This window comes from Burkholderia sp. S171, assembly GCF_009766085.1.
In the GTDB taxonomy this organism is placed as follows: domain Bacteria; phylum Pseudomonadota; class Gammaproteobacteria; order Burkholderiales; family Burkholderiaceae; genus Caballeronia.
In genome coordinates this window covers 158,044-199,596 of sequence record NZ_LMUF01000047.1, presented here as the reverse complement: position 1 = coordinate 199,596, position 41,553 = coordinate 158,044, and the positions used below count along the sequence as shown (strand labels likewise).

The window sequence follows — 41,553 nt, the reverse complement described above, 5'->3', positions numbered from 1 at the left end:
TGTTAGCCACTGTGCGTGGCGGCACGTCATTTCTTTGTCCAAAGCGACAAAGAAACGAAGCAAAGAAAACGCTTTCAACCGCTCTACCCTAAGTGTCCAAAGCGTGCAGTTTTGTTTCATAGGTGCCCCAAAAGTACGGTGCTCGCCAGAGCGGAGGATGTGTGAAACCCTCCTTCTCGCGAATCCCGACATAGACACGCTTCGCCACCAGTGCTCTCGGGCAAGCACTATTGCCAAGGACCTCGTACCGCCCCGCGCGCTTTCGAGGCCCGTTTCTTGGTAGCTTGATTCAGTGCTCTGCGCAGGGGGCCGCAAGGCCAACCTCGCTAATCACAACCCGATGCACTTACTGCTTCAATCCTTGGTAAGCCGACCGGTGAATCGACTTATAAGTCCGCTGGTGAGTCGGCTGATGAGCCGACGGGTGAGTTGCGTGGACATTTTCGTCCGGTACGGCCTCACGTATCTGGCGGTCTGGTTTAGAGGTAGGTTGTCGACGTGGTTCGGCCTGCGTACGAATTCGGAGGAAGGTTGTCCGCGGATAGCGCGAGGTGGACCTTGGGCAGGTTCAATCACTGGTGGCGAAGCGTGTCAGAACCCGTGTTCGGAGAAAGAGGGTTTCCACACATCCGGTGCTCTGGCGAGCACCGTGCTTTTGGGGCACCTATGAATCAAAACCGCACGCTGTGGACACTTAGGGTAGCGTGGTTAAAAGCGTTTTCTTTGCTTCGTTTCTTTGTCGCTTTGGACAAAGAAATGACGCGCCGCCACGCGCAGTGGCTAACAGTGATAAAGAGAAAATCCGACTCTCGCAGACCACTAACACTGAAAGCACCAACCCAGCACTGACCCCAAACCCCAAACCCAAAACCTCCGTCCACCGGCGCGAGCAATATTTATAAGTTATCCTTCTTAACAGGACCACCCCATGTCGCAGACAAACTCCTCCCACGACCGCCGCTGGCAATTCTGGATCGACCGCGGAGGCACGTTCACCGACATCGTCGCGCGCCGCCCCGACGGCCGCATCGTCACGCACAAGGTATTGTCCGAGAACCCCGAGCGCTACCGCGATTCCGCCGTGCATGGCATCCGCGAACTCTTGGGCATTGCAAGCCACGAAGCCGTGCCGGCCGAGCTGATCGATAGCGTCCGCATGGGCACCACCGTAGCCACGAACGCGCTGCTCGAACGCAAAGGCGCACCAACCGTACTCGCAATCACGAAAGGCTTCGCCGATGCCCTGCGCATCGCGTATCAAAGCCGGCCGAAGCTGTTCGTGCGACATATCGAATTGCCGACGCTCCTGTACGAGCAAGTTGTCGAGATCGATGAGCGGATCGGCGCGCGTGGCGAAGTCGTGCGGGAACTCGACGTCGAACAGGCCCACCAAGCGTTGCAAGCCGCCTTCGATAACGGCATCCGTTCCTGCGCAATCGTGCTGATGCATGGCTACCGCTACACGGCCCATGAACAAAAGCTCAAGGAACTGGCGGAGCAAATCGGCTTTACGCAAATCTCCGTCAGTCACGAAGTCAGCCCACTGATGAAGCTGGTATCGCGCGGCGACACCACCGTAGTCGATGCCTACCTCTCGCCCATCCTGCGCCGCTATGTCGGGCAGGTTGAAGCCGATCTGGGGGCAGTGCCGCTGCAGTTCATGCAGAGCAATGGCGGCCTCACCGACGCCCACCGTTTCCAGGGCAAGGACGCGATCCTGTCGGGACCCGCAGGTGGCATCGTAGGGGCGGCGCAAGTGTCGAAGCTCGCGGGCTTCGACAAGATCATCGGCTTCGACATGGGCGGCACATCGACCGACGTAACGCACTACGCCGGCGAGTATGAGCGCGAGTTCGCCACTGAGGTGGCCGGCGTGCGCATCCGTGCGCCGATGATGAAGATCCACACCGTCGCAGCGGGCGGCGGCTCGATCTGCAGTTTCGATGGCGCGCGTTTTCGCGTCGGGCCGCAAAGCGCGGGCGCGAATCCCGGACCGGCATCGTACCGTCGCGGTGGACCGCTGACCGTAACCGACTGCAACGTGATGACCGGCAAGATCAGCGCGCGCTGGTTCCCGCACGTATTCGGACCGAATGGCGACCTGCCGCTCGACGCCGAAGTCGTGCAACGCAAGTTCGCGGAGGTGGCTGCGGCGGTGAAAGACGCAACCGGCGTCGCGCGAACACCCGAAGAAATTGCGGAAGGATTCCTGAAGATCGCAGTCGAAAACATGGCCAACGCGATCAAGCAGATCTCCGTGCAGCGCGGCTACGACGTGACGCACTACACGCTCGCCTGTTTTGGCGGCGCGGGCGGCCAGCATGCGTGCCTCGTAGCGGACGCGCTCGGCATGACACGCGTGTTCATCCATCCGCTGGCGGGTGTGCTGTCGGCCTACGGCATGGGTCTCGCCGATGTCCGCGCTTTGCGTCAGCAAGCGCTTGAAACGCCGCTCGACCGGGAAGCGCTCGCCGCTTGCGATCACACGTTCAAACCACTGGAAACGGCAGCGCGAAACGAGGTCGCCGAGCAACGCATTCCAGTCGGCAACATCACATTGCGGCGCACGCTACATATCAAATACGACGGCACGGACACCGCACTGGAAATCGACTTCTCGATGGAACCGGCCACAATCGTGGACACGTTCGAGCGTTTGTATCGCGCGCGTTACGGTTTCCTCATGCCGAACAAGACGCTTGTCATCGAGGCCGTCGCGGTTGAAGCGATTGGCCGGACACAGGACGCCGAAGATGAGCAATGGCCGCTGGCTGAACATGCATCGGTGAGCCCGCAAGCACTCGCGACCACACGCATTTTCTCGGGCGGCGAATGGCGGGATACCCCCGTCTTCGATCGCGATGCGCTGGCGCCCGGCGCACGTATCGACGGCCCCGCGATCGTCAACGAGCGCACCGGCACGACGGTAATCGAACCGGGCTGGCAAGTCGTGGTGAGCAAGCACAACCATCTCGTGGTTGAACGGACGACCGCGCTCGTCAATCGTCATGCTGCTGGTACGCAAGCGGACCCCGTGCTGCTTGAAGTGTTCAACAATCTGTTCATGTCGATTGCCGAACAGATGGGCGTGACGCTCGCGAACACGTCGTACTCAGTAAATATCAAGGAACGTCTCGACTTCTCGTGCGCACTCTTTGACACCGGCGGCAACCTGATCGCCAACGCGCCGCATATGCCGGTGCATCTGGGTTCGATGGGCGAAAGCGTGCAGACGATCATCGACCGGCGCGCGGGCACCATGCAAGCAGGCGATGTCTACGTCCTCAACGCACCGTACGCGGGCGGCACGCATTTGCCCGACGTGACCGTCATCATGCCGGTGTTCGTCGATGCCAGCCCCACGCCGACCTTCTATGTCGCGGCACGCGGACATCATGCGGATATCGGCGGCATTACGCCCGGCTCCATGCCGCCTGATTCCACGCATGTGGACCAGGAAGGCGTGTTGCTCGACAACATCCAGCTCGTGGCTCAAGGGCGTTTTCTCGACCATGAAATACGCGAACTGCTGACCTCCGGCCCATATCCGGTGCGCAACGTCGAGCAGAACCTGGCCGATCTTCGCGCGCAAGTTGCCGCTTGCACGAAGGGCGCGCAGGAGCTTGAACGCATGTGCGGACAGTTCGGCCTGGACGTGGTGCGTGCCTATATGCAGCACGTCCAGGACAACGCGGAAGAGGTCGTGCGACGGACGCTTTCGGTGTTAAAGGACGGCCGCTTTGAATACGCACTCGACGACGGCGCGAAGATCGTGGTCGCGGTATCGATCAATCGCGAAACGCGTTCGGCCGTGATCGACTTCGAAGGCACGAGCGCGCAGCAACCGAACAACTACAACGCGCCATCGGCAATCTGCAAGGCAGCGGTGCTGTACGTGTTTCGCACACTGGTCGACGACGACATCCCGCTTAACGCCGGTTGCCTGAAGCCGCTGGAGATCCGCATTCCAGCGGGATCGATGCTCAATCCGCACTATCCGGCAGCGGTGGTGGCGGGCAATGTCGAGACCTCGCAAGTCGTCACCGACGCCCTCTACGGCGCGCTCGGCGTGATGGCCGGAGCACAAGGCACGATGAACAACTTCACCTTCGGCAACGAACAGTTCCAGTACTACGAGACCATCTGTGGCGGTGCGGGCGCCGGCCCTGCTTTTGCCGGTTGCAGCGCGGTCCAGACGCACATGACGAACTCGCGCCTGACCGACCCGGAAGTGCTCGAGTGGCGCTTTCCGGTACGTCTCGACGACTTCCGCATCCGCCGCGGCAGCGGTGGTGCAGGACTGCATGCGGGCGGCGACGGCACCGAGCGGCGCGTCCGTTTCCTCGCACCAATGACTGCCGTGATCCTGTCCAACCGGCGTCGTGTCGCGCCGTTCGGACTGGCAGGCGGCAAGCCGGGCGCGCTCGGTGTGAACTGGGTTGAACGCACGGGTAGTAAGGAACGCGAAACATTCGGCGCGCGGCATCAAGCGCAGATGAATCCCGACGATATCTTTGTCATCCAGACGCCCGGCGGTGGCGGCTACGGCGAAGAGCGGTAAAGCCGGCTGGCCGCCTCACGAACAGCGAGGCGGCCAGCAGAAACAAAAACTTTAAATCTCCACCTTTGATCCGAATTCAACCACGCGATTAGTTGGCAACTTGAGATACGCCGACACATTGCCGACGTTGTGCAGCATGACGCCGAACAATCGCTCTCGCCACAGCGCCATGCACCTGTCCCTCTCGCGCTTGGGTATCACCGTCGCGCGGCTCAGGAAGTAGGACGTCTCCGACTGCTCGAACACAAGGCCGTATGCCTTGCATCCTTCAAGCGCACGCGGCAAGTCGACCTCGTCCTTGAAGCCATAAGCGATCGTGACGTGATAGCAGCCGCTGCACAGCGACTGCACTGTCACGCGCTCGCGCTCCTCAACCCACGGAACCTCCTTGTTCGCCACCGTCAGGAACACCACCCGCCGGTGCAGCACCTGGTTATGCATGAGATTGTTCAGCAGCGCATGCGGCACGCCATTAGCATCGGGTGACAGGAAAATCGCCGTGCCGCCCACCCGCACGGGTGAACGAGCCAGCAGCGATTCCAGGAACGGTTTCAGCGGCGTAGTCCCGGCCCGTACCTTGGCTTCCCCCAACAATATTTCCCATCCGCGTCCCCACGTGGTCATGACGGCGAACATGAGCAGTCCGATAACGAGCGGGAACCAGCCGCCCTGCGTGATCTTGAGTAGATTGGCCGAGAAGAACGTAGCGTCGATCACAAAGAAAAACGCCGTGGCGCCCACGCACAGCAGCCAGTTGTAATTCCATGCGTAACGCACCACGAAGAACGTAAGCACGGTCGTGATGAGCATGGTGCCGGTAACGGCAATGCCGTAAGCCGACCCCAGCGCAGTCGATGAACCGAATCCGATCACAGCCGCCACCACGGCGACTAGCAAGGTCCAATTGATACCTGGAACGTATATCTGCCCGATCTCCTTCGCCGATGTGTACACCACGTTCATACGCGGCAGGAAGCCTAGTTGCATGGCTTGCTTGGTCATCGAATAGGTGCCTGAAATCACGGCTTGCGAGGCGATCACCGTGGCGATCGTCGACAACACGACCATGGGATAAAGCGACCATACCGGGAACAATCGATAGAACGGATTTTGCACAGCGGAGGGATCGGCGAGCAACAGCGCACCCTGCCCCAAGTAATTCAATGCAAGCGCAGGGAATACCAGAGCAAACCACGTAAGGCGGATCGGATGCGCGCCGAAATGCCCCATGTCGGCATATAACGCCTCGGCGCCGGTCAGAGAGAGCACGACGGCTCCCAGTGCAACGAACGCCGCCCACCGGTGATGCAGGCAAAATTCCAGCCCCGCGAGCGGATTGAGCGCGACCAGGATATGCGGGGCGTTCAAGATCTTGATGATCCCCGCCCCGGCGATCACGATGAACCACACCACCATGATCGGCCCGAACACCGCGCCTATGCCGGCCGTCCCGTGCTTTTGCATCATGAACAACGCAATCAGCGCGGCCAGCGTAATGGGGATGACATAGGGCTTGAGCAACGGCGTCGCGACCTGCAGCCCTTCAACCGCACTCAGCACCGATATGGCCGGCGTAATCACGCCATCGCCGTAGAACAAGGCCGCGCCCATCACACCGACGGCCAGCAGGACATGGCGAAGCCGCGGACGACTCGCTACCGACGACGCGGCAAGTGCCAGCAGCGCCATGATTCCGCCCTCGCCATGATTGTTTGCACGCAGGATGAGCGTCACGTATTTGAGCGAGACGACCACCGTCAGCGACCAGAAGATCAGCGAGACAATGCCGATCACATTGCCGGGATCCAGCGTCAAGCCGTTGGCGGGATCGAAGACTGTTTGCAGGGTGTACAACGGACTGGTGCCGATGTCGCCATAAACCACGCCTAGGGCAGCCAGAGCGAGGCCATACACGGCCGGCCGGTGCGGCTGGGGCTGGGGCTCGCCGAGGTTCTCAGCGCCGGCTGCAGCGGGTGCATCTCGTCCCATGTCTCCTCCAGATGGCCTCCTCCGGGAGCCTTTGGCCCCCGGGGTACGGATCGCCCGTCTGCTTGTTCTGGAGCGATTCCGAAGCCGGCTTAATTGTCAGGTGAAAGCGGTTTGTTATCTCTGGTTAATGTAAGTATAGGAAAGCGTCAGCGGATCGGCGAATCGATCTCGCGTCCGAGCGTATCGACGGAGTGAACAGAGAACGCGCTAAGGGTTAACTCATGCGCCTTGGCTAACACTAAGACTTCGAAATACTTACATGCGCGCTTACGGACCCAGCATCGTCACTCCGATGACAACACCGCTATTGACGCGACGTGTTGGCTTATCGAGAATCCCGGCCAACACCTAGAGAACACAAAAACAGCCGGGGCCAAGATGCGCGCTTGTTTCTACCCAGTGGTAAGCGGTCTGATGTGCAGTCTGATCGTGCTTGGTCTCGCTGGTGGTCCGTCCACGGTGTTGTCCCAGGAGACTGACGCGACACCGGCTGAGACCTCAGTCGCGCCTGATAGGCAAGAGCCGCCCGACGCGCCCGCTTCATCGGCTGCAGGACTACCCGCGCGGACGGACGGGACGCAACCGTCTGCTACAGCAAGCGCTAACGCCGCGTCGGATGCGATCATCAACCCCGCTCGACGCAGCCGTGCAAACACCGCGCGAACGGCGGCAGCAGCCAGCGACGCCGCCAGCGATACCAAGACCGACACACTGATACCGGTCCCGCCAGAAACCACGTCAGTCACGCAACATTCAATCCGGCTCGGCGGCCGCAAGATCGACTACACGGCGACCGCCGGCAATCTGCTTTTGCGCAACAACGCGGGCCAGGCCGAGGCCAGCGTCTTTTATGTCGCCTACATCGCGAACACGAAAACCACGGCCACGCGTCCGATCACGTTCCTCTTTAACGGCGGCCCGGGTGCGGGCAGCGTCTTTTTGTTGATGGGATCGTTCGGACCCAAGCGCGCACATACGTCGAGTCCTGCCATCACGGCACCGGCGCCCTATGTGCTCGCTGACAACCCTGACAGCCTTCTGGACACGACCGACCTGGTCTTCATCGATGCACCCGGTGCAGGCTTCTCAAGGATCGTAGGCCGCGCAACCGGCAAGCGCTTCTGGGGCGTGGATGAAGACCTGGATGCGTTCGAACATTTTATCGAGCGCTACCTGAGCGTGAACCAGCGCTGGAATTCGCCGAAGTACTTGCTGGGCGAATCGTATGGGACGGCGCGCGCCGCCATGCTTGCGTATCGTTTGAGTCAGAGCAACATTGCATTGAATGGCGTCGTGTTGATGTCCTCCATCCTCAACTCGGGCGCGCACTCGCCGGGAACGGATCTGGAGGCCGAGAGCTACTTGCCGACCTACTCGGCCATCGCCTGGTACCACGACAAGATCGTGCCCAAGCCGCCGAGCTTGCCCGCGTTCCTCGACGAGGTCCGTGCATTCGCTTCCGGCCCCTACGCGCAAGCGTTAGCCGCGGGTGACTCGCTGCCCGATTCGGAACGCGATGCCATTGCCGCACGTATTGCGCACTACACCGGCCTCGATGTGAATTACGTCAAGCAGACGCGGCTGCAAATCTGGCCATCGCGGTTTCGCAAGCAACTGCTGAGAAACGAATCGCGCACCGTAGGCCGCTACGATGCGCGATTCGAAGGCATCGACTTCGACGACGCCGATGGCCGCCCCGACTATGATCCATCGGTCACCAGCGTATCAAGCGCCTACGTTGCCGCGCTGCACGAGCATCTTGCGCAAGACCTGCACGTCGAGCCGAAGGATGCGTATCGCGTATTCAACGACGACGCGTTGAGGCAATGGAACTGGAAACATCGTGAGTGGTGGGGAGAGCAGCTTACGCTGCCCTATGCGGCCGGCGACCTTGCTGAAGCGATACGGCAGAATCCGCAGTTGCGCGTGCTGTCGCTTAACGGCTACTTCGATCTGGCAACGCCGTTCTTCCAGACCGAATACGATCTGGCGCATATGGAGCTGGACCCGTCGCTACGATCGAATGTGCAGCGCACGTATTATCCGACGGGCCACATGATCTATCTCGACGATGCAGCGCTGCATACGCTCAAGAGCGATCTCGTGCGTTTTTACAATGCCGGCACGGCTGAAGGATCCAAGGGCGGAACGCAGTGAATGGGGAGTGGCCGATTATTCGTATTCCTGATGAATCTCTGACCGCGTCACTCAGAGTAACGGCAACCCCGCATCGCGCTTGACCTCGCGCAGTGAAAGCGTGGACTCGACCGCCGTCACGCCGGGCAATGTCCGCAAGACGTCGCGCAGGAAGGTGCCATAGTCCTCCAGATCTCGTGCGACGACCTGCACCAGATAGTCAGCGCTGCCGGAAATGTTGTGGCACGAAACAATGCGCGGTATAGCCTGGATTTCACGCTCGAACCGGTCAGCCAGTTGCCGGTCGTGCACACCAAAGCGCACCAGCGTAAATGCGACCAGACCCAGTTTTAATGCGGATTTGGACAGGATTGCCCGATACCCTTCAATGTAACCTTCCGCTTCGAGTCGCTTGAGTCGGCGAGCGCATGGCGTTTCGCTCAGGCCAACAGCTTCAGCGAGACTCGCGTTGGTGGCGCGGCCATCGGCCTGGATCGCTATCAGGATTGCGCGATCTATCTTGTCCAATTCCATACGTTCCATACGTCATCCTCCATCGAGGATACGGATGTTAGTGCATCCCGCTAAGAGTCGCGATCTTTCGGCGGGAAATAGCTAACTCATACGTATGGTCTGATGTAAGAGGAAAGGCCAAAACTTGGGATGCCGGCGCATACCATCCTAAGCGGGACGGCTCGTGAAGCCCGGCGGCAACTCGCCAATTTGCCGGAACAAGCCTAGCCAGTCTTCAAGGTGCCACGTCTTGGCAATGCGGTCATCGCGGAGTTCATGGAAAGAATGAATCGCGAAATCGACCACCTTGGACGTGGCCGGAATACCCATGAGCGGTCCCGACTGCGTGCCCGTGACCTTTGCACGCACGCCGACCATGGCGTCATGGATCAGGACATCGAGCAGGGTGATTTTCATGTCGGGCAGCGCATGCACCAGATTTGCAAGCATGGGCGCTATCTGTTCCGCGCCAATCGGTTGTCCCGATGCGCTCGGCAGATACTGCCAGTCGGAAGTGACGGCCGTGCGCAGCAGCGGTATATCCGCGAGTTCGATGGCCCGATAAAAGCGCGTGATGACGTCCCTCGTGGCGGCGTGCCCGGTGTCGTTCAATGCAGTCATGTTCGGTCCTCTCCGGCGCGGGTGAGACGCGCATAGGCAAGCAGTCGGCCCCGCTCCCTTAGGTTGCATCGCTTAGGCCGCATTCCATCTGCAGATCTGCGCAGGAGAGGGTTTTAGCAATGATAAGCCACTTGGCAGACTACGCCTGAGCACTCAGCACCAAGCCTTCCTCACACCGGAAAGTCGGTCGATCGCGACAGCGCCTCCCACGTCTGAAGCTCCTGCTCGACAAACGCATGCTTCTCGCGAACGCGCGTCAGGGCGTCCGTGCCCAACTGAAGCCGCAGCGGCGGATTCTCGGCGGACACCAAAGTCAGCAGCGCTTGCGCGAGCCGCTTGGGATCTCCTGGTTGACGATGGTTATATGCGCTCGCCGACACGCGAACCTTGCCGGCGGTTTCAGCGTAATCCTCGATCACATTCTTCGCTTCCATCGCCGACGACGAATCGAGAAAGTCCGTTCGGAAATAGCCTGGCTCGACGACAGTGACATGAATGCCGAGCGGCGATAGTTCTGCGTGGAGCGCTTCTGAAAGCCCTTCCACTGCAAACTTGGTCGAACCATACACTCGCAGCGATCGATGCGGGCACCCTGCCCGCAGTCTCGTTCTATAAACCGCAGGGCAACTTGAACGAGCACACGGGTTATACGGACGTGGCATCGGGCGATGCGCATATAGCGAATCTGATTCAACATTTGCAGGCGAGCCCGCAGTGGAAGAACATGATCGTGGTCGTGACGTACGATGAAAATGGCGGGTTCTGGGATCACGTATCGCCACCCAGGGGGATCGCTGGGGTCCGGGCACGCGCATTCCGGCGCTGGTGATTTCGCCTTACGCGAAGAAGGGTTTCGTCGATCACACACAATACGATACGACGTCCATCCTGCGTCTGATTACCACGCGGTACTCGTTGCCCAAACTGCCGGGCCTGACAGCACGCGATGCAGCGATGGTCGCGGCGGGCGGCAAGCCGATGGGCGATCTCACGGCCGCACTGCAGTTCTGAAGTTGAGGTCTAACGTGGCGGCTTTGTAGGGCGCCATATGTATAGAAGCGCGATGGGCTTTTATCAGCCCATCGCGCTTTTTTCGAACGTTCGTGACGCAGGAATCACGCTTACATGTTGATCTGTCCGCCCAGCTCCACCACGCGATTAGGCGGCAAGCTGTAGTACTCCGCCGCTTGCGCCGCATTGCGACCGAGGAACGCGAACAGCTTTTCGCGCCAAAGCGCCATCGCCTTGCTTTCACCGGTCGCACGAATCGTGTCGCGGGCGAGGAAGAACGAGGTGTCGGCTGCGTCGTAGGTCCAGCCGGGAATCTGCTTCTGGATCAGTGTCAGCAGCACCGGCACGTCTGGAATCTCCATGAAGCCGTGGCGCACCCTGACCGCATAACAACCATCGCCAAGATCCTCGACCACGGCCTTGTCGGCATCCCTGACATGCGGCACGTTATCCGTCGTGCCGGCGAGAAAGATGTTCGTATTGTGCAGCACGCGGTTGTGCTTGAGGTTGTGCATGAACGCCGTCGGGGTCATGCCGGCCACGCCGCCGGGGAACACCGCCGTGCCTTCAACGCGCGAGGGCGGGTGACTGCTCCGGCACAGCGAATAGATGATGTCCTTGAGCGGCAAGTTATCGGATTTCATCCGGTCCACCAGCATTTCGCGTCCCTTATGCCAAGTCGTCATGACCGTGAATAACGTAGCGCCTGCCAGCAACGGGAACCAGCCGCCATCGAGCACCTTGCTGACATTACTCGATACAAACACCGCATCGACAACCGCAAAAGGCCCGATGACAAGCGCCGTCGCCAGCGGTTTCCAGTGCCAGAGGCAATGCGTGATGAAATACATCAGCAGGGTGGTAAGCAGCATGGTGGAGGCCACTGCAATACCGTAAGCAGACGCGAGGTTATCGGATGATTTGAAGAACACCACCAGGAACACAACCGCCGCGAATAACGAGAGGTTGATAAACGGCACGTACACCTGACCAATCTCATGCGTCGACGTATGGACAATTGGAATGCGCGGCAAGAAACCAAGCTGCACCGCTTGCTTCGTCATGGAGAACGCGCCCGAGATCACTGCTTGCGAAGCGATAATGGTTGCTGCCGTCGCCAGGATGACGAGCGGGACAAGCCCCCAGGAGGGAGCAGACTCGAAGAACGGTTGCTTGAGCGTTTCCGGATGCATTATGACAAGCGCACCCTGGCCGAAATAGTTCATGACCAGGCTCGGCCAGACGAGGAACATCCACGCGAGCCGGATCGGTCTTTTACCGAAATGCCCCATGTCCGCATACAAGGCTTCACCGCCGGTCAGCGCGAGAAAAACCGATCCCAGCACGATGAACGCAGTGCCCGGACTATGCGCCAGGAACGAGATGGCGAAGGTTGGCGAAGCCGCTTCAAGAATGACCGGATGCTGGACAATATGCAGCAAACCCAACGCGGCCAGGGTCACGAACCAGACCACCATGACCGGCCCGAAGACCTTCCCCACCGCACTGGTCCCATGTTTCTGAATGGCGAACAAACCCGTCAGGATAACCAATGAAATGGGCACGATCCAGGCAGTGAGCTGGGCGTCGATAAGCGTCACGCCTTCCACCGCCGATATCACGGAAATAGCCGGTGTAATCATGGAGTCGCCATAGAACATGGCTGCGCCGAACACGCCCAGCGTCAACAAGACATTACGCAAGCGCTCGGGAGCAACGCCCGATGCCAGCGCGGTTAATGCAAGAATGCCGCCTTCGCCGTCATTGTCTGCACGCATGACAAAGCTGACGTACTTCAGCGTGACGACAATCAGGATCGACCACAGGATCAGCGACACAATGCCGAACACATTTGCCTGACTGACTCCGCCCGCGGCCTTGAGGCATTCCCTGAGGGTGTAAAGCGGACTTGTCCCGATGTCTCCGAAAACGACGCCTACAGCGCCAAGCATTAAAACGGGTGCACCTGGGACAACTTTGGTCGAAGAATTTGCGACGGATGCTGACATATGCCTTTCGCTCGATTTGTTAATCATCGCCGCTATCCGGGATCGCCCACAGACTAACCGGTTTCATCGGCACGGACCTCAGCATTTACACCAAGCGCGCTTCAACATTCGCAAAACATCTCCATAACAATAACCGCGAAAAATGACGGTGCGTTATGTAAAACAAAATGCGAGGCGCGCGCCTTTGATTAGTGCGACCAGGATCCACAAGCAAGCACGCACGCGCCGCGCCTGCTGGTGCCTGCGCGAACTTGTTGGGGGGCACTGCGTCGGTTACGCTTGCCGCTGGCTCTTTGATCCTGCGTACACACTATGAAAAAACTAGTCAGGCTGGAATTGCAGCAAATCCATCCAACGCAGATAACCGCCGGAATGCTGGAAGTCGATGAGAAACGCAAACACTTTGCGTCCCTGCCCGCCGAAGAATTGAAGCGCGCCCTCAAAGCCTTGCCTATTCCCGCCGTGTTGGGCCGGGATGGAACTCACTTCGCAACCGATCATCATCACCTTGCACGGGCGTTATTCGACGCCCAGATTAATTATGCTTACGTTGAGGTCATGGCCGACCTGTCGAAGCTGAAAGGCGATGCCTTCTGGCTGGAGATGGCGAACCGGCGCTGGGTGCACCCCTATGACGAGCACGGCATCCTGCATGGCGTTGCCGCGATTCCGTCCAATGTCTCGGGGCTGATCGACGATCCGTACCGGAGCCTGGCCGCGTTTGTGCGCAACGCGGGCGGCTACATCAAAACGCCTGAACCGTTTGCCGAATTCCAGTGGGCGGACTTCTTCCGGACTCGTATCCGCTTGTGGAGCACGTCGTTTCAGTTCAGCGCCGCCGTGCAGCAGGGGGTGCATCTTGCCAGAAGTCCCGACGCGTTGGTACTGCCGGGCTTCTACAAAAGCAAGGTTGGTACGGCGAGAACGCCCCGCGCTTCGTGACGCGTACCGGAAGTGACCGGCTCGGCCCCAAGTTGTAAGCGGCCGATCCACATACAAAAACGCCGCTGGACTCTTTCAAGTCCAACGGCGTCAACCTACTTTCTAGCGAGCCTTGCGGCGTTCCTTAATGTGCCAGGAACGACCGCAGCTTCTCCGAGCGGCTCGGATGCACAAGCTTGCGCATCGCCTTGCTTTCAATCTGGCGAATCCGCTCACGCGTTACATCGAACTGCTTGCCGACTTCTTCCAGCGTATGGTCGGACACGGTGTCGATACCAAAGCGCATGCGCAGCACCTTCGCTTCACGCGGCGACAATGAATCCAGCGCGTCCTTGATCGCCAGACGCATGTCGGCATGCATGGCGGCATCGGCCGGGGATTCCGTGTTCGAATCTTCCACCATGTCGCCTAGCGTCGTGTCGCCGTCTTCGCCCAAAGGCGTTTCGAGCGAAACCGGCTGCCGTGCAATCTTCAGAATGCTGCGAACCTTTTCTTCCGACAAATCGAGGCGAACCGCCAGCACCGACGGATGCGCTTCCTGACCCGTCTGCTGCAGGATTTCGCGCGATACGCGGTTCAGCTTGTTGATCGTCTCGATCATGTGCACCGGCACGCGAATGGTCCGGCCCTGATCGGCGAGCGAACGCGTCACAGCCTGACGAACCCACCACGTGGCGTACGTCGAAAACTTCCAGCCACGCCGGTATTCGAACTTGTCCACGGCCTTCATCAAGCCGATATTGCCTTCCTGGATCAGATCCAGGAAATGCATGCCGCGGTTCACGTACTTCTTCGCGATCGAGATCACCAGACGCAGATTCGCTTCCGTCATTTCGCGCTTCGCCTGACGCATCTTGTGCTCGGCGGACGTCATCTGCTTGTTCAGCGCCTTCAATTGCACCAGCGGCAACATCAGGTTCGACTCGATCTGTATCAGCTTCTGCTGTTCCGCCTGAATGGCGGGCAGGCTGCGTTCCAGCGCCTTGCCATACGCGTTCGACGCTCCAGCGTGACGGGTCGTCCACTCGAGATCCGTCTCATGGCCCGGGAACACTTCCACGAATTTCTCACGCGGCATGCCCGCCAGATCGACGGCGATCTTCAGGATGCGGCGCTCGATAGCGCGGACCTGTTCGACCTGCTCGTGGACCTCGGCGCACAACCGGTCGATGGTACGAGCGGTAAAGCGGATGGTCGCCAGCTCGCGCTGGATATGTTCCTGCACGCTGGGCCAGTCACCGGTGCGCGAATCGTCGGCGGTATAAGCCGCGTGGAAAGCGTCAAAATGATCGCGGACATTGGCGAACATCGGCAAGCAGTCGCGCAGCAAATGCTTGAGGCGCGTTGCGTTGGCACGCGTTGCCTGCTCGTCTTCGGTCTCGCCGTCTTCGTCGTCGCTTTCCGACGCCAGTTCAGCTTCGTCGAGTTCAGTGTCGGTATCGGCGTCTGCCGCCACCGCGTCTTCGTCCAGCGTGATGTCCTTGAAGCCATCGACCAGTTCGTCAATGCGCAGCTCGCCCGCGACAATCTTGTCCACGGTCGTGAGCAGCGTGATCACCGTCGACGGGCACGTGAAGGCCGCCTTGATCATCTCGCCGAGGCCATCTTCAATGCGCTTCGCGATTTCAATCTCGCCCGCACGGGTCAGCAGTTCGGTGCTGCCCATTTCGCGCATATACATACGAACGGGATCGGTCGTCCGGCCGAATTCCGAGTCGACGGTTGCCAGCGTGACTTCCGCTTCTTCGTCCGATTGCTCGTCCGACACCGCCGTGGGGGCGGAATCGTTCAGCAGCAGCGTTTCCGAGTCAGGCGCTTCTTCATAGACGGCCACACCCATGTCGCGGAACGTGCTGACAATGGTTTCGATAGCCGACGTCTGAGCAAAGTTACCCGGCAGGTGATCGTTGATCTCCGCGTGGGTCAGGAAACCTTGCTGTTTTCCCAGTTGAATCAACGCCCGCATCTGGCGTTGACGTTCATCGGCCTGCTCGGGCGAGCAGACGCTTTCGTCCATTGGGCGCGACAACTTATCGGCAGACCCACGGCGGGCTTTCGATTTTTTAGCAGGAACGCCGTTGCCGGCGGTAGATTCGGTTGGATCAAAACTTGTCATACATTTCCTCGACAGCTTTGCTCTGTAATAACAAACCAGTGCACAAGCGGTTAGACACGAGCACAACCGTGACGACCGACGGGATCATCACCTCGGGTTCAGCTATTCAGCTTATTCAGCCAATTCGATGCGTTGATTCGAGCAAAACTGAATCAGTTTGGAGGCGGGACGCGCTAACGGGCGCAGCATTCGCGCGGGTCGTACAGTGTATAGCAACTTGGTTGCGGCTAGTGCGGTAAACGCAATATCAGGCGTATCTAGTAGCTGAGCGCGGCAAAACACCAACATTTAGCTCGGACAAGGACTCATTTGCGGACGAATTAGTCCGAATCAAGGGCATAAAAGCCCTATGCACGTGCTGACTGAATCTCAAAAAAAGTGGCTTTATTCCGACCCCGATTAGCGCGTTCGACTACCGACGGACGATTTTCGTCGACTTTGCTTCCGCTGAGGCAATTTTTTCTGGCCGCAGCAATTTTCCCTGCCCGCTCGCGCACGCCCGTCGACTATCTGATCGGCGATAACGCTTACTTTAATCGCATTGCGATCAAACGCATTTCAATGCGATTTTTTTCTCCCTATTCTCTTTTTCAGACGCGGCGCTTGCGCTGACCCTTTCCTGGTCCGGAAGGCCGCCGGTGCTTATCGAGGAACTCGACATGAAAAACGTCACGGCGTTGATCGCAGCCCTGAAAGCGGAACTCGGAGCCGATGCGGTGCTGACCGCCGACTCCGATCTCGCGCTTTTCACGGAAGACTGGCGAGGCCGTTACAAAGGTCCGGCGGCAGCGGTCGTCCAGCCCTCGAACACGGCGCAGGTATCGGCCGTCGTGCGTTTGTGTGCGGCGCACGGAGTTCCGGTCCTGCCCCAAGGCGGCAACACCAGTCTGTGCGCGGGCGCGGTGCCGGCGAACGTGGGCCTGCCGCCGGTCATCGTCAACCTGACGCGCATGCGACGCATTCGCCATATGGATGCCGCCAACGGGTCGATGGAAGTCGAAGCCGGCTGCGTGCTGAAAACCATCCAGGACGCAGCCGCAGCCGAACACCGCCTGTACGCGGTGAGTCTGGGCGCCGAGGGTTCGTGCCAGATCGGCGGGAATTTATCGACGAATGCGGGCGGCACCGCCGTCCTGCGCTACGGCAACACGCGCGACAACGTGCTGGGACTGGAAGTCGTACTCGCCGATGGCACCGTCTGGAACGGTCTGCGCGCCTTGCGCAAGGACAACACGGGGCTCGACCTGAAGCACTTGTTTATTGGCACGGAAGGTACGTTGGGCATCATCACGGCAGCGACGCTGAAACTGCATCCGCTGCAGGCGCAACACGCGCTTGCGTGGTTCGCGCCCGTGGATCCCGCCGCCGCACTGCACATCCTTGGGATGTTCCAGGCCGCGTGCGGATCGAGGCTGAGCGCCTTCGAGATGATCAACCGCCGCCAGCTCGAACTCGTGATCGAGCATGTTCCCGGCCGCCGCAATCCGCTCTCGGAACTGCATGAATGGCATGTGCTGGTCGAGCTGGGAGACACCCACGGCGGCGAGGAAATGGCCGCCTTGATGCAGCAAACACTCGAACACGCGGCCGAAGCCGGGCTGATCCACGACGCCGTCCTCGCCAGCAACGAGACACAACGCGCCACGCTCTGGGAAATTCGCCACAGCGTGTCGGAAGCCAACAAGAAAGCGGGCGTGGGCCTGACAACCGACTGTGCTGTGCCGGTGTCCGCGGTGCCGCTGTTTATCGAGCTTGCCACGCAAGCGGTGCATGCCATTGTTCCCGGGCTGGACATCATCGTGGTCGCGCATCTTGGCGACGGCAACGCGCATTTCATCCCCTTCTTCACCTTCGAAGCCTGGCGTCAACTCGCCGATCGCTCCTCGATGGCCAACGCCATGCGCCGCTGCGTGAACGACGTCGCGCATGAATTGCACGGCACGTTCAGCGCAGAGCATGGCGTCGGGCAAACCGGGCTGCCGGAGATGGCGCATTACAAATCCGCGGCTGAACTCGGCCTGATGCGCGCGGTGAAAAACGCGCTCGATCCGCACAACCTGTTCAATCCGGGACGTTTGCTGCCCTAAGTTTTTGATCACTTTTTTTGATCACCTTAGAACTAACTGATCCAGGCCAGGAAGAAGCCCGGACGTTCGCATCACAGCATTTCTGTTTCTATCCACACCCTTGGAGCCGACATGAAAAAGCAGCCCGCACGCGATGAGATTCAACAGCTTCAACAACCCGGCCGCCGCACGGTCATCAAGACGGCTGTCGCCGGCGCTGCTGCGGTGGCGTTCCCGTTCGTCTGGACGCCATCGCGCGCGGCGAACAAACGAATCGTCATTCGCGACGATGGCGGCATTTACACCAAAGCGTACGGCGCGGTGTTCTACAAGCCATTCACGGAGAAGACGGGGATTGAAGTGATCGGCGTGCAAGCCAACGCCGAGCCGACCGCGCAGATCAAGAGCATGGTCGAGACCGGTAGTTACACGTGGGACATGGCCAAGATCAGTCAGCCAGCAATCCTTCTGTTGACGGGCGGCGGCAAGGAATACCTGGAGAAGCACGGGCTTGAAGCCGACCCGGTGATCGCGAAGATTCCAGCGCAATACATGTCGCCGTATGGCGTTGGAACCAACATCTACACGACCGTGCTCGCGTATCGCACCGACGCCTTCAAGGGTCGGAAAGCCCCTAATTCATGGGCCGATATGTGGAACGTCAAGGACTACCCGGGCCGTCGCGGCCTGCGCAAGTATCCGTTCGATACCTTCGAAGAAGCGATGATGGCAGACGGCGCGTCGCCCTCGCAGGTCTATCCGGTCAACTTCGACAAGGGCATTGCGAGCCTCGACAAGATTTCCAAGCACGTCGATGTTTGGTGGACCACGGGCTCGCAAGTCGAACAGATGCTGGGCTCCGGTGAAGTTGACATGATCAGCACGTGGGTATCACGGGCGCAATCGGCTATTGCAAACGGCGCACCGGTGGCAATCGTCTGGAACCAGAACATCTGGGGCGTCGACAACTGGTCGATCCTCAAAGGCACGCCGAACGCAGCCGCGTGCCGGGAGTTCATCAAGTTTGCATCCGATCCAAAACGTCAGGCCTCGTTGGTCGAGTATTTCCCGGCCGGTGTTACGCAGCCCGAAGCGTTTAACTACATCAAGCCCGAAATCGCGAAGAACTGCCCGACGTTCCCGGAAAACATGAAGAACGGCCTGCATATCGATGCGAAATTCTGGCAGGAAAAACAAAGCGTCGCGCTCGAACGGTTCAATAGCTGGATCCTGACCTGAGCGCTGTTTTCATCGCGTTCCCTTTGTGTTTTCACCGCCACGGATGCCGATTCCATGTCTGCCTCGAATCTTCAAATCACGGGACTGTGCAAGCGTTATGGCGACTTCGTCGCGCTCGCGCCGATCGATCTCGATGTCGCCCAGGGCGAATTCCTGACCCTGCTCGGACCCAGCGGCTCGGGCAAGACAACACTGCTCAGCCTGATCGCAGGGCTTGCGCAACCGGACGATGGACAGGTGCGGATCAACGGTATCGATGTGACGTATGGAGCGCCGTATGAGCGGGACATCGGCATGGTGTTTCAGAACTACGCGCTGTTCCCGCACATGACCGTAGCGGAGAACATTTCGTTCCCGTTGCAGATGCGCAAGACCGACGCCAAAGCGACGCGTGAGAAGGTCATGCAGGCGCTTGAGATGGTACATCTGCCGCATGTGGCGGGACGTTATCCGCGTGAATTGTCGGGCGGCCAGCAGCAGCGGATTGCACTCGCGCGCTGCATGGTCTACCGGCCGTCTATCATCCTGATGGACGAACCGCTTGGCGCGCTCGACAAGAAACTGCGCGATCAGATGCAACTGGAGATCAAGCGAATTCATCGAGACCTCGGCACGACGATTGTCTATGTCACGCACGATCAGGAAGAAGCGATGACCATGTCCGACCGCATCTGCCTGATGAACGCCGGTTCGATCGCGCAACTCGGCACGCCCGCGGATCTGTACTTCCGCCCGAAGAGCGTGTTTGTCGCGGACTTTCTTGGCGAATCGAATCTGCTCGATGCGGTGGTAACAGGACGCAGCGGCGATCAGGTGCAGATCAGCGTGCAGGGTGGCGCGAACGTCAACGCGATGGCGTATGACTCCGTGATCCGCGACGGCAAACCGGTGAAGCTGATGCTGCGCCCGCAGAACCTCCAGATCCACGATGGACCGCCGGCTGCGTCGATCAACGGCGGCACGTTGTCGGCGAAGCTCACCGACATCATGGTCACCGGCAGCATGACGAAGCTTTATCTGCAGTCGCATATCAGCGATGCCCCGCCGCTCGTCGCCGCTTTTCCTACCAACCGGCTCGGCCGCCAGTACGAAATCGGGCAGACGCTCGGGCTTTCGTGGCTGACCGCGGACGCTGTTGCGATTGCGGGGTAAGAGATGAATCGTTCCGCCCTGACTGCTGAGCAAACGCGTCCGGACGCGCCGCCTCGCCCTGCCCGATGGCGCGCGTGGCTGCGACCCGGCGCGATGAGTGCACCGATCATCGTGTTGCTGCTGGTGATGCTCGTGTACCCCGTCGGCCAGTTGTTGCTGCTGAGCGTGCATAACGACAGCGGTTTTACGTTGGTTGAATACAAGCGGCTGTTTGCGTCGTCGGTCTATGTGGATGTATTGCTCATTACGCTGAAGATCTCGTTATGGACGACCTTCTTCTCCGTGCTCACCGGTTATCCGATCGCGTATCTGATTTCTTCGCTGACGCGGGAACGCAAGAACCGTCTGCTGTTCTGGGTGCTGCTCTCCTTTTGGACCAGCTTTCTCGTGCGCACGTTTGCATGGGTCGTGCTGCTCGGGCGGAACGGCGTGATCAACCAGGTGCTGCTTGGACTGGGCATCATCGACCGGCCGTTGAGTCTGCTCTACAACTTTTCCGCTGTGATCGTGGGCATGGTCCACGCGCTGATGCCGCTCGCGGTGCTGACCATGCTCTCGGTGATGGAGAACATTGATCGTCGCTTACCGAGCGCTGCCGCCACGCTCGGCGCGCGCCCGGGCACGGTGTTCTGGAAGGTGTATTTTCCACTGTCGCTGCCGGGCGTTGCAGCGGGCGCGTTGATGGTGTTCGTTACGGCTATCGGCTTCTTTATCACGCCCACGCTGCTCGGTGGACGACATCAGACCATGATCACCCAACTGATCATCGACCAGGTGATGCAGGCGTTGAACTGGGGTTTTGCGGGCGCAATCTCCGTGCTGCTGCTGGCAGTTGTGCTGCTGGTGTTCCTGATCTACGACCGCATGGTGGGCCTCTCCACCATGGCCGGCGGCAGTTCGGCCGCACGGGGTCCGAAGCACGGCGGCAACTGGAGCCGCAAGCTCGGCGATGTGATCCTGACCGCGCTGGGTAACGCGACCGATGCCGTGATCGGTCTACTTCCCAAGCGTCGTAAACGCCGTGCCTCCAACGGCGAAAGCCTGACGTTGCGCGTGATCGTGATCCTGCTGCTTGTATTCCTGAGCGCGCCCGCGTTCCTGATGATTCCGCTCTCGTTCGATTCCGCGTCCGGTCTCGCATGGCCGCCGCATGGTTTCTCGCTGCAGTGGTATCGGCAGATCACTGATTCACCGTTGTGGATGCAGGCTATTACGCGCTCGATGCTGGTGGGTATCGGCACGGGCATTCTCTCGATGCTGATCGGCACGCCCGCTGCGTTCCTGCTGGTGCGCGGCGGGATGAAAGGCAAGGCCGCGATGCTCGCTTTCATCCTCGCGCCAATTGTGGTGCCGCGCATGATCATTGCCGTAGGCGTGTTTTATTTCTTCGCAAAGATCGGCTTGATCGGATCGTCGTTCGGCCTCGTGCTGGGACATACCGTGGTGGCCGTGCCGTACGTGGTGATCACCATGATGGCTGTTTTGCGCAACTACGATACACGGCTCGATCTCGCAGCGCACAGCATGGGCGCACGCCCGTTGGCGACGCTGCGCCGCGTCACGTTCCCGATTCTCGGCGCGGGGTTGATGTCGTCGTTCCTGTTCGCGTTCGCTACTTCCTTCGATGAACTGACGATCGCGCTGTTCTCGTCGGGCGGCTTGAGCACGACGTTGCCTAAGCAGTTCTGGGACGAAATCACGATGCAGATTTCACCGGTCATTGCGGCCGTTTCCACGTGCCTGTTCGTCTTTATTGCAGCCTTGATCTGGGTGGCGGACCGGTTGCGCCGCCGCAGCCTTGCTTCTTGAATAACCTTGTTTTCCAGGACTTACTCATGCTTTCAGCACACCAACTGCGTGGCGTCTTCCCGGCCATTCCGACGCCCGTCAATTCCGACGACACCATCAACGCGGACGCCGCACGTGCGCTCATGCGCTATCTGCTGAAACAAGGCGTGGATGGGGTCGTGCCGCTTGGGGGCACTGGCGAATATGGCGCGCTGTCACGCGCCGAGCGCATTCGCATGGCCGAGATCACGGCGGAGCAGGCAGCGGGCAAAATTCCCGTTGTCGCGGGGGTGCTCGATCCCGGTTATCACGACGCGATGCAGGCCGGAAAGGACTTCGCCGTTGCTGGCGCCGATGGTCTGCTTGTGCTGACGCCGTATTACACGAACCCGACGCAAGCTGGTATTCGCGATTACTTCATGCGTTACGCCGATGAATCGCCGTTGCCGATTTTGATCTATGAAATCCCGTACCGCACGCGGATTGCGGTTGCGCCTGAGGTGCTGCACGAGTTGTCGAAGCATGAGCGGATTATTGGCATGAAGGCGTGCAACACGGACATGTGGCATTTCCTGCGTACTGTCGCGGGGGTGGATGAATCGTTCGCCGTGCTGAGCGGTGAGGATACGTTGTTCCCGTTGCACGTGGCGGCCGGTGCTCGGGGTGGGATTGTGGTGACGGCGACGTTGTTGCCGACTGCGTGGCGAAAAATTTATCAGTTGGCTTCGGAGGGGAAGACGCAGGAAGCCTTGATGTTGCATCGCTCGCTGATTCCGCTGATGAACATGGCGTTCGCCGAGACCAATCCGGGTCCGATGAAATCCGTGATGGACCTGATCGATGTCCATGCGCCAGCGATGCTTGCGCCGCTGGTTGAGGCGGAAGCGGGGTTGTCGGGGAGGTTGCGTGCGGAGTTGGAGAAACAACTCGACTTGTTTGAACGCGGGAATTGAATTGGATTTTCGTTCGCACTCGGTTTGGGGTTTGGGGTTAGTGGGCGGGCGGTTTTGGGGGTGAGGTTTTAAGGTTAGCGGTCGGAGTCTATGCCAGGTTGCTGCTTTAAGTGTTAGCGGTCTGCAAGAGTCGGATTTTCTCTTTATCACTGTTAGCCACTGCGCGTGGCGGCGCGTCATTTCTTTGTCCAAAGCGACAAAGAAACGAAGCAAAGAAAACGCTTTAACCGCTCTACCCTAAGTGTCCACAGCGTGCAGTTTTGTTTCATAGGTGCCCCAAAAGCACGGTGCTCGCTAGAGCGAAGGATGTGTGAAACCCTCCTTCTCGCGAATCCTGACATAGACACGCTTCGCCACCCGTGCTCTCGGGCAAGCACTATTGCCAAGGACCTCGTACCGCCCCGCGCGAATTTAATGATTTGTTTCTTGGCAGCTTGGTTGAGTGCTCTGCGCAGCGGTTCGCAAGGCCAACCTCGCTAATCACAACCCGATGCACTTACTGCTTCAATCGTTGGTAAGCCAACTGGTGAGTCGGCTGATGAGCCGACGGGTGAGTTGCATGGACATTTTCGTCCGGTACGGCCTCACGTATCTGGCGGTTTCGTTTCGAGGTAGGTTGTCGATGTGGTTCGGCATGCGTACGGATTCGGTGGAAGATTGTCCGCGGATAGCGCGGGGTGCACCTAGGCAGGTTCAATCACTGGTGGCGAAGCGTGTCAGAACCCGTGTTCGGAGAAAGAGGGTTTCACACATCCGGTGCTCTGGCGAGCACCGTGCTTTTGGGGCACCTATGAACGGGAACTGCACGCTGTGGACACTTAGGGTAGCGTGGTTGAAGCGTTTTCTTTGCTTCGTTTCTTTGTCGCTTTGGACAAAGAAATGACGCGCCGCCACGCGCAGTGGCTAACAGTGATAAAGAGAAAATCCGACTCTCGCAGACCGCTAAGGCCGAAAGCACCAACCCGGCATAGACTCCGACCACTAACACCGAAAGCACCAACCCTACCCCAACCACTAACCCAGCAATGCCCGCGCCCACCACCCCACATCCCCGACCAACCGCGAGTGCGAACGAAAGCCCCCTTTCATCGCTTATAACTCGCCAACCGCGCTTTCGAAATCGAGGTCGCGGCGACCTGCACGTGCTGCGCGAGTTCGGCTTCCACGCGTTCGATCGACCACCGCGACGTGGGCACCGAAATGTTGATCGCGGCAACGGCCATACCGCCATGATCCGTGACCGGCGCGGCGACGGAAATATCGCCGAGTACGGTCTCGTTCTCGATCACCGCGTAACCTCGCCGCGCTACCTTGCGGACACGTTCAAGCAGTTTGTCGGGGTGGGTTTCAGTGTGGTGGGTAAGCGGGTCAAGCCGCGTCTGCGCCAGGATTTCACGCACACGCTCGTCCGACAACCGCGACAGAATTGCGATGCCCGCAGCAGTAAACATGGCCGGCAAACGAGCACCGACCACAATGTCGATGTTCACCAGATGCTGCCCCGGAAAACGCGCGACGAACACAATCTCGTGGCCGTCGAGTTCCAGCAGGTTGGTCGTTTCGCCCAGCCGCCGGCTGATATCGAGAAGATACGGCGAGGCTTTGTCGATGAGTTCGTTAGCCCGAACATAGTTGTACGAGAACTGCAGCACCTTCGTCGTCAGGCCGTAGTTGCGCGTTTCGGGCACGCGGTAAAGGTAGCCAAGCGCTTCGAGCGTATGAACGAGGCGCTGGGTCGCGCTACGGTCCAGACCCGACGTGCGAGCGATATCGACGAGCGTCATGTGACGGCTCGGACCGTCGAAGGCATGCAGCACCTGGAAAGCTTTTTCAGTCGATCCAACGAACAGTGACGAGCGCGCCGCCTTTGTCTCGTTCGGCTCTTCGGGCGTGCCAACGGTGCTTTTGGACATGCTGGTGGGCGCTTTGAAAGTATCGGATTGTGATTGTCCCAATTGTAGTGCAATCGAATCTCGCATTTACGACCGATTGCAATTTCGTGGAGCCTGGATGCTTGCCTCTGTCGCTGAATACCGCATTGCTGCACGGCGGCGCTTGCCGCGGCTTGCATTTGATTATCTTGATGGCGGCGCCGAAGACGGTGACGCATTGCGGCGCAATGCCGATGCATACGGCCAATGGCTGTTCAAGCCGCGCGTGCTCACGGACGTATCGCGCTGTTCGATCATTACGCGATTTTTTGGACGCGAGGCGGCCGCTCCCTTGATCGTGGGACCGACGGGTCTGAACGGACTCTTCTGGCCAAGCGCCGACGAACTGCTCGCGCAAGCCGCGAGCCGCGCGAACTTGCCGTTCGTTTTGTCGACGGCATCGACGTCGCTGCTGGAGGATGTGCGTGCCGCCGCACCGCACGGTGATCTATGGATGCAACTCTATGTGCAACAGGATCGCAGCATTGCCGAAGACCTGATGCGGCGCGCAAGCGCTGCAGGTTATTCAACGCTGGTTCTCACCGTCGATGTCCCCGTGCACGGCAAGCGCGATCACGACACGCGCAATGGTTTTCGCCTGCCGCTGCGTTTGTCACCCAAGCTTCTCGTCGATTGCCTGACGCATCCGCATTGGTGCTGGCAGATGGCGCACGCGGGTTCGCCGCAATTGAAGAACATTGCGAAGAGCGTGGGCGAGCATGCGGATTTGTCGCGTCATGCCGCCATGCTGAGCCGGCAGATGGACTTGACGCTGAGCTGGAGGGATCTGGCGTGGATACGCCGGCACTGGAACGGCAAGGTGATCGTCAAGGGCATCATGGGTGTGGAAGACGCGCTGCTGGCCGTTGAGCATGGCGCGGATGGCGTGGTGATATCGAATCATGGGGGACGGCAGTTGGGAAGCACGTTCGCGCCGTTGGAACTGCTGCCGGGAATAGTGGAAGCGGTATGCGGCAAGACGGAGATTTTTATCGATGGCGGAGTACGGCGCGGCAGTGATGCATTGAAGGCCGTAGCGCTAGGCGCGCACGGCGTGTTGCTCGGGCGTGCGCCGTTGTATGGCCTCGCTTCGCGCGGAGCAGCGGGGGCCAGCGAAGTGCTCACGCTGATGATGGAGGAGATGCTGATTTCGCTACGCTTGCTGGGGTGCCAGGGAATGGGCGATCTCGGCCCCGCGTATGTCGGGCGAGAAGGTGTGCATGACACTGGTTTGATTTAGACGACGCAATCAGCAAGCCCCTTATAATCCGGCCGCCGGAGCGCGCTCGCGCCTCCTCGACTGTTACGATTATTTGAAGGAACTATGTCACCACTTCCAGCTTGCCCACAATGCGCGATGGAGAATACCTACGCGGACGCCGATCGCATCATTTGCGCAGACTGCGGTCACGAATGGTCCGCGTCAGAAACCGCGCCAACCGATGACGACGCGAATGCCGTCGTGAAGGACGCCAATGGCAACGTGCTGGCCAACGGCGACTCAGTAGTGCTGATCAAGGACCTGAAAGTGAAGGGCTCGTCGATCACGCTGAAGGTCGGTTCGAAGGTGAAGAGCATCCGGCTGGTAGGCGGGGACCACGAGGTCGACTGCAAGATGGACGCTGGCAGCTTTATGCTGAAAGCCTGCTATTTGAAGAAGGTTTAACGCTCAACCCGAGTTCGAAAAGCCATCCGGTAACGATGACTTTTCGAAGCGCTCATACCGCGCTCACACCCACCTTCACCCTCCCGCTATCGGATTGCCCTGGTCGTCGGTATTGAAGGTCTGCGACTGGAACGCAAAGAAAAATGCGCGCCACGTGTTGTCCGCATACGCGATCATCAACGCCCCGTCCTGATACACGCCGTTATCCTGCTCGTACGGCGCGGCGTTCCCCTGGTTCATATGGATGTCGTGAACGCCATTACCGGGGACGAATTTGAAATACTGGTCCGGTACGTTTTCTTCAGGACCCCATCTCGATCCAAACGCGTAAATGATCGAGCCTTCCATGGCCATCGCCGCAACAACCGCGCTTTCCAGTTTGTCTTTCAGGTCGTTGGTCGAGCCGGGCGCGTCGGCGGGAACGGGCGTCATTGCCTTGATATCGACCAGGCCGCTGCGCACATAGTCAATCGCGAGACCGCCGGGCGTAGACTGCAGCTTGGTGAAACCAGGCGTCAACGCGGCCAGACCGCTCATCAACGTGTCGGGCAACGTATCCAGCTCTTCGAACAAAACCGTTGAAGGCGCGTTCGGCGCCGACGACTTCACGTTCGATGCAATCCGGAAAACCGTCGTTCCTGCGTGGACCAGGATTTGATAGTGGTCGTCATCGGCATTGCGAAGATGACCGGTCACGGTGCCCTTGAGCACCCCGTAATTCACTCCCATGCATCCTCCTCGTAGTAAAACCGGCAGCAGCCGCTATCCCGGCAAAATCCGGTTTCCCTCACCTTACTCTTGAAAAGAGGCAGACATAGCCGCCGGGCGATTGCGCAGAACGTCCGTCCGACGAGGCGATGCTTTGCGCGATGCGCTCGTCGTCGGCCGGTTCGACAGACGCGTTGATGAGAAGTGCCATGGAGACGGCGAACGCACGGAAACACCCGCAGAATGTGCGGTCGCCATCAAAACGTCATTGAAAAAGCGTAGGCACGGCGATCACTCCCGGTGCCTTTCATCTTATGTACGTTCGCAGACACATCGTCTTTTATGAGCGGTATGTAATGTCACCAACGCGACTCTTTCGTCGCGTACAGTGCCCCGTTCGACCACCGTAACCGTCTATCAGGTCTTGCGACATTCATGAACGCTCCTTCCCTTTCCGACCACCACATCAGCGATGCCCCCGATACGCAACGGGTGGGCCGCGCTTTCGCGGCGCGGCTCGACATGACCATCAAGCGCTCCGGGCTTTCGTCCGGGCGCGTGGCGAAATCGCTGGGTGTCACGGAGGGGGATGTCACGCTGTGGCGAGCGGGGATAACGCTGCCGCGAGCAGCCGACTGCCGTCGCTTGTCGGAACTCCTGCACGTGGAGATGGCGTGGCTGAACGGCGGATCGAGGCCGGTTGGCGAAAGCGAGCGCAGGTCCGACAGGGTGAATACCATTGTCTAGGGGCAATGCGATAACCCGGGCGGCCCGCTCGATTTGTCTTCGCTAAAGTCAATACGTGGGCGAAGGCAAACCCCGTCTAGGACGCCAGGCTCCAGCGCGATTTCCCCATCGCCTTCGCGACGTTAAGCGCCTTGTCGGCGGCATTGAGCGCCGTCAGTACGTCGGTGCCGTGATCGGGAATCAATGCCACGCCAATACTCGCGCCCACATTGACCGAGACATGCGCGGTCAGCGCAAACGATGCCGACATTTCGCTGATCAGGCGATCCGCGAATGCAGCCGCTTCCTCATGGTTCATCGCGCTGATCGTGACGACAAATTCGTCACCGCCAATGCGAAACACCATGTCCTCCGGTCCCTTCAATGCGTTGAGACGGGCGCCGATCATCACGAGCAGCAGATCGCCCGCCTCGTGGCCGTACTGGTCGTTGACGGGCTTGAAGCCATCCAGGTCGATATAAAGAACCGCGGTTTTGACGGTGCCATCCGATGCCGTTTTGTATCGGGTCTGGGATGCATGAATCAACCCGGCGCGATTCGGCAAGCTGGTCAGCACGTCATGGCGCGCACGATGATCATTCTCCCGTTCCGCTTTCATGGTCGAGACGAGCAGTCCATTCAGGCGGAACGCGGCAATGCTCATCGCGACAAGGTAGAACGGAATCTGAATCAGCGTCAGGCTCAGGATGAGCTCCTTGGACATTGCCGCTGCAATACAGCAGGGGCCAAGGGACAAAAGAATCATGATCCCGACCAGCCGGGGCGCGCCGAAATTCCGGAAGCAGATGCCCCCCACCATCGCGGCAGCGGACAAGCAGGAGAGCGTGGCGGCAATCCAGTCCGCGCTCAGGATGCTGATAAACGCCCCGTAGCCCACGCTCGCCCCCCAAAGAACGCCGAGGAGCAGATAGATATCGGTGAAAGTCGACTGTCCGCGCTTCGCCGCACGATGCGCCGCGACCAACAAGATCAGGCGTGTGCTGCACAGGACGACTTCGATCACCACCCAGGCAATAAACGCCGCTGAGGGTTCGCGAAGGGCAATCACAACGGAAACAGCGATGGTATTAAGGACACCGCCGGCGAAAATCGGCAGCGTACCGAACAGACTTCCGATCAGTGCGACCCGGATGTCGTCGGGTACGTCGGGGCCGGAATAACATAACCACGTCGTGAATCGCCAGCGAGGCAAGCTAAACGGCGCTATTTTCGTATCCATGGATCGTTTCGTTTTATGCGCGAATGCCGTGTCATATGTACTCGTCGCGGCGCGAGCGCGCATCCGAGCGCTTTAGCCGAACTAGCGGGTATTCTATACTTGCTTAAGTGACTCGACTGCGCGCGGCCCGGTAAAAAGGGCGCTATTCACCGCCATTTCGCTTGATTGACGCGAGGCGCTGCACAATAAAATCGAACCGCATCAAAGTGAGAAAACCGCGATCGAGCGCGGTTCAGGGACGGATCCCGGGCGGTATCAGCACTTTCACAAGCGCGGCTTGTGCGTGTCGGATCGCGACGTTCGGCGGGAAGTACGGGTGGCCGCTGTATGAATGAGGCCAATTATCGACGGAGAAAGAATCGAATTCAACTGCGGGAGTTCCGTTGTATCTGGCGAGGGATGGACGAATAGGCCACGGGCATTTTTTTGCGCTGCAGCCTTCACCATCGTATTTTTAATTTTGATTAGATCGCTCGTTGACCCGTGCTTGAAGGTCCGCTTCCGGCTGAGTTCGATCTGATGCAAACTCAGCCGATTACCCCCCACCTCCTAGTTTTCCCTCTCGCGCAGCTTGCGCCTCAGGATCTTTCCCACATTGCTCTTGGGCAATTCATCGCAGAACTCGACGGCCTTCGGTCTCTTGTAACCCGTCAGCTGTTCCTTGCAAAACGCCAGGATGTCACCCTCGGTAAGACCCGGGTCACGACGCACGATGAAAAGCTTCACTGCTTCACCCGAATGTTCGTCGCGCACACCAATTGCCGCGACCTCGAACACGCCAGGATGCGAGGCGACCACGTCCTCGATCTCGTTCGGATACACGTTGAAGCCGGACACAATGACCATGTCCTTTTTGCGATCGACAATCCTTACGAATCCTCGTTCATCCATGATGCCGATGTCGCCCGATTTGAAGTAACCGTCCGGCGTCATGACGCTGGCGGTTTCATCGGGGCGGTTCCAATATCCCGCCATGACCTGCGGTCCGAAAATGCAGATCTCACCGGGCTCACCGTGGGCGACGTCGTGCCCGTCGTCGTCGCGAATCGCGATGAAAGTCGAAGGCAGCGGCACCCCGACCGCACCGGTAAACGCAGTGCCGTTGGACGGGTTGCTGGTCGCGCACGGGGAAGTCTCGGACAGTCCATAGCCTTCAATGATCGGCTTGCCCGTCCTCTCAAACCAGCGCGCGGCCACCCCTTGCTGGATTGCCATGCCGCCACCGTTCGCAAGCAGTAGCCTGGAGAGATCGAGCGTGGCGAAACCGGGGTCGTTCAATAGCGCGTTGTAGAGCGTGTTGACGGCCGGGAACGAGGTGATCGCGTAACCCTGCAGCGCCTTGATCATGCCGGGAATATCGCGCGGATTCGGAATGAGGATACCGAGGCCGCCGGCCCGCATGGTCAGGAACGCGCATACCGTCAGCCCGAAGATGTGATACAGCGGCAAGGCGACCACGGTGACAATCGGATCGGTATCAGGACGGTCACGGATCAACGGTTCGCGCCATGCTTCGCTCTGGAGTACGTTGGCGATCAGGTTCCTGTGCAGCAACATCGCCCCTTTCGAAACGCCCGTCGTGCCGCCGGTGTATTGCAGAACAGCCAGGTCATCGGGCTTGAGATCGGGACGCTTGAATGGGCTCCGGGCGCCTTGCTCCAAAGCTTCACTGAAGGTAGTGCGAGGGGTAGGCGTTTGGTCGTCAGACGCGAGCGGGCCTGACACGCCCATCGATGTCACCACGACATGCAATATCCGCGTGTTGCGTTGAACAGCCTGCAGGACTGCATCGAATGGTTCGAGCAGGATAATTGCCTCGGCTCCGCTGTCGACCAGTTGATGTTCAAGTTCGCGCGGCGTATAGAGCGGATTGACGTTCACGATCACATAGCCGGCGCGCACGATAGCCGCCATTGCCACCGGATACTGCAGCACATTCGGCATCATGATCGCGACTCGCGCACCCCGGACGAGGCCCTTCGATTGCAGCCATGCGCCGAGATTTCGCGACTGCACGTCGAGTTCCGCATACGTCAGCGTCCTGCCCATGCAGGCAAACGCATGCCGTGGCGCAAACGCCTCGAAGCTCTCGTCAAGCAGGTCCGCCAGCGAACGGTATTGCGTCGGGTCGATATCCGCGGGAACACCGGGCGGATAGGCCTTTAGCCAGATTCTTTCCATCGTGCTTTTCATTGGGCTTCTCCTCGATGTCTACCGTGCTGCAAGCGCGGGCAAGCGTCGCGACGGCCGATCAAAGCAGGCTATAAACGTACGCAATTGATCAGCGGTTCCACGCTCGAGCACGACGCTTCCTTCTTGAAGCATCTCCGGCACCTGGCCCGCGATATCGCGCAGCATCGTGTACAAAGTAGAGGTATCGAGTGCAAGCTGGAGGTGAGCATTCGGCCACGGGCGCTCGTGAACCTGAAGCACTCCCCTGCGCAATTCCAGCGCGAACGGGGTGTCCCGATCCGTCAGCCACAACACGAGGATCATGTGGACATTGGCAGAGAGAATGGGATCGACGCAAACGCAGAGGCGCTGCAATACGTTGCCAAGCGGTTGCGCGCGCATCACGTCCATTGACGCCAATCCGCCGCCGCCCGCGAACGGCAGTTCGTCATAAGCATGTTCCAGCTCGCGCGCCGCGCTCAAGTACCAGTTGCGCCAATTCGTGTTCTCGGTGCGATACCCCAACTCGCGCAACGCCTCCGCCTTGATCGTCCGCGCGTCGGTATCCGTTGTATCGAGCCGCACGAGCAACGTGGCAAGCTCGGCAGCCCAGCGCCAGTCACTGTCGCCGAGTGCCACCCGGGCGGCCGCGCGCACTGCTTCGGTGCCGTTCATCATGTCGACCGTGCGACGCGCCAGCTCTACACGTGGCAATGGATCGAGAGAAGCGGGGTCTCCATCGAACCACCCCAGTTGTCCGGTGTACACCTGACGCACGGAATGCTTGACCGTGCCGTAGTACTCGCCAAGCCACGCATGCTGGGCCAGATGCGATGGTAGCGACGGAATGGCATCGGCGAGTTCGTCTTGCGTGAGACCGCGATTCATATGGCGGATCGCCTGATCGTGGATGAACTGGATCGCGTCGCGATACACGGACAATACATCCGCCACGGCTGCTTCGCCCGAGACTGGACGGCCGTGCGCCGGCACCATGTGCGCGGCATGGAAGTCGCGCATCATGTCGATCGTGCGATACCAGCGCACCGGATCGCGATAGCGCGTGCCACGCAACGTATGCACGTTCGCCAGACACTCACCCTGGATCACCTCGGCCGACAGCAGGACGCCAAGCTCGGGCAGCCACATCACGATCTCGTCATCGGCTTCCGATGGCGCGTAGTGGAACTGGAACCGTACGCCAGCGAGCACGATGTTCAGCGTATCGTCGAACACACGTGTGGGCGCCAGGAAGCTCGCCGCTTCGGCAATCAGCACCGGCCCGATTCCGGCATTGACCTTGCCGGTCGCGCCTGCAGGCAGCAACGTGCCGAAACTGTACGCCGAGCGCGCGGCAAGGATAGGCGCGACCAGGTTCGCATTGTTGTTGACCGTTTCCATCAGCGAACTGTGCGCGATGATCTCGACGCTTCCCGTCGCGAGTTGCGCCTCATTGACGAACGCACGCACGCCGCCCGTATGGTCGGTGTGGTTGTGCGTATACACCACCGCCTTAACCGGCAATTGCGCGTGGCGCGGATCGATTGCGCAGAAGTCCTCATAAATGCGCTTCGCCGCCGATACCGCCTCGGTTGTATCGATCACCACGATGCCGTCATCGCCGACCACGAAGATGATGTTCGCAATCGCATAGCCCACAGCGCAGTACACGCGCTCCGCCACGCGATAGATGCGCTGAGCCATGCGCTGCGAATGTTCCGTCAGGCGCGGTGGGACAGTCGGCGCCGCGATTGCGAACGCGAGGTTCACGCCGGCATCGAATGCGACATCGAGCGGTTCGCCAACGTGTGGCGCGTCAAAAGCAGGTTGGCGTGATAAGCCGGCGCAGCATGGGGTCATGGATGTCTCCTCGCGGAAATCGGTTGGATGAAACGGAATCGAAATTCTTATTCCGTTTTTGCCGAAAAAATCAGGGAGTGCCCAAAATCAGGCAACGGCAAAACTGTGTCTTGAGCCAGGGCGTGAGGCGGCGGCTCGTCAGCGACAACGGGCCGGGATCGTTCAGGACGATGTTGACCAGCATTCCCAGGATCAGTTGAAGCGCCGCTTGTACCTCGAACTCGATCGGCGGTGCATCCGCTTTTCGTGCACCGCGTTCTTTCACGATGGCGGCGACGAGCGGCGGCACGATCAACGTCAGCACGTCGCGGTTCGCTTCCTTGACGACGTCCCACGTCGTTCTCGGTCGCGACACGCGTAACAGCGACGCATGGAACAGCCCGCGGTTGCGGCGAAACGACTGCACATACATCTCGACGATTGCGTCCGCGACCTTCCGTGCGTCTCCCGAGCGCCATTCGGGCTCGCTCGCGACCATGTCGCGAATACGGTTGCGGCCTTCGGTCATTGCCCGGTCGAGCACTACATCGAAAAACATGTCCTTGCTGTCGAAGCGCCGATAGAACGCGCCAATAGAGGTACCCGAGCGTTCCACGATATCCGTGATGGACAGGTCGTCCAGGTTGCCGCTCGCCTCAATCAGCTCGCGGCCAGCCTGTAGCATTTTTTCCAGCCCGATCTGGCTGCGCGCCTGCCGAGGCACCGCGAGGGCGGATTCAACTGCTGCGCGGCTGCGTGGTTGGGGTGGGGTCATGAGGTTCTATGAGCGGTGTTGCGCAAAAACGGAATCGGGATTCCGGATCCTCGGCGAACACTCGCTCTTTGTCAACCCGGCCAAGGGAAAGCCCTAAGCATGGCGCATGGCGACTACATCAATCCGCGCGCGGCCGTATTGGCGCTGTCCATGACTTCCTCAGCCAACGCCAGCGCCGCACTGGCGGCAGGCGAATGGGTTCGCTCAGCCAGGGACACGAGTGCAAACTCAAGGCTCAGTTTCGGCGGATGGGTGAGCGGAATGCGCACGAGACGCTGAGTCTCCAGGTCGCGCCGGACCGCCGAGGCGGTTGCGAACAACACCGCATCCGTTCTGGCCACGACCTCCTTGAGCACAGCGACGTCATTGCACTCGACCTGCAACGGAATTTCCTCGTGCGCCCGATATTTGAGCAGGCGATGCAGCGCATCTTTCATGAAGCCAGGCAGCGACACGGAAACGAGCGGAAACTCCCGCAACGCGGAAAGCGGCACCGGACCGCGCGCCAGCAGTGGATGATCCGGCCGCGCAAACCAGCCGCCTTCATGACGCGGCAACCGGTGCAGCGCCAAGTCTGGCGCGACGGGCGGAACGCGCCGGTCCGTCACCACGAAGTCGACACGTTCAGCGCGAAGTTTCTGCATGAGTTCGTCGCCTTCGCTCAACTCGATCAGCACCTTGATCTTGGGAAAGCGCCGTGAAAATTCGACCAGCAGGTCCGGCAACAGCACGACCGCCGCGTAAGGGCCCAGGCCGATTTTCACCTCACCAAGTTCGTGCGCCTTGAGCAACTCGACATCGCGGAACATGCACCGCGTTTCGAACAGCACGCGCCGTGCTCGCTCGACCAGGAGACGGCCGGCAGCCGTTAGCGCAACGCCGCGCGCGGCGCGATCGAAGAGCTTCATGCCCAGTTCGTCCTCAAGCGCCTGGATGCTGCGGCTCAGCGCGGGCTGGCTCAAATGGACCCTGCCGGCCGCGCGGGCAAAACTTCCTTCCTCAGCTAGCGCAACCACATGGGAGAGCCGGCGCGAATTGATTTCATGCATTGTCTGCAACGTTCCGATAAAGATATTGCACTTGAACTATTGCGTTATACCACCTCAAATGGGCGCAAACCTGCGGCCCGGACCGACTCGATAGGTTCAATACTCGCGCCGCACACGGGAGACGTTATTGAAAACCTTACTCCGCGCACCGCTCCAAAACCCGCCTCGTCCACCGCCGTGTCCATGTGCTGCCATCGCCATCGGTAACGCGTCGGGGTCGGGTTCGCCGACCTTATTGCCAGGGCATTCTCAGGAGCATTCGATGTTAGAAGCAAAAGATTCCGGATTCGTGCTGGACCGCTCTGCACCCATGGCAACAGCTAGCCGTCGGCGCTGGGTGATCGTGGCGTCGCTGTTTCTTTTCATGGCAATCAATTTCGCCGATAAGGCCGTGCTCGGGCTCGTTGCGCTACCACTCATGCGCGACCTGCAACTGACGCATGCGCAGTTTGGAATCGTCGGAAGCGCGTTTTTCCTGCTTTTCGCGTTATCGGGAATCGGTGTCGGGCTGGTTGCCGACCGGCTCAACGTGAAATGGTTGATGGCGGGCCTTGCGCTCGTGTGGGCGGTCGCGCAGTTGCCCCTTGCGTGGCCGACTAGCTTCGCCGTGCTGCTGGCCTGCCGCATCCTGCTCGGCGCGGGAGAAGGGCCGGCGTCGCCGCTCGCCCTGCACGTGGTGTACACCTGGTTCGAGGATCATGAACGCGCGCTGCCGACTACCATCGTCCAGCAAGGCGCGACGACCGGCATCATCCTGGCGGGGCCGGTGCTCACCTTCATTGCTCAACGCTGGTACTGGCACGCGGCTTTTCTATCGCTGGGCGTGGTCGGCGTCATGTGGACGATCCTTTGGCTTGGCGTGGGGAAAAGCGGCGACGCGCATCGCAACCAACCGCTCGGGAGTGCGCTGCGCGCCGGTTGGGCTCCGGTCCGCTCGAGTGTGAGTTATGGGCGCCTTCTCACCGACCGGACCGTGATCGGCGTGCTGTTGCAGGGGCTTGTCGGATATTCAGTGATCGCGATTGGCGTGACCTGGGTACCTAGTTACTTCCGGGTAGCGCTTGGGTTCAGTGCTACCGAGGCCGGCTGGCTCTTCGCGCTGCAAGTGGCGGCGCAAATCCCCATCGGGCTCGGGCTGGCCATGCTGTCGCATCGAATGCTTGCTCGCGGGGTATCGTCGCGGCTGGCGCGTGGCGCACTGGTCAGCAGCGCGTGCGTCGTGAGCGGATTGGCCTACTGCATGCTTTATGTCGATGCCCCGCCGTTTGCGAAGGTAGCGCTGATGGCACTGGCGAGCGCGCTGGCTCTCCAGGCGTTCACGTTCGGCCCGCTGCTGGTGGCTGAAGTCACGCCGGACTCGCGGCGCGGCGCGATGCTGGCAATCACAAATTCAATTGCAACGTTGGCGGGTTTGGTTGCGCCTGCTGCAATGGGCAAGGTGCTCGGCGCAGTGGCGAACAATCGAGGGTATGAGTTGGGCTTTATCGCTACGGGCGTGCTGTTGCTCGTAGTGGGCGCAGCAGGATTCTTGCTACTCGATCCGCGACGTTCGCATCAGCGCTTGCAACAATCGCCCATCGGTTGAAAGCGGTTTCAATTCCAAGCGCGTTGTTTTCGAAATGCTTGGATAAAAAATCTGCGGCGCCCGGCATTTAACCGAGCGCCGCAGTTTTTGATCCGGAGGCCGCCGCAGTAACTTTAGAACTGATGACGCAAGCCTGCCATCGCGCCCACTTGCGTACCCCTCTGAGCCAGCCCGATGCCGTTGACACCTTGCAATTGCGCGCCAATCAGGTCTCCCCGGTATTGCGAGTAATCTGCTTCAACGTAGACGTCAGTACGCTTGGACAAGTTGTAGTCACCCACTAGCTGATACTGCCACGCAGACCCATCCTTCGATTCCGTCTTGCCATCCTGCAAGGTACGCCAAACGTTCGCCGCGAAGTGCCACGCAGCACCCACCTGTTGCGTAACGCCGCCCATGATCATGCGACGCTTCGAAAAGTCGGTGTACTTGAGGGCCGTCAGCGCGGCTGCCGTGAACGGCCCATTAGCGAAATTGGAGAAACCGGCGGCGTTCTGGTCAACGATGTACCCCAGCGCAAATCGCGTCTTGTCCCATGTGTACGATCCTCCGAAGGTCCATGACTTCGAATCGGCGCCGTTGACTGAGTCTTTCGATTCCTTATAGGCGCCACCCAGCGAGACCGGACCGCCCGCTGGCGCATAGGCGGCCGCCAAGCCGATCTCGCTGCCATACGACGTGTGACCGGCAACACCCCCAAACGCATAGCCCGCCGAGACCATGAGGTCATGGGCGTGAAACTGGTACTGAACCTGATTGCTCGTCCAGATTCCGCCGCTCATGGTCACTTCGGGCTGGAAACTGAAGTCGTACGGGACCCATGGATTGCTGCCGTATCCGCCAATCGTGATGCCTTCAATCATCACGTTGTACTGACGACCGATAATGACCTGGCCATACGTACTCGAACGTATTCCGACCTGTGCCTCGTTGAAATACGGCAAGGTGGGATCGCTTTGACCGTTGTTGATATCGAATCGATTTTCGAGCTTGAAGATGGTCGACCAACCGCCGCCCAGATCCTCGACACCCTTCAGGCCCCAGCGGCTTTGTGTCAGGCCGCCAGCACCAAGCGCTACGCTTGAATCACCCGCTTTGTTAGCGTTCGTCATGTAGCGGACGCTTTCATCGACAACGCCGTACAACGTGACGCTCGATTGCGCATGCGCTTGCTGACAAGCCAGTGCTACCGGCAGCAAGGCATAACGCCACTTGCTCAACTTCCTCATACTGTCTCCCCTTTTTTTGAGTTTCGCTTTCTGCGAATTGGTGGCTTTGCGCCGGAATCGACAGCCCTCTGCATCTCGGGGCAAAAGGCTTGTCGATTCTTCCTGCTGAGTCACAAGCCGGTGCTTGCGTCTTCAATTTGACGGGAAGCCAGCGATAATTCCAGTGCATTGTTGTTATCATCTGGATGCGCTTACTGCATGGCATGGTTGGCGTGTGCTGGAGGGCCGGCAAGGGTTTTAAGCTGGGATAGCCGCTGCCAGCCGCCCGAGAGCTTTTCATGAAATCCATGGGAGAGCGGTGATGTCGAGTGCGTTGTGACGAGGCGCGAGCCTCCAATACGCAATCTGAAAGGATGCGACTGTTGTATAGGCGCCGCAGTCCCATTTGCGAGGTACGCGATTTCGTGAAGTCGAACCGACTCTTGCGAATGCAATGCGTCGGTTTGCCGGTGCGTGGACCGGGAGCGTCACCGCTCGATGACAGATCTGAAACGACGGATAGACACTACACTCGCGAAGACACTCGGATGTAGCCTGTTTGCAGTCAATAGTCCGTGAATGTTCGGCCAGGGAGTCTCGCACCGATCCCGTCGGGATTAACGCTGCAGACGGGATTGGCCAGGCTCGGACTTCGTCCTGCCCGACCTGCCGAGTGTCGCGGAGGGAAGTTCGCCAAATTGGTGGAAATAATCTTGCGCGAATCTAGCAAAATGAAAGAACCCCCAGTGCATAGCGATGGCCGTCACCGTGGCGCTTGTACCGCGCGCCACCTTCAGGGCACGCCGCGCGCAATTGAGCCGTCGCATTCTCAAGTATGCAAGCGGCGCAACACCGTGAATCTGCAAGAAGCAGCGTTGAAGCGAGGCACGGCTGACTCCCAGCCCCTGACACAAAGTCATTACCGTCAACGGCTCGTCGGGTCTGCTTTCAATCAATGCTTGCGCCGCTTGGGTGATTCGATACCCACTACCCAACGGCATCTGAAAGGATTTGGCGGTCGAGTTGGAAAGAATGCCGAGAGTGCGCTCCAGCACGACCTTTTCCAGGTACTCGTGATTCAATGCCTCAGGCTGGCTTGACTCAGGCTGGCTTGACTCAGGCTGGCTTGAATCAGGCGAATGTCGAATCGACATCAAGGTCTCGAGCATGTCATTTAGATCATTGGCATGAATGCTATCGAACATGAGCGCTTGGAACCCGTCTCCCGGCAAGCCGTAACCCAAGGTGTCGGCTGCTTGTAAAAATCGGTCCTGGCGGATCCGAAAATAGGCGATCTCGCTTGGCGGTAAAAGCACTTCGTACTCGTTGTTTGCCGGCAGGTAGGCGACCGTCCCTTGGGAAATAGCTTCGAGGTCGCATCGTGCCCGACCTGAAACCGAACGGACGAAGCTCACCGAGCAGTAATCGGGCGGGAAATGTAGCCGCTTCAGCACGGTGCGATTCTGGCGTTCAGCGGCCACGAGTGTGTCTTGAAAACTCAGTTGCTGAAACCGTCCGGCAAACGCGCCGCAATCAACCTGGTCATACTCGGTTGGCATCCATCGACGCTGAACGTCTGCGGCGTCCTCTGCATCGGTCGTCGCAAGGTCCAGCCATGAGAGCCCGCCATCGACCTCCGCCGCGTGCTCGTCCGACGCGTGTTGAGCAGTCGCGTTGGCTTGGGTACCCCCAATCACTGATCGCTCCGGTGTATCCATGCGTAAATTTCCATGCGTGACTAATTTCGGATAGACGAGGGGCAAACGATCAAGTAATTTTCTTCTGCATCATCAATTATCTCTCGGCTTAACGCTTTGGCGTGAGGCCCACTATAGCGTAGCGCCGCCGGGGAAGAATGGCGTCTATGCCAATAGTGTGATGAAGAATTTTTCCTGGCTTTGAGCGGTGATACCGGAAGCCACGGAAACAAAGCGAATCTGACCGTAGCCCACGGAAATTCGCGGGGCAAGCTTAAAAATAGACGGACGTAAATTATCCACTTCTAACGGGTTGTGTATAACGCTTTGCCTTCAGGACCTGTGCTGCCCTTCTCTGGCGGCACGTGCCGCGCATTGCCTCGAACTCGACCCATAAAAAGTAAAAATAACATTTAGCTTGGAGTGCTTAATGAATCATTGGCAAATTGAAAGGGATATTCTTCACCTGGAGCAGGTAATCCGAAGAATTTCCGGTGATGACCGAATCCCCTTGTCCTACTGGCGTAACCGGATTGATTTGGTCGCATCCAGTGCGCTTGTGCCCGCACAGCAATCTCGTATGCGGCGAATCAACGACCGGCTCGAACAGCTTGAGGCCTGCATCGGATTAAACTGCTCGCCGGCTTAAGGCATTCGCGTTATACACAACTGCCGTCGTCGTCGCGTAATAAGCGCGATGTTTTGGCGACGATATGAACGTTTATTTAATCTGATTTGAACCATGCGGTGCTTTCGGGGGTCAGCAAAAATAACCCTGCGACAGTTTCCGGGAACGGATTCCGCATAGATCATTCAAGCGAAGAGCGGTACTTCATGTCCTATTCAGCTCAGGCTAGTGAAACCGATTCATTGCATCAGGCTTAAACCGGCCAAGGGTGGCCCTTCGACATTGGCGCTTAAATTGTCGACAATAAGTTTCCAGAGTCATTAAGCTGGAAGCGATTTACAAGTGACTCGACACTGAACGGATGAAGGAGACTTCTATGAGTCGAGGAACGAAGGCTCTATGCGTGGTGGCTGCAGCCACGTTCTTTACTTCAATCGGGCTTGGAATATCGCTTTTCAGATGGCAAGGCGTGAGCTATGAATTCGTTTCGCCGTCGGGGAATCTACCGTCGGTGTACCTGCCTTTAGCGCGATAAGTGACTTCAAAGTTTTGAGCGAATTCCCCGCGTTGGCCGATCTCGGGAATTACTTTTCAGGATTTGCCACGATTTCCAAGCGTTTCTTCGATTGCCGGCATGCGGCCAAAATCGGCCCATCGGCTCCGGCGTGCAGATTCACGACAATTATCGGCAACATCGTTCGTAATTAATCAGATGTCCTCGGACGTAGACCTCACTCCCCAAAGGATCGCTTGTGCAACGACCACGTAGTCTCCATTAAATGTTGCCGCGGGTGAGCCATAAAGTTGGTACCCAAGCGCCAGCGCTTCCGAAACCCTATAGCAGAAAGCAGCGTCATCCTTTCCAGTAAGAATACGATAGCGCGGCAAGCCATTTGGCGGCTCTGAAGACATGTCTGTGCTCCCTGATCTGACTTGTGGTGTGGTGACAGCGAGGCGCCGTCTTAGTGAAAGCACGAAAATATAGCGTCAATTGGAAGTGCGGGGAGACCGCGATGCGAAGGCTGCTCAAGACCGCTTACGGGACGTGCGACCGACCGTTGTGGGTCGCGTGCTGCCGACCGCAGCCGTGCAGGGCTCAAGCAGGTGTGCCAATCGCATGAGGCAGTACCCGGCCAGGAGCGACCATCGCCGCGATGACTCCGACGCAGTGAAGGTGTCGGCGGTAAAAGGAATGCCAACGCCTTCTGAGACAGGCTTCCAAAGCCTCATCGC

At 59.2% G+C, this 41,553-nt stretch carries 28 protein-coding genes and 2 pseudogenes; 14 read left to right on the top strand and 16 right to left on the bottom strand.

Annotated features, from left to right (window positions below; all coding sequences use genetic code 11):
• Positions 1-928 precede the first annotated feature (928 nt).
• Entirely contained in the window at positions 929-4,561 is a 3,633-nt protein-coding gene (locus tag GSQ93_RS26145) for a hydantoinase B/oxoprolinase family protein (RefSeq protein ID WP_158938528.1), read from the top strand.
• A 51-nt stretch (positions 4,562-4,612) separates the two neighbouring features.
• Here GSQ93_RS26145 and GSQ93_RS26140 read toward each other — a convergent pair whose 3' ends face one another.
• Positions 4,613-6,550 (bottom strand): potassium transporter Kup, encoded by a 1,938-nt coding sequence (locus GSQ93_RS26140; RefSeq protein WP_158938527.1) that lies wholly within the window; start codon positions 6,548-6,550, stop codon positions 4,613-4,615.
• A gap of 414 nt (positions 6,551-6,964) precedes the next feature.
• On the opposite strand from GSQ93_RS26140, the gene GSQ93_RS26135 reads away from it, so the two are divergent.
• Positions 6,965-8,707 (top strand): S10 family peptidase, encoded by a 1,743-nt coding sequence (locus tag GSQ93_RS26135; protein WP_158938526.1) that lies wholly within the window; start codon positions 6,965-6,967, stop codon positions 8,705-8,707.
• A 51-nt stretch (positions 8,708-8,758) separates the two neighbouring features.
• On the opposite strand, the gene GSQ93_RS26130 is transcribed toward GSQ93_RS26135, so the two are convergent.
• The 3 genes and pseudogenes from GSQ93_RS26130 to GSQ93_RS26120 all read right to left on the bottom strand — a co-directional run.
• Positions 8,759-9,220 carry an Lrp/AsnC family transcriptional regulator gene (locus GSQ93_RS26130; protein ID WP_158938778.1) on the bottom strand — a complete coding sequence of 154 codons (462 nt, stop codon included), beginning with the start codon at positions 9,218-9,220 and terminating at the stop codon, positions 8,759-8,761.
• A gap of 147 nt (positions 9,221-9,367) precedes the next feature.
• Positions 9,368-9,820: an ester cyclase gene (locus GSQ93_RS26125; RefSeq protein ID WP_158938525.1), complete on the bottom strand. Its 453-nt coding sequence runs from the start codon at positions 9,818-9,820 to the stop codon at positions 9,368-9,370.
• A gap of 170 nt (positions 9,821-9,990) precedes the next feature.
• A pseudogene (locus GSQ93_RS26120) lies at positions 9,991-10,389 on the bottom strand (SDR family NAD(P)-dependent oxidoreductase); the annotation flags it as partial.
• Between the two features lie 5 nt (positions 10,390-10,394).
• Between GSQ93_RS26120 and GSQ93_RS26115 the strand changes: the two are divergent.
• Positions 10,395-10,831: pseudogene (locus GSQ93_RS26115) on the top strand (alkaline phosphatase family protein); the annotation flags it as partial.
• A 110-nt stretch (positions 10,832-10,941) separates the two neighbouring features.
• Here the strand turns inward: GSQ93_RS26115 and GSQ93_RS26110 are convergent.
• Entirely contained in the window at positions 10,942-12,840 is a 1,899-nt protein-coding gene (locus GSQ93_RS26110) for a potassium transporter Kup (RefSeq protein WP_158938523.1), read from the bottom strand.
• A gap of 312 nt (positions 12,841-13,152) precedes the next feature.
• Between GSQ93_RS26110 and GSQ93_RS26105 the strand changes: the two genes are divergently transcribed.
• On the top strand, positions 13,153-13,782 hold the full coding sequence (locus tag GSQ93_RS26105) for a ParB-like protein (protein WP_158938522.1): 630 nt from the start codon (positions 13,153-13,155) through the stop codon (positions 13,780-13,782).
• 124 nt (positions 13,783-13,906) lie between these two features.
• On the opposite strand, the gene rpoD is transcribed toward GSQ93_RS26105, so the two are convergent.
• A complete protein-coding gene (gene rpoD / locus GSQ93_RS26100) occupies positions 13,907-15,799 on the bottom strand; it encodes an RNA polymerase sigma factor RpoD (protein ID WP_158938777.1) in 1,893 nt (630 codons plus the stop codon).
• Positions 15,800-16,557: 758 nt separating this feature from the next.
• Between rpoD and GSQ93_RS26095 the strand changes: the two genes are divergently transcribed.
• The 5 genes from GSQ93_RS26095 (at position 16,558) to dapA (ending at position 23,096) form a co-directional block, all read left to right on the top strand.
• Positions 16,558-17,985 (top strand): FAD-binding oxidoreductase, encoded by a 1,428-nt coding sequence (locus GSQ93_RS26095; protein WP_158938521.1) that lies wholly within the window; start codon positions 16,558-16,560, stop codon positions 17,983-17,985.
• 111 nt (positions 17,986-18,096) lie between these two features.
• Positions 18,097-19,203 carry an ABC transporter substrate-binding protein gene (locus GSQ93_RS26090; RefSeq protein ID WP_158938520.1) on the top strand — a complete coding sequence of 369 codons (1,107 nt, stop codon included), beginning with the start codon at positions 18,097-18,099 and terminating at the stop codon, positions 19,201-19,203.
• Between the two features lie 54 nt (positions 19,204-19,257).
• Positions 19,258-20,355 (top strand): ABC transporter ATP-binding protein, encoded by a 1,098-nt coding sequence (locus GSQ93_RS26085; protein ID WP_158938519.1) that lies wholly within the window; start codon positions 19,258-19,260, stop codon positions 20,353-20,355.
• A gap of 93 nt (positions 20,356-20,448) precedes the next feature.
• On the top strand, positions 20,449-22,164 hold the full coding sequence (locus GSQ93_RS26080) for an ABC transporter permease subunit (RefSeq protein ID WP_158938776.1): 1,716 nt from the start codon (positions 20,449-20,451) through the stop codon (positions 22,162-22,164).
• Between the two features lie 26 nt (positions 22,165-22,190).
• Positions 22,191-23,096, top strand: coding sequence for a 4-hydroxy-tetrahydrodipicolinate synthase (gene dapA / locus GSQ93_RS26075; RefSeq protein ID WP_158938518.1), 906 nt, complete (start codon positions 22,191-22,193; stop codon positions 23,094-23,096).
• 1,085 nt (positions 23,097-24,181) lie between these two features.
• On the opposite strand, the gene GSQ93_RS26070 is transcribed toward dapA, so the two are convergent.
• Positions 24,182-25,009 (bottom strand): IclR family transcriptional regulator, encoded by an 828-nt coding sequence (locus GSQ93_RS26070; protein WP_158938517.1) that lies wholly within the window; start codon positions 25,007-25,009, stop codon positions 24,182-24,184.
• 97 nt (positions 25,010-25,106) lie between these two features.
• On the opposite strand from GSQ93_RS26070, the gene GSQ93_RS26065 reads away from it, so the two are divergent.
• On the top strand, positions 25,107-26,267 hold the full coding sequence (locus GSQ93_RS26065; RefSeq protein ID WP_158938516.1) for an alpha-hydroxy acid oxidase: 1,161 nt from the start codon (positions 25,107-25,109) through the stop codon (positions 26,265-26,267).
• Positions 26,268-26,351: 84 nt separating this feature from the next.
• On the top strand, positions 26,352-26,693 hold the full coding sequence (locus tag GSQ93_RS26060; RefSeq protein WP_158938515.1) for a zinc ribbon domain-containing protein YjdM: 342 nt from the start codon (positions 26,352-26,354) through the stop codon (positions 26,691-26,693).
• 75 nt (positions 26,694-26,768) lie between these two features.
• Here GSQ93_RS26060 and GSQ93_RS26055 read toward each other — a convergent pair whose 3' ends face one another.
• The gene (locus GSQ93_RS26055; protein ID WP_158938514.1) at positions 26,769-27,422 is read right to left on the bottom strand and encodes a YukJ family protein; all 654 of its coding nucleotides are present in this window, start codon (positions 27,420-27,422) and stop codon (positions 26,769-26,771) included.
• Between the two features lie 414 nt (positions 27,423-27,836).
• On the opposite strand from GSQ93_RS26055, the gene GSQ93_RS26050 reads away from it, so the two are divergent.
• Positions 27,837-28,148 carry a hypothetical protein gene (locus tag GSQ93_RS26050; protein ID WP_158938513.1) on the top strand — a complete coding sequence of 104 codons (312 nt, stop codon included), beginning with the start codon at positions 27,837-27,839 and terminating at the stop codon, positions 28,146-28,148.
• 76 nt (positions 28,149-28,224) lie between these two features.
• Here the strand turns inward: GSQ93_RS26050 and GSQ93_RS26045 are convergent, their stop codons facing one another.
• The 5 genes from GSQ93_RS26045 to GSQ93_RS26025 all read right to left on the bottom strand — a co-directional run bounded on the left by GSQ93_RS26045 (position 28,225) and on the right by GSQ93_RS26025 (position 35,202).
• Positions 28,225-29,367, bottom strand: coding sequence for a GGDEF domain-containing protein (locus GSQ93_RS26045; RefSeq protein ID WP_158938512.1), 1,143 nt, complete (start codon positions 29,365-29,367; stop codon positions 28,225-28,227).
• 549 nt (positions 29,368-29,916) lie between these two features.
• The gene (locus GSQ93_RS26040; RefSeq protein ID WP_158938775.1) at positions 29,917-31,548 is read right to left on the bottom strand and encodes an AMP-binding protein; all 1,632 of its coding nucleotides are present in this window, start codon (positions 31,546-31,548) and stop codon (positions 29,917-29,919) included.
• 30 nt (positions 31,549-31,578) lie between these two features.
• Positions 31,579-33,399: an alkyl sulfatase dimerization domain-containing protein gene (locus tag GSQ93_RS26035; RefSeq protein WP_158938511.1), complete on the bottom strand. Its 1,821-nt coding sequence runs from the start codon at positions 33,397-33,399 to the stop codon at positions 31,579-31,581.
• A gap of 70 nt (positions 33,400-33,469) precedes the next feature.
• Entirely contained in the window at positions 33,470-34,153 is a 684-nt protein-coding gene (locus tag GSQ93_RS26030) for a TetR/AcrR family transcriptional regulator (protein WP_158938510.1), read from the bottom strand.
• A 113-nt stretch (positions 34,154-34,266) separates the two neighbouring features.
• Positions 34,267-35,202, bottom strand: coding sequence for a LysR family transcriptional regulator (locus tag GSQ93_RS26025; protein ID WP_254074060.1), 936 nt, complete (start codon positions 35,200-35,202; stop codon positions 34,267-34,269).
• Positions 35,203-35,464: 262 nt separating this feature from the next.
• Between GSQ93_RS26025 and GSQ93_RS26020 the strand changes: the two genes are divergently transcribed.
• On the top strand, positions 35,465-36,787 hold the full coding sequence (locus GSQ93_RS26020) for an MFS transporter (RefSeq protein ID WP_158938509.1): 1,323 nt from the start codon (positions 35,465-35,467) through the stop codon (positions 36,785-36,787).
• 113 nt (positions 36,788-36,900) lie between these two features.
• Here the strand turns inward: GSQ93_RS26020 and GSQ93_RS26015 are convergent, their stop codons facing one another.
• Both GSQ93_RS26015 and GSQ93_RS26010 read right to left on the bottom strand, forming a co-directional pair.
• Positions 36,901-38,016, bottom strand: a complete 1,116-nt coding sequence (locus GSQ93_RS26015) for a porin (RefSeq protein ID WP_158938508.1) — start codon at positions 38,014-38,016, stop codon at positions 36,901-36,903.
• A gap of 596 nt (positions 38,017-38,612) precedes the next feature.
• Positions 38,613-39,713 carry a helix-turn-helix domain-containing protein gene (locus tag GSQ93_RS26010; protein ID WP_158938507.1) on the bottom strand — a complete coding sequence of 367 codons (1,101 nt, stop codon included), beginning with the start codon at positions 39,711-39,713 and terminating at the stop codon, positions 38,613-38,615.
• Positions 39,714-40,122: 409 nt separating this feature from the next.
• Between GSQ93_RS26010 and GSQ93_RS38305 the strand changes: the two genes are divergently transcribed.
• Positions 40,123-40,341 carry a hypothetical protein gene (locus GSQ93_RS38305; protein WP_254074059.1) on the top strand — a complete coding sequence of 73 codons (219 nt, stop codon included), beginning with the start codon at positions 40,123-40,125 and terminating at the stop codon, positions 40,339-40,341.
• A gap of 687 nt (positions 40,342-41,028) precedes the next feature.
• Here the strand turns inward: GSQ93_RS38305 and GSQ93_RS26005 are convergent.
• On the bottom strand, positions 41,029-41,232 hold the full coding sequence (locus GSQ93_RS26005; protein WP_158938506.1) for a DUF1737 domain-containing protein: 204 nt from the start codon (positions 41,230-41,232) through the stop codon (positions 41,029-41,031).
• Positions 41,233-41,553 lie beyond the last annotated feature (321 nt).

Excerpts from the sequence above, each read along its gene's own strand:
- GSQ93_RS26005 (WP_158938506.1), bottom strand. The coding sequence starts at position 41,232 with ATGTCTTCAGAGCCGCCAAATGGCTTGCCGCGCTATCGTATTCTTACT.
- GSQ93_RS26065 (WP_158938516.1), top strand. The coding sequence starts at position 25,107 with ATGCTTGCCTCTGTCGCTGAATACCGCATTGCTGCACGGCGGCGCTTG.
- GSQ93_RS26070 (WP_158938517.1), bottom strand. The coding sequence starts at position 25,009 with ATGTCCAAAAGCACCGTTGGCACGCCCGAAGAGCCGAACGAGACAAAG.
- GSQ93_RS38305 (WP_254074059.1), top strand. The coding sequence starts at position 40,123 with ATGAATCATTGGCAAATTGAAAGGGATATTCTTCACCTGGAGCAGGTA.
- GSQ93_RS26125 (WP_158938525.1), bottom strand. The coding sequence starts at position 9,820 with ATGACTGCATTGAACGACACCGGGCACGCCGCCACGAGGGACGTCATC.
- GSQ93_RS26025 (WP_254074060.1), bottom strand. The coding sequence starts at position 35,202 with ATGCATGAAATCAATTCGCGCCGGCTCTCCCATGTGGTTGCGCTAGCT.
- GSQ93_RS26035 (WP_158938511.1), bottom strand. The coding sequence starts at position 33,399 with ATGACCCCATGCTGCGCCGGCTTATCACGCCAACCTGCTTTTGACGCG.
- GSQ93_RS26030 (WP_158938510.1), bottom strand. The coding sequence starts at position 34,153 with ATGACCCCACCCCAACCACGCAGCCGCGCAGCAGTTGAATCCGCCCTC.
- GSQ93_RS26135 (WP_158938526.1), top strand. The coding sequence starts at position 6,965 with ATGTGCAGTCTGATCGTGCTTGGTCTCGCTGGTGGTCCGTCCACGGTG.
- GSQ93_RS26130 (WP_158938778.1), bottom strand. The coding sequence starts at position 9,220 with ATGGAATTGGACAAGATAGATCGCGCAATCCTGATAGCGATCCAGGCC.
- GSQ93_RS26110 (WP_158938523.1), bottom strand. The coding sequence starts at position 12,840 with ATGTCAGCATCCGTCGCAAATTCTTCGACCAAAGTTGTCCCAGGTGCA.
- GSQ93_RS26050 (WP_158938513.1), top strand. The coding sequence starts at position 27,837 with ATGAACGCTCCTTCCCTTTCCGACCACCACATCAGCGATGCCCCCGAT.
- GSQ93_RS26105 (WP_158938522.1), top strand. The coding sequence starts at position 13,153 with ATGAAAAAACTAGTCAGGCTGGAATTGCAGCAAATCCATCCAACGCAG.
- GSQ93_RS26040 (WP_158938775.1), bottom strand. The coding sequence starts at position 31,548 with ATGGAAAGAATCTGGCTAAAGGCCTATCCGCCCGGTGTTCCCGCGGAT.
- rpoD (WP_158938777.1), bottom strand. The coding sequence starts at position 15,799 with ATGGACGAAAGCGTCTGCTCGCCCGAGCAGGCCGATGAACGTCAACGC.
- dapA (WP_158938518.1), top strand. The coding sequence starts at position 22,191 with ATGCTTTCAGCACACCAACTGCGTGGCGTCTTCCCGGCCATTCCGACG.
- GSQ93_RS26020 (WP_158938509.1), top strand. The coding sequence starts at position 35,465 with ATGTTAGAAGCAAAAGATTCCGGATTCGTGCTGGACCGCTCTGCACCC.
- GSQ93_RS26055 (WP_158938514.1), bottom strand. The coding sequence starts at position 27,422 with ATGGGAGTGAATTACGGGGTGCTCAAGGGCACCGTGACCGGTCATCTT.
- GSQ93_RS26140 (WP_158938527.1), bottom strand. The coding sequence starts at position 6,550 with ATGGGACGAGATGCACCCGCTGCAGCCGGCGCTGAGAACCTCGGCGAG.
- GSQ93_RS26085 (WP_158938519.1), top strand. The coding sequence starts at position 19,258 with ATGTCTGCCTCGAATCTTCAAATCACGGGACTGTGCAAGCGTTATGGC.
- GSQ93_RS26015 (WP_158938508.1), bottom strand. The coding sequence starts at position 38,016 with ATGAGGAAGTTGAGCAAGTGGCGTTATGCCTTGCTGCCGGTAGCACTG.
- GSQ93_RS26060 (WP_158938515.1), top strand. The coding sequence starts at position 26,352 with ATGTCACCACTTCCAGCTTGCCCACAATGCGCGATGGAGAATACCTAC.
- GSQ93_RS26145 (WP_158938528.1), top strand. The coding sequence starts at position 929 with ATGTCGCAGACAAACTCCTCCCACGACCGCCGCTGGCAATTCTGGATC.
- GSQ93_RS26095 (WP_158938521.1), top strand. The coding sequence starts at position 16,558 with ATGAAAAACGTCACGGCGTTGATCGCAGCCCTGAAAGCGGAACTCGGA.
- GSQ93_RS26080 (WP_158938776.1), top strand. The coding sequence starts at position 20,449 with ATGAGTGCACCGATCATCGTGTTGCTGCTGGTGATGCTCGTGTACCCC.
- GSQ93_RS26010 (WP_158938507.1), bottom strand. The coding sequence starts at position 39,713 with ATGGATACACCGGAGCGATCAGTGATTGGGGGTACCCAAGCCAACGCG.
- GSQ93_RS26045 (WP_158938512.1), bottom strand. The coding sequence starts at position 29,367 with ATGGATACGAAAATAGCGCCGTTTAGCTTGCCTCGCTGGCGATTCACG.
- GSQ93_RS26090 (WP_158938520.1), top strand. The coding sequence starts at position 18,097 with ATGAAAAAGCAGCCCGCACGCGATGAGATTCAACAGCTTCAACAACCC.